We start from the raw sequence: 57671 nt of genomic DNA on the forward strand, positions 1-57671 counted from the left end.
AAAATCGCAGTACTTTTGAATAGCTTTTTAAAACAAACAAAATGCAAATTCAAGGACAAATTGTTGACATCGAAAACCGACGCATTTATGCCGGTGAAATCACTGTCGAAAACGGAAAAATCATTTCGATAATCGAGAAAAACCACGATGTGCAACATTACATAATGCCCGGATTTATCGATGCCCACATTCATGTTGAAAGTTCGATGCTCGTTCCTTCCGAATTTGCAAAAATTGCAGTACTTCACGGAACGGTGGCGACCATTTCCGATCCACACGAAATTGCGAATGTTCTTGGAAAGGCAGGCGTTTATTACATGATTGAAAATGGCAAAAAAGTACCATTGAAATTCCATTTTGGCGCACCATCTTGTGTTCCTGCTACCACTTTCGAAAGTGCTGGCGCCGTTATCGATTCGGAAGGCATAAAGGAATTAATGGCTTCGCCCGACATTTATTATTTGGCTGAAATGATGAATTATCCAGGCGTTTTATTCGACGATGAAGAAGTTTTGAAGAAAATTGAATGGGCCAAACATTTCGACAAACCAGTCGATGGTCACGCTCCGGGATTGAGAGGTGAAGCGGTTCAAAAGTACATTTCGGCAGGAATTTCCACTGACCACGAATGCTTCACTTTTGAAGAAGCCGAAGAAAAATTAGCACTCGGAATGAAAGTACTCATTCGCGAAGGAAGTGCCGCCAAAAACTTTGAAGCACTCATCGATTTACTTCCCGAAAATTATCAAAACATGATGTTTTGCTCAGACGACAAACATCCCGACGATTTGATTGTGGGACACATCAACTTGCTTTGCGCTCGTGCTGTCGCCAAAGGAATTGACGTTTTCAAAGTCTTGCTAGCGGCTTGCATAAATCCCGTAAATCATTATAAAATGAATGTTGGCTTGTTGAAAGAAAACGATGCTGCCGATTTTATCGTGGTCGAAGATTTGGTTGATTTTAAAGTAAAACAAACCTATATCAACGGTGAATTAGTTGCCAAAAATGGTGAGTCTTTAGTGAAACAGGTTCCTTTTGAAACACCCAATAATTTTAATATTACTTCTAAATCAATCAAAGACTTCGAAGTTTCAGGAAAAGGTTCAAAAATCAGGGTTATCGAAGCCTTGGAAGGACAATTGATTACCAATGAAATTCATCAAAAATCCTTAATCATTGACGGGAAAATCGTTTCGGACACGGAAAACGATATCCTGAAAATGGCCGTTGTCAATCGCTATCAAAATACCAAACCAGCCATTGCCTTCATCAAAAATTTTGGTTTGAAAAAAGGAGCCATTGCCAGTTCTGTCGCTCACGATTGTCACAACATTGTGGCCGTGGGAACTTCCGACGAGGAAATTTGCAATGCCGTCAACCTGATTATTAAAAACACTGGTGGAGTTTGCGCCGTAAATGGTGCTGAAAACAAAATGTTGCCGTTGCCCGTTGCCGGAATTATGAGCGACAAAAATGGTTGGGAAACCGGAAAATTATACCAGGAAATTGATGCTATGGCGAAAAAATTGGGCAGCAATTTGAAAGCGCCTTTCATGACGCTTTCGTTTATGGCTTTACTGGTTATTCCCGATTTGAAATTATCCGATAAAGGATTGTTTAGCGGAAATACCTTTTCGTTTGTGGATTTGGAAGTGGAGGATTAGCCACAAAGGCGCAAGGACGCAAAGGTTTTTTAGCCACAAATTTTCACGAATTTTAATTCTGCAATCTGTGGAAATCCGTTTAATCCGTATTATCTGTGGTCAAATATTATGCTTTCAAAGTCAAAGCTTCTCCTTCAAATTGAATTCCGTCCCATCCTAATTTTATGAAATTACGGATGTTTTGGTGGTTTGTTCCTTCTGGATCGCCCAATACTTCCTCAAAATAATAGGCTCCAAAACAAGCCAATGTTTCGGCTTGGGACAAGTTTTGCAATTTTGCAAAAGCAAATAACTTGCAAGAACCCGAGTTTTGTCCTGCTTCATTATGTTGTGTTCCATTACTGAAAGTCGTTGGGGTAAAATCGTAATTTTCCTCAATAACGGCAATGGTTTCCGGAAATGCAATTGCGCTTGGTGTTTGTTTTAGTTTTTCTAAAAAAGATTGAATGCTCATTATTTATTAATTTAATTTTCGTTAGTAGTTTTAAAATGGAATGAAATTATTGAACAGTATATATGTAAACCGAACCGTTTTTATCAAAAACATCCTGGAAATCTTCACCCTTTATTGTAGTTTGTTTTTTATTCGAACGGATAACGATTTCTTCAATTTCATCAAAATCATTTGATTGATGGATACCTCCCCAAATTCGCAATGTGTCTTTTTTGTTCAGCTCAATAGTTGCAGTATATTTAGACGAATCCATTTTTATTAAATTTCCTTTTGAACTATTATAATAATCTCGAATAAATTTCACAAATCCTTCAAATCCATTATGGTGTTTGACATATTTTTCAATCATCTCGTTATTCTGATTGTACTTAATATCTATTGTAATTTTTTCACTACTACTATTAACAACAAATGAACCTGTATAAAGATCGCAAGATGTTAATAAAAACATTAAACAAATAACTAAAAAACTAGAAATTCTCATCTGTTTGTTTTTTATTTTCTTTAACTGTTATTTTCCCACCAACCACAACCACAATTTCTCCTTTTGGTGGTTTGTTTTCGAAATGGGTCAATACTTCTCTTACCGTTCCACGAACATTTTCTTCGTGTAGTTTTGATAATTCTCTTGAAACACAAATTTGTCTATCTTCGCCAAAATAAGTGATAAATTCGGCTAAAGTTTTCACTAATTTATGGGGTGAAACATACAAAATCATTGTGCGGGTTTCTTCGGCGAGTGCCAAATATCGGGTTTGTCTTCCTTTTTTGTCAGGCAAAAATCCTTCGAAAATGAATTTGTCGTTCGGTAAACCACTATTAACCAAAGCAGGCACAAAAGCCGTTGCGCCAGGCAAACATTCCACGTCAATTTTGTTTTCAACACAAGCACGAGTAAGCAAAAACCCAGGGTCTGAAATTGCGGGAGTTCCCGCATCCGAAATCAAGGCAATGGTTTCTCCTCCTTTCAAACGGGAAATTAAATTCTCTATCGTTTTGTGTTCGTTGTGCATGTGATGGCTGTGCATGTGCGTGCCAATCTCAAAATGTTTCAATAATTTACCGCTGGTACGCGTGTCTTCCGCCAAAATCAAATCGACTTCTTTTAGAATTCGAATCGCGCGAAAAGTCATGTCTTCGAGGTTGCCAATTGGTGTTGGGACAATGTATAGTTTTCCCATTTAAGCGAATTTTTTCTCGATGATTTCTATAAAACGTTGTTCATAATCTTCTTTTCCTTCCCAATCGCCATAATCCGGCTTCACCATGTCTTCAATAAAACTGCGGGCTTCCTCAAAATTATCGTAGGTAATCAATTGGTTCAAAACACGATTATAATCTTCGTCACTGTTGCTGAAAAGGTTTTTTACGAAGCCAATTCTATCATTCAAATCGATGCTTATTCCATGTGCCAATTTTTCGTTGAGTGAAACTGGTTTCGGTTCAATATCTTTTGGATTTAATTCCATTTCAGCCAAAAGTTTTTCTCTTTCGCTTTGAATATTGGTTTCTTTCGGAAGATCAAAATCCAATGGATTTGACTTTTCTGCATTATGATCCACTTTTACAAACATGGTTTCCGTATAATCTCCGCCCAATAAATCCATAAAAGAAATTTGGACTTCTTCCGGTTTAGCCTGAATTTCCTCTTCTATTTCTTCCTCTTCCACTTCGTCCAATCCAAAAGCAGGCATAAAGTCAACCTCCTTTAATTCATCATCTGAAGATTCCGCAACAATTCCTTCTTCCGATTCAATTTCTACCACTTCTTCCTCTAAAATTTCCTCGTTTTCATCAACTACAGCTTCTTCAATAATTGAAACTTCCTCAACCGTTTCTTCAACAACGACTTTATTTGCAACGACTTCTTCTGGAACCTTGGTTGGCTTTATGTCCGACAAATGGTTTTCTTCAAAAAATTGTTTCATTTTTTCCACTATTTCGGCTTGACCGATAGTTGGTTTTGCACCCTCAAAATGTTCTTCAACAAATTGTAAAATTGCCAATTTCTCATACAACTTCCTTGTTTCAATACACAATTGATTGATGTCGGATTTGTTTTTCATTTGCAATACTCTGTGGGCAATGCTCATCAAGTCGGCTTCCAATTTTTTCTTCATAACTTTTGAAATTATAGTGAGTAAGGTGTGTCTTTTTTAATAAATGTCTTCTTAATTTTTTATTTAGCCAAAGGAAGAAGTAACCTTTGATAAAAATTTTCTACTTTTGAAACGACGTAAAAGTAGAAAATTTTATGTCGGTTTGTTTTCGTTACAAAGTAATAAAAATTATTCATTTCTAAAGTCCGAAAAATACAAAATGTTTCTCGAAAATACAGTAAATCATAAAGAACAATTTGGTTGGATCGAAGTTATTTGCGGTTCAATGTTCTCGGGCAAAACCGAGGAACTCATTCGCAGACTTAAGAGAGCGCAATTTGCCAAACAAAAAGTAGAAATCTTCAAACCTGAAATAGACACGCGTTATCACGACGTAATGGTGGTGTCGCACGATGCCAACGAAATTCGCTCCACACCGGTTCCGGCAGCAGCCAATATTGCCATCTTGGCACAAGGTTGCGATGTGGTCGGCATTGACGAAGCCCAGTTTTTTGATGACGAAATCGTGAAAATCTGCAACGATTTGGCCAACCAAGGGATTCGCGTTATTGTAGCTGGATTGGATATGGATTTCAAGGGCAATCCTTTTGGCCCAATGCCTGCCTTGATGGCCACTGCCGAATATGTTACCAAAGTGCACGCCGTCTGTACCCGAACAGGAAATTTGGCGAACTACAGCTTTAGAAAAACCGACAACGACAAACTCGTCATGCTTGGCGAAACCGAAGAATACGAACCTTTGAGTCGCGCAGCTTATTTTTATGCGATGAAGAAGGATGAGGAAAAATAGTTTGTTTAAAATCCCCAAAAAAATTTAGAATTCCGAAATTATTTTTTGGCAGAAAAAAGTTAATTGTTTTTTCTTGTACAATTTAATTCTGTACTTTTATACATACAAAAAATCATTATTGACAAGCGTTTTTTTAATTTCAAAAACTCCGAAATCCCAGTAATGATCCCACAGAATTTTTAATCTCAATACCAAAAAGTTAGACCCTTGACTTTATCCATCCAAAACATCGAAAAAATCCTCCACGCCAAAAGGTTTGGAAACAGTAACGGCATAATTGACAATGTTTCCATCGACAGCCGTTCTTTGCAAAACAATGAAAAAACATTATTTTTTGCACTCGTTGGCCCCAATAATGATGCCCACATTTACATTTCGTCCCTAATCGAAAAAGGTGTCCTGCACTTTGCGGTCACCAACATTCCGGAAGGATTATCAAACAAGGCCACTTTTTTGGTTGTCGAAAACACATTGGATGCTTTACAAAAATTCGCGGCCCATCATCGCAGTCTTTTCAAATTTCCAGTTTTTGGATTGACGGGAAGTAACGGAAAAACAATTGTCAAGGAATGGCTCAACTTTCTTTTGAGTCCTGATTTCAACATCATCCGAAGTCCCAAAAGTTACAATTCGCAAGTAGGCGTTCCCTTGTCGGTAATTTCCATTAACGACAAACACAATCTGGGTCTTTTTGAAGCCGGAATCTCGAAAATGAACGAGATGGAAAAACTGGAAGCCATCATCAGGCCTACCATCGGAATTATTACCAACATTGGTTCTGCACACGATGAAGGTTTTGTTGATTTGGAGAAAAAAATCAAGGAAAAACTAAAACTTTTCAAACATTCGAAACTAATAATTTATCAAAAAAACAAGGTTGTTGATGCACTTATCAACACGAAAACAAAAGCATTTTCTTGGAGTTACAGCGATGAAACCGCCGATGTTTTTGTCGTAAAAAAAGCAATCGACGACAAGACAATACTGCAAATTCGCTACGGCAAAGATAATTTTGACATACAAATTCCTTTTCAGGACGATGCTTCGGTCGAAAATGCCGTTACCTGCTTGATGGTTTTATTGAGTTTTAAATACGACAAGAAAACCATTCAAAACCGCATGCAATGGCTGTATCCGGTCGAAATGCGTTTGAAAGTCAAAAACGGAATCAACAACACCACGCTGATTGACGACAGTTATAGCTCTGATTTCCAGTCGTTGAAAATTGCGCTGGATTTTTTGGAAAGCCAAAAACAATACAAAAACAAAACCGTGATTCTTTCGGATATTTTTCAAAGCGGCTTGTCGAACGAAGAATTGTATTCTAAAGTATCGCAGTTGATTACATCCAATAAAATCAATCGGGTTATTGGTATTGGCGAAACCATTTCGACATTCAAACACAAATTCAAGAACTGCACCACTTTTAAAAACACGGCCGATTTTTTCCTGAATTTCAACTATTTGAATTTCATCAATGAAACCATCCTGATAAAAGGAGCAAGACATTTTCAATTTGAAGAAATAGTAGCCGCACTGGAAGAGAAAACACACGAAACCGTTCTGGAAATCAACCTCAACGCCATTAGCCACAACCTGAGTTTCTTTAAATCGAAACTGAAACCGACCACCAAAATGATGGTCATGGTAAAAGCTTTTGGTTATGGCAGCGGCGGATTTGAAATTGCCAAATTACTCGAACACCACAAGGTGGATTATTTGGGCGTGGCTTTTGCCGATGAAGGAATTGCGTTGAAAATTGCTGGAATTAATTTGCCCATAATGGTGTTAAATCCAGAAACCACGAGTTTCCCGTCCATAATCCAACATCATTTGGAACCCGAAATTTACAGTTTGAAAGGCTTGAATGCCTTCCTTCAACTTGCCGAAAAACGAAAACTGAAACACTTCCCCATACACATCAAACTCGACACGGGCATGCACCGTTTGGGTTTCGAAGAAGAAAATTTGGATGAATTAATTGCAACTTTAAAAGGAAACAAATTCGTTGGCGTAAAAAGTATTTTGTCGCATATGGCCACGAGTGATGACTCACGACATCAAGATTTTGCCCATTCACAAATTGATTTATTCGAAAAACTATCCTCAAAATTGATGGCCGAATTGCAAATAAAACCCATTCGCCATATTTTGAACACTTCGGGAATCAGTAATTTTCCGCAAGCACAATACGACATGGTTCGCCTTGGCATAGGACTTTATGGCGTTTCCAATGATGCCGAAGAACAGAAATACCTGGAAAATGTTGGCACCCTAAAATCGATTATTTCTCAAATCAGATCGATTCAAGCTGGCGAAAGCGTGGGCTACGGAAGACGATTTTTGGCTGATAAACCAACACAAATCGCAACGATTCCCATAGGTTATGCCGACGGAATTTCGAGACATTGGGGCAATGGCCTTGGTTTTGTGACCATCAATAATCAAAAAGCAACGATTGTTGGCAGCATTTGCATGGATATGTTGATGGTGGATATAAGCGAAATCAGTTGCAAAGAAGGCGACTCGGTCACTATTTTTGGCCAAAGTCCAAGCGTTTCTTTCATCGCCGAAAAATTGCAAACCATTCCTTATGAAATCCTGACCAGTATTTCGCAAAGGGTAAAACGAGTTTTTTACCGTGAATAACAGTTGTTTAAAAATAAAATAATTATATTCGTTACAAGTTTTCAATAAAAAATAACCAAAAACAAATAGATTATGGGATTCGTAAGCGATTTTAAAGCCTTTTTGATGAAAGGCGAAATAGTAAATTTGGCGACAGCCGTAATTGTGGGTGGTGCTTTTGGAAAAATAGTAACTTCCTTCACAAACGATGTCTTGATGCCACCAATTGGGTTGCTGTTAGGAAAAGTGGACTTCAAAAACTTGAAAATCGTGCTACAAGACGGCACTCCGGCTGTTCTGGAAAATGGCACCGAAAAAGTTCCTGCCGTTGCAGAAGTCGCCTTAAATTATGGGGCTTTCATTCAAACCGTATTCGATTTCGTGATTATTGGTTTTTGTATTTTTATGGTATTGAAAGCTTATGAAAAAACAAAAAAGAAAGAAGAAGCTGCTCCTGCTGCACCAGCCGGTCCAACTCAAGAAGAATTGCTTACACAAATCAGGGACTTGTTGAAAAAATAAATTTCCGCTACATTATATATTCTAACTAAACCACGCCCAACAGCGTGGTTCTTTTTTACAATTGTTACAAATATAACATTTTGTTACTTTTTGTGAACACCCTTGTTTTAAATAACATATTGCTTACTTTTGCATCATCAAATCAGAAATAAAAAATTAAAATATATATTTATGAAAATTGCAGTTGTAGGGGCCACTGGAATGGTGGGCGAAATAATGTTAAAAGTATTAGAAGAAAGAAACTTTCCATACACCGAATTAATTCTTGTAGCTTCCGAGAAATCAGTAGGTAAAGTAATCGAATTTAAAGGTCAAAAACATACCGTGGTGGGATTGCAAACTGCAGTTGACATGAAAGCAGACATTGCTCTTTTCTCGGCTGGAGGACAAACTTCATTGGATTGGGCTCCAAAATTTGCTGCTGCAGGAACTACAGTTATCGACAATTCATCGGCTTGGAGAATGGATCCAACCAAAAAATTGGTTGTACCGGAAATCAACGCCAACCAATTGACAAAAGAGGACAAAATCATTGCAAATCCAAACTGTTCGACCATTCAAATGGTTTTGGCTTTGGCTCCATTACACAAAAAATACAACGTAAAACGCGTGATTGTTTCTACTTACCAATCCATCACCGGGACTGGCGTGAAAGCGGTTCAACAATTCGAAAATGAAGTGGCTGGAGTAAAAGGCGACATGGTTTACAAATACGAAATCAACCGCAACTGTATTCCACAATGTGACGTTTTCGAACCAAATGGATACACTAAAGAAGAGATGAAATTGGTTAAAGAAACCAAAAAAATCTTGAGCGACGACAGCATCAAAGTTACTGCTACAGCTGTACGTGTACCAGTTGTTGGTGGACACAGCGAAGCGGTGAACGTGGAATTCAGCAATGATTTTGACGTAAACGAGGTAAGGACTCTTTTGAGCCAAACCGATGGTGTAACGGTTCAAGACAACTTAGACACTTTTACTTATCCAATGCCAAAATATGCTGAAGGCAAAAACGATGTATTCGTAGGACGTATTCGTCGTGACGAAAGCCAAGAAAACACTTTGAATATGTGGATTGTAGCCGACAACTTGAGAAAAGGGGCAGCAACAAACACCATTCAAATTGCTGAATATTTAGTGGCAAATAATCTGGTTTAAAACCCATTTTAATACTTTAAAATCCGGTTGGCTTTAAATAATTTTAAAGTTAACCGGATTTTTTATTTGCTATAACTACCTTTGCAGCGGATGAAAAAGAAGTTTGTCATATTAAATTCTCTATTGGCACTGGCAGTATTGTTTGTAATGCTGTTTCAATCCGTGCATAGTTTTGAGCATTTAGCCCAACAACTTTCAGAAAAAAAATGCCATCACAAATACACTTCCAGCGAAGAAATCACTCATCAACACCACAATTTTGATCATTGTTTTGTTTGCGATTTTACAATAAGCAGTTTTGTTGCTTCGGATATCCATCATTTTGAATTCAAAAAAATCACCATTCCTTCTGGATATTCTTTTTTCAAATCCAGGGAAATTACCCAATTCTTTAAAGGAAGTCTTTTTGCGCTTCGTGCTCCCCCGATTTTATTGTTTAAATAATTTGCCGCCAAGGCACTAAGGCGCAAAATTTTTCTGCGCACCTATTTAAATCATAAAACTGCAATTATTCAGGTTCTTTTTACCATTAAGGGATTAAACAATATTGTCGCAAAAAAATATTAAATTTATTGGAGCAATTAAATTGCTCCAAAACTTCTAGTTAATTTGAAATTTGCGCCTTAGTGACTTTGTGGCAAAAGTTAACTCCTGAATAGTTCATAAAATCAATTCAAATGAAAAAATTCATAATTGCCCTATTTATAGGGTTTTCAGCCATACTTCAAGCACAAGAAATTAAGCAAGATACTGTTCATAAAAACAAACCATTTATCTTGGACGAAGTAATTATTTCGACAGCTTTCAACAAAATTCAATCGCAAAACGTGATGAAAGTCGAACACGAAAGCATCAAGTCATTGCAACAAAAAGGAATGACAACCTTAATCGAAAGCTTGGCAACCATTCCGGGAGTTTCACAAGTTTCGACCGGAACTTCCATAGGAAAACCCGTCATTCGAGGATTGAGTGGCAATCGCGTTTTGGTGTATTCACAAGGCGTTCGAATAGAAAACCAACAATTTGGCGACGAGCACGGTTTGGGGTTGAATGATGCTGGAATCGAAAGCGTCGAAGTCATAAAAGGCCCGGCATCCCTCCTTTATGGCTCGGATGCTTTGGGTGGCGTTTTGTATTTTAATCCTGAAAAATTTGCGGCGGCAAATACTTTTCAAGCAAATTTCAGCCAGAAATTTTTCTCCAACACTTTGGGGAGCAATTCCTCATTGGGATTGAAAACTTCCACCGAAAACTGGAAATTCTTGGCTCGAGGAAGCTACAACATTCATTCTGATTATAAAATGGCGGATGGCGAACGAGTAACCAACACCCGTTACAATGAAACCGATTTCAAAACTGGAATTGGTTACAGCAATTCAAAATTTTCGAGTATTTTCCGTTACAATTACAATAATTTAGATTTGGGAATTCCGGAAGAAGGTATTGCCGAACAATCCACCAACAAAAAAACGGACTATCCCAAACAAGGAGTTTTCAATCATTTGTTGAGTTTGAATAACGTAATCTTTTTTGAAAAATCAAAACTGGATGTTGATTTGGGTTACATTTCCAATGATAGAAGTGAATTTGAAGACAGCGAAGTTGCAATTCTACACATGAAATTGAAAACCTTCAATTATGATGCAAAATACCATTTGCCAAAATTGGGCAAGTTCGAAACCATAGTTGGAATTCAGGGAATGAATCAAACCAACACCAATTCAGGCGAAGAGTATTTAATTCCCGATGCTAGAACCAATGATTTTGGTGTTTTTGGAACTGGAGTTTACGAATGGACATCGAATGCTTTACAGGCTGGATTACGTTTTGACAATAGAAAAATAATCAGCGATGCAAGAGGAATTGCTGGTTCAGCAGGTTCTTTTGAGGCACTCGATAAATCGTATGACAGCTTTAACGCATCGTTGGGATACAAAACCAATCTAGCCGAGGATTTGACCCTGCGATTAAATGTAGCTTCTGGATTCAGGGCTCCCAACTTGGCTGAATTGACTTCAAACGGTGTTCACGAAGGAACCAATCGTTATGAAATTGGAAATCCTGATTTGAAAACCGAGCAAAATGTACAAACAGACGTTAATTTGGAATATAAAAGCAGCCATTTCGAGTTTTTCGCCAACGGATTTTACAACCACATCAACCATTATATTTATACTTCACCAACAGGAGAAATAATAGACGACAATGCTGTTTTTGATTATATTCAAAATGACGCCAAATTATTTGGTGGAGAAGTTGGACTTCATTTTCATCCCCATCCATTGGATTGGTTGCATTATGAAACCAGTTTTGAAACCGTTACCGGCAAAAAACAAGATGGCGATTACTTGCCGCTAATTCCTGCCAACAACTGGAACAACACCATTAGAACTGAATTCAAGATTAAGAACTGGCTGGAAGACGGTTTTGCCACTTTAAATGTTTCAACAACCTTTAATCAAAATAACGTAAGCGGATTCGAGACAAAATCGAATGGATATACTTTGCTAAATCTTGGTTTTGGAGGAAAAATGAAATTAGGAAAAACTGCTTTCGACATAAATTTGAACGCCAATAATTTACTTGACAAAAACTATATTTCCCATTTATCCCGTTTGAAAACCGATGGCATTCCTAATATTGGAAGAAATATTGTTTTGGGATTGAATTTTAATATTTAGAGAAAACATTAAACCGCAAATTCACAAATTATAATCTAATATGAAGAAAACAATTTGTGAATTTGCGGTAATTTATTAATACTCAATCTTTCCAATATGCCTCATTATGCGAACAATCTTGTCTTTTCTACGATTGATGTAAGACGAAGAACTCGTGGCCGAATATTTCCTTGGATTGGGTAAAATTGCTGCAATACCTGCCGCTTGAATTTTAGTGAGACTCGAAGCGTCCTTCCTGTACCAATGTTGGGTTGCAGCCTGTGCTCCATAAATCCCATTCCCCATTTCGATGCTGTTGAGGTAGACTTCCATAATCCTTTCCTTGCCCCAAATTAATTCAATAAGAACAGTGAAATAAGCTTCAAGGCCTTTTCGGATATAACTTCTTCCTTGCCAAAGAAAAACATTCTTGGCTGTTTGTTGCGAAATGGTGCTTCCCCCTTTTATTCTTCGGCCTCTTTCGTTGCTTTTGTAGGCTTTTTGCATTGCCGTAAAATCGAAACCATGGTGAGAAAGAAAGGTTCCGTCTTCACTAGCAATTACTGCTTTTTGCAAATTGACCGATATGTTTTCGATAGGCTCCCAATCGTGGTTGAAGTAATTCTCTTTGCCGGCAACTTTATTTTCTATGGCTCGAATAACCATCAAAGGCGTGAATGGAACGGGTACAAACTTGAAAAGTACCACAAAAAAAATCGATAGTCCAAAAAACCACAAGAATGCCTTGAAGAAAAAACGCATCAGTTTGCTCTTGAAAGTTCCTGAGACTTTTCTTGCAGGTTGTTTTGTTTTTTTGGAAGTAATTTTAGTTGCCATTCTATTAAATCTGCTAATTTTTATAAATATAAAAAAATATTTTCGTTTGCAAAATTAACCATAAAACAACTGCCAGTAAACAATTAGAATTTGTATTTTTAAGAAATAATAAAACCCCACAATTTGATGAAAAAGATAGTATTTATAACACTGATAATGACGAACTTAACTGCATTAGCACAAAACACGATGTCACCAGAACTGCTCTGGAAACTAGGAAGAGTTAGCTCTTTGGGAATTTCAAACGATAATAAAAACATCATTTACAAAGTAGATTATCCTTCTGTCGAAGAAAACAAATCGAATTCCAAGTTTTATTCTTTGCCCATTAATGGTGGAACTCCAATTGAAGTGGAAAATACCAAAGAGTTGTTAAAAGACAAAAACATTTCTCCCGACGGGAAATATATTATTTACAATGAAGAAGTAAAAATCGACAAAGTTCACGGAAAAGATTTTTATCCAGAACTGGAAAAATCAAATGTTCAAGTCTATAACGGTCTGGATTATCGTCATTGGGACAAATGGAATGAAGGCAAATTCAACCACGTGTTTTTCAAAGAAAACAAAGAAGGTGCTGTCGGCATTGATATTTTAAAAGACGAAACTTTCGACAGTCCACAAAAACCTTTTGGCGGAGACGAAGATTACATTTGGTCACCGGACAGCAAAAGTATTTTATACGTTTGCAAGAAAAAAGCAGGAACTGCATATGCCACCAGCACCAATACCGATATTTACGAATACCATTTAGAAACCGGAAAAACTACCAACAGAACAGAAGGCAATTTGGGTTATGACACGAATCCCGCTTTTTCTCCAACAGGAAATTTGACTTGGTTGCAAATGAAACGCGACGGTTACGAAGCCGACAAAAATGACATAATCGTCAGTTACAAAGGAACAACCATCAATTTGACAGCCAATTGGGACGGAACGGTGGAGAATTTTATTTGGAGCAAAGACGGCAAAAAAGTCTATTTTGTGGCACCAGTCGATGGAACACTTCAGTTATTTAAAGTTGATTTTCCAGGCTTGACAAAGAAATTACCACAAGTGGTTCAATTGACCAATGGCAATTTTGACGTTGTTAATATTGTTGGTTTTTATGGAGACGACATCATTGTCAATCGAACAGACATGAACCATGCTTCGGAAATTTTTTCTTATAATTTAAAGAAAAAAACTTGGTTTCAATTGTCTAATGTAAACACGGAAACGTACAATTCATTGGCGTTAAGCAAAACAGAAAAAAGATATGTCACCACTACCGACGGCAAAAAAATGTTGGTCTGGGTAATTCTTCCTCCAAATTTTGATGCTTCAAAAAAATATCCAACATTACTTTATTGCCAAGGTGGACCACAATCTCCCCTGACGCAATTTTATTCTTTTCGATGGAATTTCCAATTGATGGCTGCTCAAGGTTACATTGTCGTGGCTCCAAATCGTCGTGGAATGCAAGGGCACGGTGTGGAATGGAACGAACAAATCAGCAAAGATTGGGGCGGACAGGTAATGGATGATTATCTTTCGGCGATTGATGATGTGACCAAGGAAAGTTATGTCGACAAAACCCGTTTGGGATGCATTGGAGCAAGCTACGGAGGTTATTCCGTCTTTTACTTGGCTGGAATCCACAACAACCGATTCAAGACTTTCATCGCCCATGACGGCGTTTTCAATACCCAAAGCATGTTTGGCACTACCGAAGAAGTTTTCTTTAATCAATGGGAATTTGGAGGAGCCTATTGGGAAAAAGACAATGCCGTTGCCCAAAAAATGTACACCAAATTTAATCCAGCCAACCAAGTGGAAAAATGGAACAAACCGATATTAATCATACAAGGTGGAAATGATTTCAGGGTTCCAATTGGACAAGGACAAGAAGCTTTTCAAGCGGCTCAATTGCGAGGAATAAAAAGTAGATTTTTATATTTCCCTGAAGAAAACCACTGGGTTTTAAAACCGCAAAACGCAATGGTTTGGCAAAGAGAATTTTTCAAATGGCTGAAGGAAACTTTGGATGAATCCCAAAACGGAGATAAAACTTCGTGATACTTCGCGAATTGCATAAAACTAAAAATCCCATCAAAATAATTTTGATGGGATTTTTTTATAACGAAAACCTAAGTTTTTATTCCGGATCATTCATTTTAAAACTTTCCATAAAAGCCGTGGTGTAATCTCCAGCAATATAACGCGGATCATCCATCAACTGTCTGTGAAAAGGAATGGTTGTTTTGATTCCTTCAATCACGAATTCGTCCAAAGCTCTTCTCATTTTGCTGATGGCTTCTTCACGGGTTTGTGCCGTCGTGATTAACTTTGCAATCATGGAATCGTAATTTGGCGGAATAGTGTAACCTGAATACACATGAGTATCCAATCGAACTCCGTGTCCACCAGGCATGTGAAGGGTCGTGATTTTTCCTGGCGAAGGTCTAAAATCATTGTATGGATCTTCGGCATTGATACGACATTCGATAGCGTGCAATTGTGGCAAATAATTTCTACCAGAAATTGGAATTCCGGCGGCTACCATAATTTGCTCGCGAATTAAATCATAATCAATAACTTGCTCGGTAATTGGGTGTTCTACTTGAATACGGGTATTCATTTCCATAAAGTAGAAATTACGGTGTTTGTCCACCAAAAATTCTACCGTTCCAGCACCTTCATATTTAATAAATTCAGCCGCTTTTACAGCCGCCAAACCCATTTTTTCACGCAATTCGTCTGTCATATATGGCGAAGGGGTTTCCTCTGTCAATTTTTGATGACGACGTTGCACAGAACAATCTCTTTCAGAAAGGTGACATGCTTTTCCATAAGAATCTCCCACAATTTGAATTTCGATATGTCTAGGCTCTTCAATAAGTTTCTCCAAATACATTCCGTCATTTCCAAAAGCGGCTGCCGATTCTTGACGAGCACCTTCCCAAGCTTTCAACAAATCTTCTTCTTTCCAAACGGCACGCATTCCTTTTCCACCACCACCGGCAGTTGCTTTCAGCATTACTGGATAGCCCATTTCTTTGGCCAATTTTTGGGTTTGTTCGAAAGATTCCAATAATCCATCAGAACCTGGAACACAAGGAACTCCAGCAGCTTTCATTGTAGCTTTTGCCGAAGATTTGTCCCCCATTCTATCAATCATTTCTGGAGTGGCACCAATAAATTTAATACCATGTTCTTGACATATTTTTGAAAATTTTGAATTTTCGGAAAGAAATCCATAGCCTGGATGTATTGCGTCTGCATTGGTAATTTCAGCAGCAGCAATGATATTTGACATTTTTAGATAAGACAAATTACTTGGAGGTGGACCAATACAAACTGCTTCATCCGCAAACTTCACGTGCAAACTTTCGGCATCGGCAGTAGAATAAACAGCTACTGTCTTGATACCCATTTCTTTGCATGTTCTAATGATGCGAAGGGCAATTTCTCCTCTATTGGCTATTAGTATTTTTTTAAACATATTTTTAAAATTAGATAATTTAGACAATTTGATAATTTAGACAATTTTAGAATCTACAAGCAAAATATTTTTACTTCATAATTCCAAAATCTAAAATCTAAAATCTAAAATTATGATGGATCTACTAAAAATAATGGTTGGTCATATTCTACCGGCGACATGTCGTCAACCAATATTTTAACGATTTTACCAGACACTTCTGATTCGATTTCGTTAAATAATTTCATTGCTTCAATTACGCAAAGCACATCTCCTTTAGCAATCGTGCTACCTACTTCAACAAACATTGGTTTGTCTGGAGATGGTTTTCTATAGAAAGTTCCAATAATTGGAGATTTAATAGTGATGTAATTAGAATTCTCTACCGCTGGTGCAGCTGGAGTTGGAGCCACTGGAACAATTTGTTGGGCTGCTACTGGTTGAAGAGCTGGTTGAGCTGGAATTTGCTGAATATAAGTCGCTTCAGACACATTTCCTTCCAAGGTTGTTCTAATGGTGATTTTAACATCATCCATCTCTAATTTAACTTCAGCAACTCCTGAGTTTGCTACAAATTTGATTAGATTTTGAATTTCTTTTAAATCCATGATTATTTGTGTTTTTAGTTTAAATTTATTTTTTATCGTACGCCCATTTTAGATAGATAGAACCCCATGTAAATCCGCCGCCAAAAGCTGCCAAAATGATGGTATCCCCTTTTTTAAATAGGTTTTCAAAATCATTAAGTACTAATGGCAAGGTTGCCGATGTAGTATTTCCGTATTTTTCTATGTTCATTAATACTTTTGAATCTTCCAAGTTCATTCGGCTTGCCGTGGCATCAATGATGCGTTTATTTGCCTGATGAGGCACTAGCCAATCTACGTCTGCATTGGTCAAATTATTTCTTTTCAGAATCATTTCACTTGCATCGGCCATATTGGTCACTGCATATTTGAAAACAGTTTTTCCGTCTTGCTTGATATTGTGCCTTCCTTCTTCAACGGTCTGAATACTTGCAGGATGCAAAGATCCACCAGCATCGATTTTAAGAAAATCACGACCAACGGCGTCACTTCTTAGATATTCGTCTTGCAGTCCCAATCCTTCGTAATTAGGTTCGAACAAGGCCGCCCCAGCTCCATCCCCAAAAATGATACAAGTAGTACGATCGGTATAATCCACGATTGAGGACATTTTATCTGCCCCAATAAGCAATACTTTTTTGTATCTTCCTGATTGAATATAAGCCGCAGCAGTAGACATTCCATATAAAAAACTAGAACATGCCGCCTGCAAATCATAGGCAAAGGCGTTTGTTGCACCAATTTCAGTTGCCACATATACTCCCGAAGCTGCCACCGGCATATCTGGAGTTGCTGTTGCCATTATAACCATATCAATCTCCAAAGGATCAATATTGGCTTTAGCTATTAAATCTTGAGCTGCTTTTATAGCCAAAAATGAAGTCCCTTTAGTATCATCTTTCAGAATCCTTCTCTCTTTTATTCCCGTGCGAGAGGTTATCCACTCATCATTGGTATCCACTAATGTCTCGAGAATCTTGTTTGTAAGCACATAGTCTGGAACATAAGCTCCAACAGCTGTGATTGCGGCTGTAATATTATTCATTATACTCTGTTATTTCTTACCAAATGCTGCCATTTGAAAAATTTCTAAAGGACTCGAAAATTACAAAAAAAATCCAATCCTTATCGTTTTAATCGCTCTTATTTAATGAAAATTATAAACAACAAAAAAAACTCTCACATTGGTTGTGAGAGTTTAAATATCATTTACATAAATGTATTAAGCAACCGCTACAGATTTATCTATAACAACTTGTCCTCTGTAATACATTTTACCTTCGTGCCAGTAAGCTCTGTGGTATAAGTGTGCTTCACCAGTGATTGGGCAAGTAGCGATTTGTGCTACAGTAGCTTTATAATGTGTTCTTCTTTTATCTCTTCTTGTTTTCGAGATTTTTCTTTTAGGATGCGCCATTTTACTATATTATTTATCCGTTAATAGTTGCTTTAATTTGTCCCAACGCGGGTCAATATTTTCTTCTTTTTGATCTTTTTTATTCTCTTTTTTCAGTTCTTTTACTGTCAATTCTTTCAGTTTTGCCAAGGCTTCCGTATTCAAACTTCCATCTTTGACCCCTGGATGAATTCGTCTTAGAGGAACCGAAAGCACAATCATTTCATATATATACTGTGCAATGTCTATTTGATATTCTCCATGTGGCAAAATAAGCAACTCTTCGTTGTCATTATTGAATGCCTCTCCAAAACGAACTATCAATTTCATTTTGCCTTTTATTGGCAAATCAAACTCTTCGTTTGTCATGTCACAAGGAACATTAACCGTCCCTTTATGCTTGAAAGCCAACTCCAACATCGTACTTTTTTTCTCTAAAACTACATTTACTTTGATATTCGAATTGTTAAATTCATGATAATCAAAGATTTCAAAGAACGCATTGCTTATTTGATATTCAAAATGATGTTTTCCTGGCTTTAATCCTATAAAAGGAATTAAAAATTCTTTTGTCTTGTTCATTTCAACAACAATTTGCCCTAAACTTCGGGAGTGCAAAGATATAAAATTATTGTAAACCTAATAATCTTATTTACCTTTTTTTGTTTATATCTATTTTTCTTTTATTTTTAGGGGTTTTTGGCTGATTTCCGCATATTGATTTCTTGAATTATAGACATCAATCGCAAGATAAACAGCTTCTTTGAACGAATTATAATCAGCCACACCCTTCCCCGCTATATCATAAGCAGTACCATGATCAGGCGAAGTTCTTACTTTATTCAAACCTGCCGTATAATTCACTCCATTTCCAAACGACAATGTCTTGAAAGGAATCAACCCCTGATCATGATAAGTCGCAATAATAGCATCATATTTTTCATATTGATTGCTTCCAAAAAAGCCATCGGCTGCAAAAGGCCCAAAAACCAACGTTCCTTTTTCGAATATTTTTTTCAATGCCGGCTTCAATATTGCATCGTCTTCTTTGCCAATAACTCCACCATCTCCACAATGGGGATTCAATCCCAGCACTGCTATTTTTGGTTTGTTGACACTAAAATCTTGTATCAACGTCTTTTTTATGGTTTCTATTTTCTTTACGATTAATTCTTCAGTAAGATGGGAAGCAACTTCATTTATAGCAATATGATCCGTCAACAACCCTACCCTCAAATTATCCTGAACCATCAACATCAGGGCATTTCCCTCCAACTCTTGGTCTAAATAATCAGTATGTCCCGGAAATTTAAATTCTTCCGATTGAATGTTGTACTTGTTTATTGGAGCGGTTACCAACACATCTATAAGACCTTCCTTTAAAGCTTTGGTAGCGGCAACAAACGATTTTATGGCATATTTCCCGACTTTTTCGTCGTTTACGCCAAAATTGATTTCCACTCCTTCTTGCCAAACATTCAAAACGTTGATTTTACCCAAAACTATTTGATCCAGCCTGTCAATTCCGTGAAGCATCGAAGTGGACTCGAAACTTTTCTTTACAAAGGAAAGAATTTTTACATTGGCAAAAATAACCGGTGTACACAATTCCAACATTCTAGAATCTTCAAATGTTTTTAGAATGACTTCGCTTCCAATACCGTTTAAATCTCCTATTGAAATTCCGACGATTATATTTTCTGCTTTTTTTATCATGAGATCACGTTATTTATTGCTAATTTTGAAGTGCAAATTTAGTAAAATAAAATAAGAAATGTTTACAGGAATAATAGAAACCCTTGGCACAGTCCAAGAAATCAAAAAAGACAAAGACAATGTTCACATTACAATAGCCTCTTCCATTACAGACGAACTTCAAATAGACCAAAGTGTTGCACATAACGGTATTTGCATGACGGTGGTAGCCATAAACAAAAACCTTTATACAGTAACCGCCATTGGCGAAACAATCAAAAAAACAAATATTTCACATTGGCAAACCGGCGACAACATCAACCTTGAAAGAGCAATGAAATTAGGCGATCGACTGGACGGTCACATCGTTCAGGGACACGTTGACCAAATAGGAAATTGCATAGTTGCAAAAGAAACCAATGGAAGTTGGTATTATACTTTTGAATACGACGAATCTCTAGAAAACATAACCATCGAAAAAGGATCGATTACCGTAAACGGAGTGAGTTTGACCGTTGTAGATTCAGGCAAAAATAATTTTAGCGTCGCCATTATCCCTTATACTTTTGAGCACACCAATTTTAATTCTTTCAAAGAAGGAACAAAAGTAAATCTTGAATTTGACGTGATTGGCAAATATGTTTCTAAACTGTATGCCAACAAATAGAAAACACAATTCACTTATAAAGCAAAGGCTCCAATTTTCAAATTGGAGCCTTTGCTTTTAATTGAAACCTACAAATAATATATATTCCGAGCAGCATCCCCATTATCAACAAAACTAAAATATTGTCATCAATAGACAATCCTGGCGGCGGCGGCGGTTTTTTTGCTGTTGGCGGCGGCGGGCCTCCTCCTGGAGCAGCAAAAGCACTCACCACACCAAGAAGGGCGACAATTAAAATAAAAAACCTGCACACAATAGTTTTCATAATTATTGAAGAAATAACAAAATAACGAGTTTTTGTTCAATTACAAACCACAAACCCCATTAATAACGTAACAAAGTTATTTATATTTTTGTGCGAAACAATTTTTTCATCGACTAAAATACATTTTCTATCGATAAAATGCAATAGCTAATTGTGTATATAAAAAAAACCCCACAAAATCAATGAATTTGAAGGGTTTTATTGTGGTCCCACTTGGAATCGAACCAAGCACCTACTGATTATGAGTCAGTTGCTCTAACCGAATGAGCTATAGGACCTTTAAGCGGATGCGAAATTACTACTATTTTGCATTTGTTCCAAATATTTTTGGAATAGATTTCTACATAAACCCTTTAATAAACCAATTAAAACAGAACTTGCTGATTATTAGAATCATTACACAAAATCATTATTATTCTATTTCCTGACATAATTCTATCAAAACGCCATTGGTGTTTTTCGGATGCAAAAAAGCGACCCACTTATTGTCGGCTCCCTTTTTTGGAATTTCGTTTAAAACCACAAAACCCTCCATTTTTAAACGGGAAATTTCTGCCACTATATCTTCTACTTCAAAAGCAACATGATGAATTCCTTCCCCTTTCTTGGCGATAAATTTAGCAATGGAACTTTCATCATTGGTAGCTTCAAGAAGTTCAATTTTGTTTGGGCCACTCTTAAAAAAAACAGTTTTAACACCTTCACTGACTACCTCTTCTTCTTTATAAGCCGGAATGCCCAATAGTTTTTCGTAGGTAATTGAAGCTTCCGCCAAACTATTGACTGCAATTCCTATGTGTTCTATTTTTTTCATTGTATAACTATTTTGTCGCAAAACAAGACCCAAATTATATGTAAATATAGCTAAAATTAAGGACTCAAAACCACTATTGTCATAGCTTTAAACAAGATATATGTTTTCAAAATAGTTAAACTTTGTCGTTTAGAGTCTTTGCAGCTCTAAAAAAATCGTATTTTTGCACAATGGAAACAAATAGACAGAAAAAAATAGGTGGTGTAATCCAAAAAGATTTGGTCGACATTCTACAAGGTGAAGTGAGAAAAAATGGAGTTAGCAATTTGATAATTTCAGTATCCAAGGTTAGCGTGACTACAGATTTATCTGTGGCGACGATTCATTTGAGTATTTTTCCCCAGGAAAAAGCCCAAGAAACATTAATAGGAATAAAAGCCAATTCTAAATTAATCAAACACGATTTATCGCAAAGAGTTCGTTTGCAATTGCGAAAAGTTCCCAATTTGGTATTCTTTATAGACGACTCATTGGACTATATTGAAAAAATTGACAATGCTTTGTCCAACAAAGAAAACCCAATTGAAAACCGTGATCTTTTAGACAAACGTAGATTTCAATAAAATTTGAATTTCCCCCTTTACATAGCCAAACGATATATTTTTAGCAACAGTAAAAACAATGCCATAAATATAATCAATCGCATTGCCAGCATGGGAATCATCGTTGGCGCAATGGCTTTGTTCGTGGTTTTGTCCGTTTTTAGCGGATTGAAAGTTTTCACTCTTTCCTTTTCCAACAACATCGATCCTGATTTAAAAATCAGCAGCACTTTAGGAAAATCCTTTTTTGTTTCCCCTTCACAAGAACACCAAATCAATCAAATTGAAGGCGTTGCTTGCTACAGCAAAATATTGGAAGAGCGTGTTTTATTTACTTTTGACGGCAAACAAGAAGTTACTTATCTGAAAGGTATCGACCCAAATTTCAACAAAGTAAACGCGATTAAAAACACCATTTTCAATGGAGATTGGTTAAAAAAAGACACTTATCAAGTGGTTGTAGGTTATGGAATAGCACAGAAATTCTCAATGGGATTACTGGATTACAATCATTATTTGGAAGTTTTGGCTCCTAGACCAGGAAAAGGCAACATCGAAAATCCCAAAGAAGCTTTTAACAAAATGGTCATCATTCCAGTGGGGATTTATGCCATCAGCGAAGACTTGGATTCCAAATATGTTTTTGCCGATTTAGGTTTGGCCCAGGAATTATTGGAATACAAAACCAACCAAATTTCTGGAATTGAAGTCAAAATGAAAAAGGATGCCGATGAAAACGACATCATCAGCAAGCTTCAAACTATTTTCAACAATAAAATAAAGGTAAAAAACAGGGCACAACTCAACGAATCCCTGTATAAAATGTTGAATACCGAAAATCTTGCGGTTTATCTGATATTTACGTTGGTGATTATTATTGCTCTTTTCAACTTGATTGGCGCACTGATTATGATGATTTTGGACAAAAAAGGAAACCTGAAAACATTGTTGAATTTAGGAACAGAAATTAACGATTTACGCAAAATATTCCTGCTGCAAGGCACATTATTGAGTGTTTTTGGAGGAATTATTGGTTTGCTTTTAGGAATTGCCCTCGTTCTATTACAACAACATTATGAGCTGGTAATGATTACGCCTACTTTGGCCTATCCAATAGTTTTTACAATAGAAAATGTGTTGATTGTTTTGGCAACTATTGTCTCGCTTGGTTTTATCGCTTCACTGATTGCTAGTAGTCGAGTGAGTAAGAAATTGTTGGATTAAATATTTTTTATTCTGCCGATAAAAAATCAGCGTCGGGCTTTTCGTTACAATCTTGTCATTCCGAACTTGCGCAACCTTCTAACAACAAGAATTCGCACTTCAATTCTTTACTGTAAAAAACCTTGCCAATCAAAATTTGAATTACATCCCTTTTGAATTATAATTTTTTATTCTAAATAAAATCAGTATTTTTATTGCAAATTTACTTACTTTTTAAACTTCATTTAATGAAACCCCAAAGAACCATTTTAGCTACAAAAAATTCCAATTCCTTCATTTTATCTTCAATTCTACTACTTATTGCAAGCAATTGCTTTTCGCAATGGAAAACTTCGGAAGCAAACAATATTAAAAATGACATTATAATTTCATACGAAGTTATTTATGACAAAGAATTGTCTTTAGAAGAAAAAAAATCATCTGAATACTTAAGTGAAATCACAATCGCTTTTAATAAAGATAATATGGTTGAACGTAGATTTGGAAACAAACTTACAACAACAAACAATTTTTTACTTTTAAATTATAATACTTTAAAAACCTATGGCTGTTCAGTGTCACAAAGCACCAAAAGAGCAATACAAAGTGACTTTAAAGACCCGACAGTTTCTGTTGAATCCATTCAGAATAGTGATCCAAAAACATTGTTTGAACTTCCTTGTGAAAAAGGATTAGTCATGATACACAACACTCCCAAAGAAGTTCTCTATACCAAAAAAATAGGCTTGAAATATTGTAAGCAATATAAAGTGGATGGATTTCTTATGGAATACCCTGGATACAGCAAAACTTTAGGATATTATACCGTAAAAGCAAAAAAAATAGTTTACGATGACTTACCAGATTCATTTTATTCCTTGGCTGGTTATACCATACAAACACTAGCCGAATACAAAAAAAACAAGCAGTTGGTAAGCAATACGAGAATTAAAAGCCACACAAAATTTATAGAAAAAACAAATACCAATGAAGAAATTAGTAGAAGAAATAGAAATACCATGGAAGATATGCTAGAAAACATGACAAGAATAAAGCCTTCCGAATTAGACAAAGAGCTACTCTATAATCCAAATCGATAATTAAGCAGTTCTAAACAGAATTGCCAGTCAAAAACTTGAAATATTTAGCTAAAGAATCTACACCACCTCATATCCTGAATAAGCCTCTTCGATTTCATTCAAAACGGCAAATAATTCTTCGGGATGGTCCAGGGTTACCAGTTTTTGTTTAAAGGTCTTAAAAGAATGAATTCCTTTAAAATAATTGGTGTAATGTGGACGGGTTTCAACAATTCCTAGTCTTTGTCCTTTCCATTCCATTGCCCAGGTTAAGTGATTTCGAACTGCTTCTACTCTATTGGCAACGGTTGGTTTTGCTAAATGCTCTCCTGTTTTGAAGTAATGTTTGATTTCATCGAAAATCCACGGATAACCAATAGCGGCACGACCAATCATAATTCCGTCGATACCGTATTCGTTTTTATAATGCAATGCTTTTTCGGGTGAATCAATATCCCCATTTCCGAAAATTGGCATCGTGATTCTCGGGTTGTTTTTCACTCTTGCTATATGCGACCAATCGGAATGACCTTTATACATTTGGGCACGAGTTCGGGCGTGAATGCTCAAAGCGGCAACGCCAATATCCTGCAAACGTTCGGCAACCTCATCAATATTGATGGAATTATCATCCCAACCCAAACGGGTTTTTACTGTAACCGGCAAATGCGTACTATCAATAACGGCTTGCGTTAAGCGAATCATCAAATCGACATCTTTCAAAACTCCTGCGCCTGCGCCTTTGCAAACGACTTTCTTTACGGGACAGCCAAAATTAATATCTATCAAATCCGGATTTACCGTAGAAACAATTTTAGACGATAACGCCATTGCTTCTTCGTCTCCTCCAAATATCTGTATTCCAACGGGTCTTTCGTAATCGAAAATATCCAATTTCATTCGGCTTTTAATGGCATCACGAATTAATCCCTCGGAGGAAATAAATTCGGAATACATCAAATCAGCTCCGTGTTGCTTGCACAATCTGCGAAATGGCGGATCGCTCACATCTTCCATAGGTGCGAGAAGTAACGGAAAATCAGGAAGTTCTATGTTGCCAATCTTTATCAAGGGTAATTTTTTTGCAAAGATAGAATTTTTAGATGAAAAGATGTTAACACAACCTTAAAGCAAGTAGTTTATGGTTGAAGGACTTTGAAACTGTTGAATTTAAACTATATTTGCAGATTAATTGCGTGCGCGTGAGGGATAGAAGCGGTATCCTTTTGTGAAGCGACAGCGGAACAAAAGATATAGCGGATAGCCCGACGGCTTTTTCTGCCGGCACGCCCAAACTTCGACTGCGCTCAGTTGGACATAAATTGACATACACATAGAATGAAACATATACGAAATTTTTGCATTATTGCACACATTGACCACGGCAAAAGTACGCTTGCCGACAGACTTCTTGGCGCTACACAAACCGTTACGGCTCGTGAGGAAAAGGCTCAATTGCTTGACAATATGGACCTGGAACGCGAACGTGGGATTACCATAAAAAGTCACGCAATTCAGATGGAATACAAATACAAAGGCGAGGATTATATCCTGAATTTGATTGATACTCCGGGACACGTGGATTTTTCGTATGAGGTTTCCCGTTCGATTGCGGCTTGTGAAGGAGCACTTTTGATTGTAGATTCTGCGCAAAGTATTCAGGCACAAACGATTTCGAATTTGTATTTGGCATTGGAAAACGACCTGGAAATTATTCCGGTTTTGAATAAAGTGGATTTACCATCTGCGAATCCTGAGGAAGTGAGCGACGATATCGTTGATTTATTGGGCTGCAAACTGGATGAAATTATTCACGCTTCGGGTAAAACTGGCTTGGGTGTCGAAAATATTCTTGCGGCTATTATCGAAAGAATTCCTCCTCCAAAAGGAAATGTGGACGAACCGTTGCAGGCTTTGATTTTTGACTCTCATTACAATCCGTTTCGTGGAATTGAGGTTATTTTCCGTGTGAAAAACGGACAAATCAAGAAAGGTCAGAAGATTAAATTTATGGCTACCGGAAATGAATATTTTGCGGATGAAATTGGTACTTTGAAACTGAACCAAGTTCCTAAAAATGTAATTTCTGCTGGTGATGTTGGTTATTTGATTTCAGGTATTAAAGAGGCAAAAGAAGTAAAAGTGGGTGATACACTTACTGATGCGAAAACTCCAACTACAAATATGATTACGGGTTTTGAAGATGTGAAACCAATGGTTTTTGCTGGGATTTATCCTGTAGATACTGAAGATTACGAAGAGTTAAGAGCTTCGATGGAAAAACTGCAATTGAACGATGCTTCGTTGGTGTTTTTACCTGAAAGTTCGGCGGCTTTAGGTTTTGGTTTCCGTTGTGGATTCCTAGGAATGCTACATATGGAAATTATTCAGGAACGATTGGAACGTGAGTTTGATATGACGGTGATTACTACGGTTCCCAACGTTTCGTATTTGGCTTACACTAAAAAGGAACCAGAAGTTGGAATGGTGGTGAACAATCCATCGGATTTGCCGGAACCTTCCAAATTAGACCGAGTTGAAGAGCCTTACATCAAAGCGACTATCATTACCAAATCTGATTTTGTGGGTAACGTAATGAGTTTGTGTATTGAAAAACGTGGTGTTATTACCAACCAAACCTATTTGACAACGGAAAGAGTGGAATTGAATTTCGATATGCCATTGGCCGAAATTGTATTCGATTTTTACGACCGATTGAAAACGGTTTCCAAAGGATATGCTTCGTTTGATTACGCTCCAATTGGAATGCGTACTTCTAAATTAGTAAAATTGGACGTTCTATTGAATGCCCAATCTGTTGATGCACTTTCTGCTTTGATTCACGAAAGCAATGCTTACAATATTGGTAAAAAAATGTGTGAGAAATTGCGTGAATTGATTCCGAGACAGCAATTTGATATTCCGATTCAGGCAGCAATTGGCGCTAAAATCATTGCCCGCGAAACGATAAAAGCTTTACGTAAAGACGTTACCGCCAAATGTTATGGTGGAGATATTTCCCGTAAACGTAAACTTTTGGAAAAACAGAAAAAAGGTAAAAAACGTATGAGATTGGTTGGAAACGTTGAGATTCCACAAGAAGCGTTTATGGCTGTTTTGAAGTTGAATGACTAGATTTTTTAGAAAATAGAAGAAAGAGTAAAGAATATAGAGAAAGCCTGATGATGAAAATTGTCAGGTTTTTTTGTTTGAAAAATTTATTTTTTCTGCAACCAGTCAAACAATCGCTTGGCATCTTCCAGTTTAAACAATTGCGTTCCTTCATTCATTGTTGCTGCCGAGCCACAGGCAACACCCCATTGCACGACTTCTTTTAGGATTTTGTTTTGGGATAATGCCCAAACCATTGCGCCTACCATACTGTCTCCGGCTCCAACGGTGCTTTTCTTGACCACATTGGGCGCTGGTACAAACTCGGTTTGAGTAGCAGTTACTAAAACTGCACCCTGTGGCCCCAATGAAACCACAATGATTTCGGCACTTCCTTTTTCGATCAATGTTTGTGCTGCGTGAACAACTTCGTCTATTTCCAATCTTTCGACACCAATTAATTTGGCCAATTCCCCGACATTCGGTTTTATTAAATAAACGCCTGTTTCCAATACTTTTTGCAAGGCTTCTCCCGATGTGTCCACGATTACTTTAGAACCTGATTGCTTGGCTAGATCGGCTATATTTTTATAATAATCCGTTGGCAAACCTTCGTTTAAACTACCGCTTAACACCAAGAATTTTGGTTTCAATTCTTGAATGGTTTGAATAATTTCTTTTTTCTCATCCTCTGAAATTACCGAACCCGAAAAACCAAAACGATATTGGGAATTGGTATTGTCGTCAACGGCCACGAAACTTTCTCTTGTCCAATTTGCAGTTTTGACCGCTTCGAAAGTAATGGATTCTTTTTGCACCAATTCTTCCAACATTCTGCCAATTGGACCTCCGGAAGTAAAAACACAAAACGACTCTCCTTCCAATCGGGCAATGGCTTTGGAAACATTGATTCCGCCACCACCGGCATCATAACGCGGTTCTTCACAACGAATTTTTTGTTCAGGAACCAATCCCTTAAAATGAGCAGTTTTATCTAAAGCTGGATTAACGGTAAGCGTGACGATATCGAATGTTTTCATTTTCTATTTTTTGAATGGCATAAATTTAGGGATAAATAAAATGACAAAATCGAAACTGATTTTTTATTTCTTAAAAAGCCTTCTGTTCTTCGTACATTTGCAACTTTAAAATATAAATCACAATGATCGAAGATAAAACTCCACAACGAACCAGTATTGCCCAATTAGGCGAATTTGGATTGATAGACCACTTGACCAAAAACTTTGAAATCAACCAAGCTTCCACCTTAACAGGAATTGGTGATGATGCCGCAGTTTTGGATTTCAAGGACAAAAAAACCGTTATTTCAACTGATTTGTTGATTGAAGGAGTTCATTTTGATTTGGCTTATATGCCTTTAAGACATTTGGGCTACAAAGCTGTCGTGGTAAATATTTCTGACATTTGCGCAATGAATGCCAAAGCGACCCAAATTTTGGTTTCGATAGCTGTTTCTAATCGTTTTCCATTGGAAGCTTTAGAAGAATTATTCGACGGAATTACGCTTGCAGCAAATGAATACAAAGTGGATGTTATTGGTGGCGACACTACTTCTTCACAAAAAGGAATGATTATCAGCATTACCGTTATTGGTGAAGCTGAAGAAAACGAAATCGTATATAGAAACGGTGCCGGTCAAACTGATTTATTGGTTGTTACTGGTGATCTTGGCGCGGCTTATATGGGATTGCAGGTTTTGGAAAGAGAAAAACAAGTTTTTCAGGTAAATCCAAATTCGCAGCCTGATTTGGATGTCTATACCTATTTAATTGAACGTCAATTGAAGCCTGAAGCTCGCAAAGACGTTCGTACTTTGTTGCACGCCTTGGAAATAAAACCAACTGCAATGATTGATATTTCGGATGGATTGTCTTCTGAAATTATGCATATCTGCAAACAATCGAAAGTGGGTTGTAATTTATATGAAGACAAATTGCCATTGGATCCACAGTTTATGAATGTTTGCGAAGAATTCGATCTGGATGCAACAACGGTAGCCATCAATGGTGGCGAAGATTATGAATTGCTTTTCACCATTAAAATGGAAGATTTCGAAAAGATAAAAGGAAATCCAAATTTCACGATTATTGGTCATATGACCCAAGAAAGCGAAGGAATTCATTTGGTAACTCGTGCTAATACCCGAATTCCTTTGAAAGCTCGTGGATGGAATGCTTTAAGCGAAGAATAAAAAATAAAAAAACGGCATTTTTCAATGCCGTTTTTCAGTTTATGAAGTCTAAAAATTAGAAGAGCAAACCTTTGTTTTTCGCTTCTCTTACTAATTCAATATCACTTTGATCTTGTACATCCAATAATTTTTTTAGACTTAATTTTCTTTTTTCAATGGCCTCTAAAGATATTGGAACATATTGGGGAATGTCTAATGTTTTTGTCCCTTTTGATATGTGAAACAAAATTTGTTTGTCAAATAAATCAATTTCTATGGCATCTTGTTGGGCTAAATCTAACATCTTTTGAATGGATTGACTGTAATAAATTTCATTTTTTATCACTTTGTCAAACCCGAAAAGCAGCTCGTCAAATGTCAAATCATTTTTTATAACCAATCCGTTAGGATTTATTGTATCGATAATATTCTTTATTTTCAACTCTTCCGTGTACATTGTCAACAAAATGATTTTGCAATTTGGCATAAATTCCATTAGCAATTTCGCCAAATCTTCACCAGAATGAAGTCCTTTTTCTTCATAAGTCGGCATACTAATGTCTAAAAATGCAATGTCAAATGCCGTTGTTTCTGGATTGGTAATAATTTCGTAGGCAGATTTACAATCAATGGCTTGAGAAATAGAAAATTCAAACTCATTTGGATTGTATCTGGTAATACCATTCTTGTAACCTTCAATTATAAATGGATGATCATCAACAATTAATATGTTTTTTTTAATTATTGCTTCTCCAATTGAATCATTCATCATTTCTTACTGTTTTATATTTGGGACTGTAACTGTAATAATTGTTCCTTCTCCTTTTTTGGATTTTATTTCAAATGTTCCTCTGCATTCATTAATTCTGGAAAGCATATTTTGCAAGCCAATTCCTTTTTTTGCCCTGTTTACATTGAACCCTATTCCATCATCGCTTATTTGCAAAAACAAATTGTCGGTTTCTTTTTTGAATTCTACCTTGACAACGTTGGCATTGGCATATTTATTAATGTTTTGAAGCGATTCTTGAATAATGCGATATAAATTAATTTTTACGGCATTACTAACAGCTTCCCATTTTATGCTTGAGTCAATATTTGAAACCAATTTTGCTTTAAAAGTGTTTTTTTGTTCTTCAAACAAATTGTCTACGATGGCAACGAAGTTATTAATTAATTCTGATTTCTCCCTATTCAAATCATGTGAAATTTCACGAATGTCTTGTTCTATGTTTTTTAATTCCGTTAAGTAACTGTTTCTTTGAACAGAAGCACTTTCATCATGAATTTTATTCAAACTGTCCAGATTCATCCTCACGCCAAACATTCTTCCCAACACGCCATCATGTAATTCTTGAGCAACTCTCTTTTTTTCCTTTACCCTTATTGTTTCAACGTCATTTTGTTGTGAAATCATTAAATTATAGATTTCCTCATTTGCTTTTTGCTGTTCTTGCTTGTACAATAACTCCCTGTTTTTGGCTTTTTGCGCTTTAATGATATATAAAAACATCCCCAAAATTAAAACCGAACCAAAGATGTAAACCAAGTTCCTGTTTTGAGTCGTTAAATCCGAATTTTCTTGTTTAATTTCATCCGTTTCATATTCGATACGAGAGAATTTATCAGCAATTTTTCGATCTGCTTTTTGTAGACTGTCGTTGATTTGAATGTATTCTTTATTATAAGAAGCTGCTTTTGTTGGTTCTATTATAGACAATTGTTTTAAAGGCAATAATAAATTTCTAAAATTTTTGGAATTTCGAGCTACTGCTAAAGCTTTGTTTGAATATTGCAATGCTTTTATTGTATCTTTATTAGAAGCGAAATATTCCGATAAATGAATTTGACTAATAATAATTCCTGAAGTCAAATGCAGACTATCTCTTATTTTGAGTGACTCATAAAACAACTCGGGAAGTCCTTCTGCACTCTTTAATTTATATCTTGAATAACCTAAATTATCCAATAACATCCCATAAAGAGATGGTTTATATATAATTAAATCTTCTTTCTGTTCTAACCCTTTTTGAAAATAAGGTACTGCAAGTTTGTGTTGATTTAGATTTTGGTATACTAGACCTAAATTATTCATTGATGTCGCTTTCGATTGAATTCCTATAGGTATTTCTTCATCATTTAACTTTAAAGCCTTTGTGTGAAATTCAATAGCCGTACCAAAATCTCCTTTTTCATTATATATTAACCCCAATAGGTTATAACACTCATAAAGTATTTCATTTGCATTTTTTTCTTTGTTGACACTCAAGGCTTTTAAGACCGACATTTCACTTCCAGCCAAATCAATTTCATTATATTGCAACAATGCTTTTTTTAGTCTAGTTCTAGCAAGATTCAAATTATCATTAAGATGGACAAACATTTTTTCCGCTTTTAAATACGAACTAAAAGCTGAATCCGAAACTCCTTGAGAGCCATAATAATCCCCTAAATAAGTATAAGCTTTAGCAATATTTACAGTATCCTTACTACTTATTGATTTTTCTAAAACCATTAATGTAATTTTATGATACCCCTCCCAATCATCCAAGTTATAATAACGATTGGCTACTCTAAATAAATTTACTTTTTGTAGTGAGTCATTAGGCTGATTGATAATAATATTGAATGCTTTTTCGATATAATCTTGCCTTTTCATAGCGGCCGAACTAAAATCATTTGCCTTAGAAAGATAGGTAGCAAGACTATCCTCTTGTAAAGTAAGAGTGTTTTTTTCTGAATTTTTCTTGGTACAAGCAACGAAGGCAACCAGAAATAGTATAATTATGTAGTAAGTGTTTTTCAATAGTTCATCTTGAATTGCCTCAAAAATACTAAAACTATTGACACAAAAAAAGGCTATCAAAAATTTGATAGCCTAATAACTTTTTATTAGAGAATATTTATATGCAAATATAATATTAGTCTAATATCTTTCCTCCTCCTGCTGATCCTGACCCAACAGCATCAAGTATCTTTCCTCCTCCTGCTGATCCTGATCCAACAGCATCAAGTATCTTTCCTCCTCCTGCTGAACCTGATCCAACAGCATCAAGTATTTTTCCTCCTCCTGCTGATCCTGATCCTACAGCTTGAATAGTTGTATTATTGTTTACAGTTACTTTGTTAGTTTCAGGTGTAGTAAATGATGTCAATATCATTACTAATGATAATAATCCGATTGCAAAAATTGATTTTTTCATAATAGTTGGGGTTATATTGTTATAAGGTTTTACGTTGTCTTTGTGACCTGTATATATCACAGTATCACGATGTAAAACTACATAGCTTATCTTTATTTTTGTAGTAAAAATGGGCGTTTGTGGTAGAATGATGTCGTTTGATAGTGAATGACTATCAAATTAGGGTAGATGGTTATTTTTTAAATTTCCAAATAATTACCATTGGCAAATTCGGAGATAATAAGATCCACATTTTCCTTGTAGGATTTGGAAAATGGGAGTTTTGTAGCAGTATTTTTGATATAACATACCGCATTTCCTGTATGAATTCTGGAAATATAATTACGGTTTACAATATAACTGTTGTGAATTCTGGAAAAAGGATGAGGCAAAACACCTTCGAAATGCTTCAATGTTTTAAAAGCGGTAATCATTTCACCATTATTTAGATGAATGTCCGTAGAATTATTGTCTGCCTGGAAATAACAAATATCCCTGGCGTCAATATACCTGTAATCGCCATAGGATTTGATACACAAAACAAGAGGTTGCTCACTATTTTGAATTACTGCTTGCTCAGAAGACTTTGCAACTTGCTCTTCCTGAATCTTTGGTGTTGGAGCAAGAGCTGGCGTTGGAGCCCAAAAAACTTCGTCTTCACCAATCGATTTTTTCAATTTTAATAGCGATTTCACCAAATCAATACGTTGCACCGGCTTAATCACATAATCGGCTACTTCATATTGTATAGCATCAAAGGCCAAATCTTTCTTGGTTGTCGTAATAATGATTTTAGGAACAACCTTCAAATACCGATGCAATTCATTGATAAGTGCCAATGACAAATTACTCGTTTTATCGGCTGGATCAATTTCGAGAAAGATTAATTTTGGAGTATGTTCTAATATAAGATTTAAACCATCCGCATAGTTATTAGCAGAAGCCACGAAAACCAGCTCCGAAAAACCCTCAGCAATTGCTTGGGTTTTCAAAACACTTTCTTGATTGTCGTCAATAATAATGTACGGGTAATTCATCAATGTTTTGTCCTAATTTGTTAGGCATAACATTAGACCTTTAAAGTAAAACACTTTAAAATATTAAGTATTGTAGGTAGTTTGGGGAAACTAATCAAACAAAAACTTCAATTTTTCAATAAAAAGTCTTGTTTAACAAGATAAAAATAAACATTTACACCTTTTTCCATATATATTGTTAATATCTATGGAACAAATTGTTAATACATTAAAATTAACTGCAAATAAATCCGATAAACTACAAAAAAGGCTTCTCGATTGAGAAGCCTTTTTTATATAAACGAATATTTGATTACATTTTCATCAACCAATTTTTCATCGAAACTTCATCTTCGATAATTGATTTCAAGTCAGCGATTTTCACACGATCTTGTTTCATAGTGTCTCTGTGACGAATGGTTACCGTTTGATCTTCGATAGTTTGGTGGTCCACTGTGATACAGAAAGGAGTTCCCAAAGCATCTTGTCTTCTGTAACGACGACCTACAGCATCTTTTTCATCATAAGCCACATTGAAATCCCAACGCAAATCTTCGATAATTTTGTTGGCGATTTCCGGCAATCCGTCTTTTTTAACCAATGGTAAAACGGCAGCTTTTGTAGGTGCAAGAACAGCAGGTAATTTCAATACTGTTCTGGTTGAACCGTCTTCCAATGTTTCTTCTTTTAATGAAGTAGCGAAAACCGCCAAAAACATTCTGTCTAATCCTACTGAAGTTTCTACCACATAAGGAACATAATTTTGGTTTAATTCAGCATCAAAATACTGCAATTTTCTACCAGAATATTGTTCGTGAGCTTTTAAGTCAAAGTCAGTTCTGGAGTGAATTCCTTCCAATTCTTTGAATCCAAAAGGGAAGTCAAACTCTATATCAGCGGCTGCATTGGCATAATGTGCCAATTTTTCGTGATCGTGAAAACGGTATTTTTCTCTTCCTAATCCAAGAGACAAATGCCAGTTCAAACGAGCTGCTTTCCAATGTTCGTACCATTGCATTTCTTCACCTGGACGCACGAAAAATTGCATTTCCATTTGTTCAAATTCACGCATACGGAAGATGAATTGTCTGGCAACAATTTCGTTTCTGAATGCTTTTCCAGTTTGGGCAATTCCAAAAGGAACTTTCATTCTTCCTGATTTTTGTACGTTCAAGAAGTTTACAAAAATACCCTGAGCTGTTTCCGGACGTAAATATAAATCCATTGCCGTATCAGCAGAAGCTCCTAATTTGGTTCCGAACATCAGGTTGAATTGACGTACTTCAGTCCAATTTCTGGAACCTGATTCCGGACAGGCAATTTCTAATTCTTCAATTAACGCTTTTACATCTTCTAAATCTCCCGAACCTAAAGAACGTGCCATTCTTTCGAGAATTTCTCTTTCTTTAGCCAAATACTCAACCACTCTTGCATTAGTTGTAATAAACTCTTGTTCGTTGAAAGCTTCTCCAAAACGAGTTTTCGCTTTTTCGATTTCTTTTTTGGCTTTTAAATTTAGCTTTTCAGCATAATCTTCAATCAAAACGTCAGCTCTGTATCTTTTTTTGGAATCTTTGTTATCAATCAATGGATCGTTGAAGGCATCTACGTGACCTGAAGCTTTCCAAGTTGTTGGATGCATCAATATTGCCGCGTCCAATCCTACGATGTTATCGTTCATTTGAACCATCGATTTCCACCAATATTCGCGTATGTTCTTTTTTAATTCTACTCCGTTTTGTGCATAATCATAGACTGCACTTAAACCATCGTATATTTCGCTTGACGGAAAAATAAATCCGTATTCTTTTGCGTGCGAAATTACATTCTTAAATAAATCTTCTTGTTTTGCCATAGTGGTGCAAAAATATAAAAAGTGAACTTAAAAAAAGAAACATTTTTAAAGTTTGAAACATTGATTTGCTTATTTTTATAAATAATATCGCCTTTTTATGTTCAAAAGCATTATCAATCTATTTTTTCCACCGGTTTGCGCCGGTTGTCATTCCCTTTTGGTATCGAATGAAAATGTGATTTGCACGCTTTGCCGACACAATCTTCCGCTGACGAATCATCATTTGAATCGAGAAAACGAAGCTTTCAAGAAATTTTACGGGCGAATTCCTGTTGAACATACTTCAGCATTATTGTATTTTCACAAAAAAGGAATCGTTCAGGAATTGATTCACAACCTGAAATACAAAGGCCAGGAAGAAATAGGAACAGTTCTTAGCGAATGGTATGCCGATGATTTGAAAAATTTGGAAATCCTGCAATCTGTCGATGAAATTATTCCGGTGCCTTTGCACAAAAGAAAACTCAGGGAAAGAGGTTACAACCAAGTGACTAATTTTGGAACAACACTTTCCATCGGCTTAAATATTCCGTATAACCCTAACCTTTTGGTTCGAAATATTTATTCCAAAACTCAATCCAAGAAAAACTTGTTGAATAGAAGTGAAGGGATCGACACCATTTTTGATGTTGCTTTTACCAAAAAAGATCACAACAAACATTTCCTTTTAATTGATGATGTCATAACAACCGGTTCCACTTTAGAAGCTTGTTCGCACGCATTGTTGAAAATTCCAGGAGCAAAAATCAGCATTGTTTGTATGGCGATGGCGCATTCTTGATTTATTGTTTAAAGTAAAAACATCTTGAAATGAGGAGGTTTTTAGCCCAGATGGAAACGGCATCCTTTTTCTTTTTTCTTTAAAAAGAAAAAGATATAGTGTACAGCTGGAAATAGCTCCCAATAAAAATTTAAAAGATTTCTTTTACAGCGAATATAATTGTTATTTTGTAGCTTCTAAATATCGATTCATTATGTTGAAAAACAACTTTAAATATATTCTGTTTCTGCTGGTTTTGGTAATGGCAAGTTGCGCCAAAAGAGGCAGCATCACTGGTGGTTTGAAAGACACTTTGGCTCCACAGTTGAAAATAAGTTTCCCGGAAAACTATAGCACGAATTTCAAAGCCAAGGAAATTAAATTGACATTTGACGAATACATCAAGCTTAAAGACGTGAACAAGCAATTGATCATTTCGCCTCCAATGAAACACGAACCCTTGATAACACCGACTACTGTCAGCAAATTTATTACCATAAAAATATTGGACACGCTTCAACCCAATACCACTTACAGTTTCAACTTTGGACAAAGCATAGAAGACAACAATGAAGGGAATCCATACAACCAATTCAAATATGTATTTTCGACGGGTGCTTACATTGATTCTTTGTCTATTGGAGGAACCGTTAAAGATGCTTACAACAAAGAGGTGGAATCATTTGTTTCCATTATGCTGTATGATATAAATGACAGCTTTAAAGACTCGGTAGTTTATAATGAAAATCCAAGATACATCACCAATACTTTAGACAGTTTGAAAACTTTTAAACTGGAGAATTTAAAGGCTGGAAAATATCTTTTGGTGGCGATGAAAGACTATGGTTCCAACAATAAATTCAATCCCAAAAAAGACAAAATCGGGTTTCACAAGGAGTTTATCACCATTCCGGGCGACACGGTTTATGAACTAAAAATATTTAAGGAAATTCAAGATTTCAAGGCTTCCAGACCTTATCAAGCTTCTAAAAACAGATTGGTTCTGCCTTATGAAGGAAAAACAAAAGACCCGAAAATTACACTCAAAAACGAAGAAACAGTTTTGCCAACCATTATTACCAAATTTCCAAAAAAAGATTCCCTTCAGGTTTGGTTTAAACCCCTAAAAGCAGATTCATTGGCTTTGGCCGTAACCAACGACAAATACAAAGCCAACTTCAAATTTAAAATCAAAGACCAGAAAAAAGACAGCGTAAACATTACCGCTGTTCAATCAGGTTCCATAAATTTAAAGGATCGATTTACTTTGACAAGCAACACCCCTTTGGATAAATTTGATCATTCAAAAATGAAACTGATTAACAAGGATTCCGTTTCGGTAGATTTTAAAACCGAATATGACGAATTCAATCAGCGATTGTTTTTTGATTTCAAGAAAGAACCAGCGGAAAGATATACTTTTAAAATTATGCCCGGCGCATTGACCGATTATTTAGGACAACCCAACGACACCTTGATTTATAATTTTTCGACGAGAGAATTGACTGATTACGGTAATCTTAAAGTGAATTTGCAGAACGTAAAACGCTTTCCTGTCATTGTTGAATTGACCAATGAAAAAGGGGATGTTCTTGCCACGGAATATTCCGAAAGCAGCTCTAAAGTCGAATTTAATTTGATTGAACCTTCTCTATTTTGGCTTCGTTTGATTTATGACGACAACAAAAACAAGGAATGGGATCCAGGTAATTACTTGGAAAAACGCCAAGCCGAGGAAGTGATTTATTTTTCGAAATCCATTGATGTTCGCGCCAATTGGGATGTGGATCAAACATTTGACGTGAGTATTCCCTACACACCGGAACCCAAAAAGAAAGAAGAGAAAAAGAAGCCGATTAAATCAGGATTTTAATTCGAAAGCATCTCTGTCGTTTAGAAAGCCTAGTTTTTTTCTGGCTTCGAGTAGTTTTTCTTTGTTCAATTCCACGATGAAAACACCTTCGGTTTCTTGTGGATCGAGAGTATAATTTCCAATGAAATCGACTGTTTGGGAATGTCCATTATATTCTAAATTGTTATCATCAAAACCGACTCTGTTTACACCAATGGTATAACACATATTTTCGACAGAACGGGCTTTAAGCAAAATATCCCAAGCTTGAATTCTTGATTTTGGCCAATTGGCAACGTAAATCAACACATCATACTCTTCGACATTTCGGGCAAAAACCGGAAAACGCAAATCGTAACATACCAGCGGACAAATTTTCCAACCGAGATATTCCACAACCAATTTTCCTTTGCCGGAAGTATAGACTTTATCTTCTCCCGCCAGGGTAAACAAATGTCGTTTATCGTAAAATTGGATTTCGCCTGACGGAAAAACAAACACCAATCGGTTGTAAAAATTATCGTTTTCCTTGACTACCAAACTGCCTGTGACAGCACTTCTTTTGGCTTTTGCCAATGATTGTAGCCATTGAATAGTTTCGCCTTGCATTGTTTCAAAAACAGCCTCAGGATTCATCGTAAAGCCTGTCGAGAACATTTCCGGAAGCACAATCAAATCCACCTTTTCAGCAATGACATTAATTTTTTCCTCGAAATGATTTCGATTGGCGGTTGGGCTTTCCCAAAGCAAGGATGATTGGATGAGTGCGATTTTCATAGTATAAAATTACTCAATTTTATCAAACAAAAAAACGTCCCAATTTCTTGGGACGTTTTTAGATTCTTCCTTTGTCAGAATGACAAATAGATTATTTCAAACTTGCTGACAAATATTCTCTGTTCATGCGAGCGATGTTTTCCAAAGAAATTCCTTTTGGACATTCCACTTCGCAAGCTCCAGTATTAGTACAGTTACCAAAACCTTCTTCGTCCATTTGACGAACCATGTTCAATACACGGTCTGTAGCTTCAATTCTACCTTGTGGCAACAAAGCATATTGAGATACTTTTGCTCCAACGAATAACATGGCAGAACCATTTTTACAAGTGGCCACACAAGCACCACAACCGATACAAGCAGCCGCTTCAAAAGCTTTATCTGCATCTTGTTTGTTAATTGGAGTTGCATTGGCATCGATAGTGTTTCCAGAAGTATTTACCGAAACGAAACCTCCCGCTTGTTGAATTCTGTCGAAAGAAGTTCTGTCTACAATTAAATCTTTAATTACAGGGAAAGCTGCAGAACGCCAAGGCTCGATAACGATTGTATCTCCGTCATTAAACATTCTCATGTGTAATTGACAAGTAGTGATTCCAGTATCTGGTCCGTGTGCACGACCATTGATATACAAAGAACACATTCCACAAATTCCTTCACGACAGTCGTGGTCAAATGCGATTGGTTCTTTTCTTTCGTTTACTAATTGTTCGTTCAATTGGTCTAACATTTCCAAAAATGAACTAGCCGTAGAGACATCGTTCAATTTGTATGTTTCCATTTTTCCTTTTTCTTTGGAGTTTTTTTGACGCCAAATTTGAAGGCTTATATTCATATTTTTTGCTGCGCTCATAATTTTTTTATTTGTAATTTCTTGCGGCTATTTTAATAAACTCGTATTTCAATTCTTCTTTGTGAAGTTCCGATTTTGTAACGTCGTATCCTTTGTTTTCCCAAGCTCCTACAAACGAGAAGTTTTCGTCATCACGAAGCGTTTCCCCTTCAGAATCCTGATACTCTTCACGGAAGTGACCACCACAAGATTCTTTACGTTGCAAAGCATCCATAGCCATCAATTGTCCTAATTCGATGAAATCGGCAACACGAAGTGCTTTCTCCAATTCAGGATTCAATTCGTCTGAACTACCAGGAACATAAACATCTTTGTAGAATTCTTCTTTTAAAGTAGCAATTTCGGCAATGGCTTCAGTTAAACCTTTTTCATTACGGCCCATTCCAACTTTATTCCACATAATGTGTCCTAAACGTTTGTGGAAATGATCCACGGTTTTAGATCCATTATTAGACAAGAATTTATTGATTTGCTCTTTTACACTATTTTCAGCAGCTACGAATTCTGGCAAATCAGTAGAGATTTTTCCAGTACGAATATCATCAGCTAAATAGTTAGAAACTGTGTAAGGCAATACAAAATATCCATCAGCCAAACCTTGCATCAAAGCAGAAGCTCCTAAACGGTTCGCTCCATGGTCAGAGAAGTTAGCCTCTCCTGCTACGAAACAACCCGGGATAGTAGATTGTAAGTTGTAATCAACCCAAACACCACCCATTGTATAGTGAACCGCAGGGTAAATTTTCATTGGAGTTTCATAAGGATTCTCATCCGTGATTTTTTGATACATGGTAAACAAGTTACCATATTTTTCTTCTAACCATTTTTTCCCTAAAGTAAGGATTTCCTCTTGAGAAGGATTGTGATTTCCTTTGGCGTAAGCTGTTTGCTTTCCTTTAGATTGAATCTCTGTAGCGAAATCCAAATAAACTCCTTCATTGGTATCATTAGCCTCAATTCCGCGACCTTCGTCACAAACTTCTTTTCCAGCTCTTGAAGCAACATCACGAGGAACTAAATTTCCAAATGCCGGATATTTTCTTTCTAAGTAGTAATCTCTATCTTCTTCAGCAATTTGAACTGGTTTTAATTTCCCTGCACGAATCGCTTCTGAATCTTCTTTTTTCTTTGGAACCCAAATACGTCCAGAGTTTCTTAACGACTCAGACATCAATGTCAATTTAGATTGATTCGTTCCGTGAACTGGAATACAAGTTGGGTGAATTTGAACGTAACAAGGATTAGCGAACAAAGCCCCTTGTTTGTGAATTTTCCAACCAGCTGTTACATTCGATCCCATTGCATTGGTAGAAAGGAAATAAACATTTCCGTATCCGCCTGTTGCAATAATTACAGCGTGAGCAGAATGTCTTTCTAATTCTCCAGTAATCAAATTACGAGCAATGATTCCACGAGCCTTTCCATCCACTTTTACCAATTCCAACATTTCGTGACGGTTGTACATATCGATTTTTCCTAAACCGATTTGTCTTGATAAAGAAGAATAAGCTCCTAACAATAATTGTTGTCCAGTTTGTCCAGCAGCATAAAAAGTACGTTGTACTTGTGTACCACCAAAAGAACGGTTGTCCAACATTCCACCGTAATCACGGGCAAAAGGAACACCTTGAGCCACACATTGGTCAATGATGTTTCCAGAAACTTCAGCTAAACGGTGAACGTTTGCCTCACGTGCTCTGTAATCTCCTCCTTTAATTGTATCATAAAACAAACGGAAAGTACTATCCCCGTCATTTTGATAATTTTTTGCAGCGTTGATACCTCCTTGTGCAGCGATTGAGTGCGCACGACGCGGAGAATCTTGGTAACAAAATGCTTTTACATTATAGCCCATTTCAGCAAAAGACGCCGCTGCCGAAGCTCCAGCCAATCCTGTACCCACAACGATAATATCTATTTTTGGTCGGTTGTTTGGAGCAACTAACTTTAAGTGATCTTTATAATCAGTCCATTTTTGTGAAATGTGACCTTCTGGTATTTTAGAATCTAGTTTCATATATGTGAAATTTTATTTGTCTTTGGTCATATATGTTATCGCCTTTTATTAATCGGTGTTTGCTTTCGCAAACTCGTTCTTTGTGGCGATTTCATTTATAGATTGATATTAATTATTAATAAGATGGTGAAATATTGCAATGAAAACAAATCCAGCTGGAACTATTACCGCAAATGAATAACAGATTGTATGCAATGATTTTCCAATTTTATTGTCAAATCCTATGGATTGCAAAGAAGACGTGAAACCGTGCCAAAGGTGTAATGCCAATAATATGAAAGCAACACTGTACAATCCTGTACGAACCGGACTTTCAAATTTAGCTACTAATTCACCATAGTATCTTGTTTCTTCGATAGCATTTCCTTCCACATACTTGTAAACCATTTCGTGAACCCAGAAATCATAAAAATGCAATCCCAAAAATGCCAACACCACCAACCCAGAAATAATCATGTTTCTTGATGCCCAAGTTGAGTTTGCCCCACCATCGAATTTTACATAAGCAATAGGTCTTGCGCTTTTATTTTTTAGCTCCAATACGAACCCCATAATGAAATGAAAAACAACTCCTGCAACTAAAATAGGCTGCATAACAAACTGGATTAAAGGATTATAACCCATAAAATGAGACATTTCATTGAAAGCATCTGCACTAAACACCGAAACCATATTAATAAAAAAATGTAATGCGAGAAACGAAATCAAGAAAATTCCAGAAAGTGCCATAGCCACTTTTTTGGCTATTGACGACTTCAACAACGTAGATTTTGCCATAAAAATTAAAAATAAATTATTTATAAAAGTTGGACAAAAGTAAAGAAAATAGTAAGGAACAACAACCTTTTTGACTCTATTTATAATAAGTCTAAAGTTCACCATTTAAGCGACTATCAAGCCTTTCCAGCAGCTCAGAATTTTATCAAATCATCATTATTGAATAGATGTTTTTATCATTTTTACGTATAACTACGTATTTTTTAAGATATACGTATTCCAACAAATCAAAAACAATGATTTTTGTCGACTCAAAAAATATTTATTAAACAAACAAAAATTAAAATGTTATTTTTCCTTTTTTGTTTCCAAAGTATTTACTTTTGAGTATTCGAAGTATAAAACATAAATTACAATGAAATCGCCACTAAATAGAAGTTTGCGTATGCAAACACCAATAAATAAAAAGGCGATAACATTTATGATCGCTGACAAATAAATTTTACATAAATGAAATACCATCAAATCGACCGACAACTTTTTATTAAAAACCGCGCCAAATTCACGGCTCAAATGAAGCCAAATAGCGTGGCAATTTTCAATTCCAACGATATTTATCCTGTTTCTGCCGACAGCACTTTGCCTTTTGCACAACACCGCGATATTTTTTACTTGTCCGGCGTTGATCAAGAAGAAAGCATCTTGCTGCTTTTCCCCGATGCACCTTATGAAAACCAAAGAGAAATGTTGTTTCTTAAAGAAACCAGCGAACACATTGCCATTTGGGAAGGCGAAAAACTGACCAAAGACCGAGCTTTTGAAGTTTCAGGAATCAAGACCGTGCATTGGTTGCAAGATTTCGAGAAAGTTTTGTTTGAACTAATGACGTATTCCGACACGATTTACATCAACACCAACGAACATTATCGTGCCACCGTGGAAACCGAAACCCGCGAAGCCCGTTTTGTAAAATGGTGGAAAGAAAAATATCCGGCACACGCTGTAGCCAAAAGCAATCCTATTTTGCAACGTTTGCGTTCAATTAAAGAAACCGAAGAATTGGATTTAATCCAAAATGCCTGCAACATTACCGAAAAAGGTTTCAGAAGATTACTCCCTTTTGTAAAACCCAACGTAACCGAATACGAAATCGAAGCCGAATTGATTCACGAATTCATCCGCAATCGTTCCAAAGGTTTTGCCTACACGCCCATTATCGCTTCGGGAAATAATGCCAATGTGTTGCATTATATCGAAAACAACCAACAATGCAAAGCTGGGGACTTGATTTTACTGGACGTAGCCGCCGAATACGCCAATTACTCCAGCGATTTAACACGAACGATTCCTGTTTCTGGTCGTTATAACGAAAGACAAAAAGCGGTTTACAATGCAGTTTTACGAGTAAAGAATGAAGCTACCAAAATGCTGACTCCAGGGACACTTTGGAAACAATACCACATTGAAGTGGGCAAAATAATGACTTCTGAATTGCTTGGTTTAGGACTTTTGGACAAAGCCGACGTGCAAAACGAAAACCCGGATTGGCCAGCCTACAAAAAATATTTTATGCACGGCACTTCCCATCACATGGGACTCGACACCCACGATTACGGAAAACTAACCGAACCGATGCAAGCCAACATGGTTTTCACGGTAGAACCTGGAATCTACATTCCAGCCGAAGGTTTCGGAATCCGATTGGAAGACAATGTGGTTGTTCAAGAAACTGGCGAGCCGTTTAACCTAATGCGAAATATCCCGATTGAAATTGAGGAAATTGAGAGTTTGATGAATTCTTAAATTAGAAAAAAGAATATAGAGGAAAGAAAATAGACGGTTTGCAGTAATGTGAGCCGTTTTGTTTTTACCATATAAGTCATCAAAGTTTTTCTTATATGACTTATATGGTTTAAAAATTTTAGCCTTATTTTTGCTCCAAGTTTACAACGATGAATCAGATCCTTTATAAAAACACGAAAATCTCCTATTCCGATACAGGAAAAGGCAATGCCGTTGTGTTGCTTCACGGTTTTTTGGAAAACCAAACGATGTGGCAGGATTTGGTTTCAGAATTGAGCAAAAAACACCGCATAATCACCATCGATTTGTTGGGTCACGGTGAAACAGAATGCTTTGGTTATGTGCATTCCATGGAAGACAATGCCGAAGCGGTTCAGTCTGTTTTGTCAAAATTGAGAATTCGAAAAGCGGTTTTTGTCGGGCATTCCATGGGTGGTTATGTCGCTTTGGCTTTCGCCGAATTGTATCCTGAAAAGGTCAGAGGATTGGTTTTGCTGAATTCCACTTCCAAAGCCGACAGCGAGGAACGAAAAGCCAATCGAGATCGCGCCATAAAAGCGGTAAAGAAAGATTACAGTAGTTTCATTAGACTTTCCATTGCCAATCTTTTTAGTCCCGACAATCGCGAACGATTAATTGACGAAATCGAAAAAGTGAAAACTGAAGCCTTAAAAACGCCTTTGCAGGGAGTTGTTGCTTCGCTCGAAGGAATGAAAATCCGCAAAGACCGGGAAGTGTTATTGCATCTTACTCCTTACCCAAAAATGCTGATTCTAGGAGAAAAAGACCCTGTTTTACTCTACAACGATTCATTGGATCAAATAGAAAATACTGCAGTTAAACTCGTTTCTTTCCCCGACGGACATATGAGCCACATTGAAAATCGAGACGGATTAAAAACCGTTTTATTGGAATTTTTCAAAGGAATTTAAACATTCTCGGTAAATGGATTTGTCTCATCCAGAATTTCATTCAACAATAAAACCATTTGTTCCAGATAATCATTTAAAATAGCGGAATTAATTGTTGTGTTTTCTTCTTTTCCATCTTTGAAATTAAAAGGCAGAAATCCTGATTTTAAATTCTTGAACGAAATGATTCCCGCTTCAATCGGTTTTCCGTTAGCTTCCTTTTCATACATATAAGCATAAGCCAAAACCTGGATAATTTTATCGTTTTTGATTTCTTCCGTCAAACCTTTCCAGGATTTCAAGGTAACATTTGTCTTTTCAACTTTCCCTGTTTTATAATCGATAATTCGGATGACACCGTTGCGTTCTTCAATTCTGTCCACTTTTCCGGCAATTTTTACCGGAAACGGCAACCTTGGATGTTCCAAAATTTCTTCACAAGCTTTTTCTAAATGAAGAATTTTTATCGCATCACCATTCTTTATATTTTCTAATTCAACTCTTAGAAAATTTGAAACATTGCGCTTGGCCACTTCAAAAGCCAAAAGATTGCGGCCTTTTTTGATTTCACCTTCTTTGTAAACCAATTTAAATTGTTTCAAGACTTCGGCATCCAACAATTTGAAACAACCTAAAATATCATTTTCGGACAAAAACTTTCCAATAAATGGTGTGTATAAGGCTTCCAGCGTTTCGTGAATAATGGTCCCCAAAGTATTCAAGGCGATGTTTTCCTCGACTTCCTCGACTTCGCTAATGCGCAAAATCTTTTGGAAATAAAAATCAATCGGATTTCGAATATAACTCGTCAAGGCCGATGGGGAAAAACCTTTTTCGGCAATTTCCTTCAACCGTATCATTACCGATTCCGACTTTGGAACCACAATCGGTTGATAAGCCGTTTCGGGTAAAATAGCATTATAAATTTCGTGAGTCAGCGTGTGATTGGCTTGTTTTTCGACTTCCAATTGGGTAATGAATCGGCTTTTTTCACCAGCATCCAAACCTTCACTTTCGGTATTGTAAATCAAATAAATATTCTTGGCACGTTGCAATAAATGATAAAAATGATAGGTATAAATCGCGTCTTTTTCTTTGAAAGTTGGCAAACCCAATTCCCTTTTTACATCATACGGAATAAATGAATTCTGCGATTTTCCTGCTGGAAATTTCCCTTCATTCATTGAAGTGACAATCACCGTTTCAAAATCCAAAACACGACTTTCCAAAACTCCCATAATTTGCAAGCCATTCAAAGGTTCTCCTTCAAAAGAGACTTCGGCTAAATCAATTACCTGCTTGTAAATCGCATAAAGCGTTTCAATTTTATCGATATGTGAATGTTGCGAATAATAATTAATCAGTTTATTGATGGTCTTGAAAATAGCATAAACAAAGGCTTTCGTTATTTTTTCTTCCTCATTGTCGTTACTCAAATTCGATTTAATTGCCAGCAACAAACCGGAAATAGTTTCCAAAACCGCCATCGAACCATTCTCCCATTTTTGGAATAACAAAAGAAATAAATCACTCGGATTTGGATTCAGCTCCATCAATTTCTGATGGGTAATAAACGTGTAATTGTTTTGATTTATAATGCTGACCAATTTGTTGGTTTTTGCAAATGGTTCCATCAAAGGATGTGTCAAAATATCCAAAACGTCTTTGTAATACAGCACATAACTTTTGGCATTTCGAGACAAAGCATTCGTGTGCATTTTGAACAATTTGGCTATCAAAATCTGCACAGGATTGTTCTTGCTCGAATAACCCATCGTAATATTCAAAGCGCCAACAGTCGACGGCAATGAATACAAAAGTGGTACCAACAAGTTCTCCTCTCCAAGCACTACAGCCACTTTGTCGAGTGTAGTATTTGGATTATCCATAATGATATTCTCAATGATACTTCCGGCGATTTTGGCTTGACCAATAGTTTTTGGCGTACCAATAACTTGAATGTTTTTCGATTGTGAAAAATCGTCCACAATCCATTCAAAAGGATTGGACCTATAATGTCTCCAACTTGACTTAAAACGTCTTACAAACAATCCCGCATCGTGATACGGATCGTTTAAAAAGGTTTGATCAACATCCCAATAGATTGATGCCTGATCAGAAGCTATCAAATGTTGAATTATACGTTCTTCGGCTTCATTCAAAGCGTTGAAACCCGCAAAGACATATTGCTTCTCTTTTATGGAATCCGAAAAATGATTGAGATTGTTTACGGCTTCCCGATAAATCAATCCTTGATAGCCAATTCCTTTGTTCAACAAATGATTGTAAAGTGATTGGTAGTAATTGGGCAGTAATTTCCAGAAATCAATGTAATTTTCCAGTAATTGGGTTTTGTTTTCCACTTCAATTCCCCATTTCTTGATGTCTTCAATGTCTTTTAAATAAGAAAGTACGTGTGACGGATCTAATAGATAACGGTCAATCTCATTAAAATCCTGCAACAATGTTTTGGCCCAATTGGCAAAAAGTTCAAACGATTGCTGATTCTGTTTTTCGGTAATTAATAAATAAACTTCGTAAAATTCAAACAATAATTCTATTGGATCAATGTTACGAATACTTGCAATGTCCTGAATAAATTCCTCTATGCTAATAATTTCAGGAGACAGGATATTAGTGTCCACTTGTTTTTTCAACGCTTCTACCAAAAATATTTTTGCTCTTTTGTTGGGCAAAACTACAATGGTATTGGAGAATTTTCCAGAATAATTTTCAATTAAAACTTTTGCGATTTTATCTAAGAAAGAAGTATTTGTCATTTTATAAAAATAAAAAAAGCCATTCAATTAAGAATGGCTTTTTAAAATTATTTATTAAAAGTAAATTACAATTTACCTTCGTATATAGAACCTACGTGTCTAACTTCAGTTCTTCTGTTTTGAGCTTTACCAGCTTTAGTTTTATTGGTAGAAACTGGTTTAGATTCACCAAAACCAACAGCAGTTAAATTAGCAGCATTAACTCCTTTTTCTATCAAGGCATTTCTAACAGCATTAGCTCTGTCTTCAGAAAGTTTTTGGTTGAATTTATCAGAACCATCGCTATCTGTGTGTCCTTCAATGCTGAATTTAGCATTTGGATAGTTTTTAAGAATTTCTCTCATAGCGTCTAAGCTAGTTATTGTTGCAGCATCTCCAGCTTTGAAAGTAGCTTTACCAGAATTAAAGAAAACTGATCTTGCTTGAATTTTAAGGCTTTCAATAACTTCAACAGTTACTTCAGGACATCCTTTATTGCTAATTGGACCAGCTACAGTAGGACAATCATCATCTTTGTCAGCTACACCATCTTTGTCAGCATCCAATATTGGACATCCACCATTTTCTTTAGGACCAGCTACAGTAGGACATTTGTCATCTTTGTCAGCAATACCATCTTTGTCTGTATCAGGACAACCTTTCAAGGCAGCTGAACCAGCAGCATCTGGACAAGCATCATCTTTATCAGCAATACCATCTCCGTCAGTGTCAGGACAACCGTTCAAAGCTGCTAAACCAGCAACATCTGGACAAGCATCACTTCCATCGATAATTCCGTCACCGTCAGTATCAGGACAACCGTTGAATTGTTTCAAACCAGCAACTTCTGGACAAGCATCATCTTTATCGTAAATTCCGTCTCCGTCTGTATCTTTTCCACCAAATTGGAAAGTAATACCTACGCTATGTTGGAAATGTGATGGAGCTTCAGGAGTATTAATATCTCCAGCAGCATTTCTATCTCCAAATGATTTTTTGTAAGTTGTTTCTAAAGCTAAACCAACATTTTCAGTAAACCAAAAAGTCAAACCAGCTCCTGGATTAACAGTTCCATAACTATTATCTCCAAAGAAAGTATAACCTCCACCAACACGTAGAGAAGGATCAATTACTTTAGATTTTATTAAACTCTTGAAGCTGTATTTAACGTTTGCATCAATACCATAATACATTAAATCTCCAGGATTAACAACTACATATCCACTAGAATTATGACCCGGCGCAGTAGGATCAAAAACAACAAATTTGTCTATTTTGTTTATAGACCCTTGAAGTCCAACAGAAAAATTATTTCCAACTGATCTAGCAACGCTAATATAAGATACAGAAGGAAGAATATTCCAGTTTTCACTAATATTGAATGGTTGAGAAAAATGTGCGTCTAGCCAGTTTTTCCCTCCACCAGCACTAGCTCGTGTATCAACTGCATTCACTCCAAAAGACAATGCCCATGGATTGTTACTGTCTTGTGCCTGAGAACTTATTGTCATCAGCATCATTACAGCAAATAAAAGTTTGTTAAGATGTTTCATACTTAATTTTGTTAGATTACTATTTTTAGTTTACAAATATAACGTGTAATTTTTTAACTACAAAACGAAAAGTTAAAAAAAATACAAAAAAATGCAGATTAAATAACATTTAGATTCGTTCCAACTTGAACAAAAGCATCAATTGCTTTATCAAGGTGTTCTTTTGTGTGAGAAGACGATAATTGCACTCTAATTCTGGCTTTGTCTTTTGGCACCACTGGAAAAAAGAAACCTATAACATAAATCCCTTTTTCCAGCAACTTATTTGCCATAGTTTGAGCCAGCTTTGCATCATAAAGCATTACGGGAACAATTGCAGAATCTCCATTAACGATATCGAACCCAGCTTTTTTCATTCCTGTCTTGAAATAATTGGTATTCCATTCCAGTTTATCTCGAAGTGTCGTGTCTTTTTCCAACAACTCAAAGACCTTGATGGAAGCTCCCACTATTGCCGGCGCCAATGAATTCGAAAACAAATAAGGCCTGGAACGTTGACGTAACATTTCAATAATTTCTTTTTTGGCTGTAGTATATCCACCCATTGCACCACCAAGTGCTTTCCCTAATGTTCCAGTAATTATGTCTACTCGTCCCATTACGCCTTTTGCCTCGATTGTACCTTTTCCGGTTGCACCTATAAATCCTGCAGCATGACATTCATCAACCATGACCATTGCATCATATTTGTCGGCTAAATCACAAATTTTGTCCAACGGAGCAACAACTCCGTCCATAGAGAAAACACCATCAGTCACAATCAGTTTGAAACGAGCTCCAGCTTCATTAGCTTTTATTAATTGTTGTTCCAAATCTTCCATATTACTGTTTTCATAACGATATCGTGCCGCTTTGCACAAACGAACTCCATCGATAATGGAGGCATGATTCAAACTATCCGAAATTATAGCGTCATTTTCATTTAATAATGGCTCAAAAACTCCTCCATTGGCATCAAAAGCCGCTGCATACAGAATAGTATCTTCGGTTCCATAAAAATCCGAAATCTTTTTTTCCAAGGTTTTGTGAATATCCTGCGTTCCGCAAATAAACCGTACCGACGACATTCCAAAACCATGTGTATCCATCGCATCTTTGGCTGCTTGAATCACTTCGGGATGTGATGAAAGTCCAAGATAATTATTGGCACAAAAATTCAAAACCGTTTCTCCCGTCGAAATAGTGATTTCAGCCCCTTGCGGCGAAGTAATAATTCTTTCCTTTTTAAAAATACCACTAGCTTCAATAGTTTGAAGTTCAGATTGCAAGTACTCTTGTATTTTTCCGTACATATTAAAAATTTAGAGAATTAATGTTTTTAGATGTTTATTATCCTGCTATTTTACAAATTTACCACATTAATTTGTTCTCCTATATATATAAGCGATTTTTTCACCACTTTATACCCCATCAACTCAATGGCTTTTTGGTAGTTTTCCAATTGCAATTGATATTTGGGATTATGAGTTCCTGTTTTGTAATCCAATAAAAAAACTTCCTTGTTTTTAGCTAAAACCATTCGGTCTGGCTTGATGGTTCTACCTTCTTTTTGAATAATGGTTTGTTCGTTCAAGACTTCATTTCCCTCTTCAAAACAAACCGAGAGTTCCGGATGATTAACTATTTCCTGAATAGAATTGAAAACCAAACTCTTCTGATTCACCTTAATCAATCCGCTTTCTACAGCTTTTGTAATTGCCAAATCCACATCGCCTTTAGTTTTTACAAAAGACAGAATTTCGTGAACTACATTTCCGTATTCGATGGCTTCCTGTTGATGCGTTCCCCACATTACCGATTCTCGTTGTGCAATTTTGATGTTTTTTGGATTCAAAACTTCGACAACGGACTGAATCTGCTGAACATCTTCTGTTTTGTCACTTTCAAAAGATAATTTGATTGGATTCCCAAATGTGTATTCCAATCTTTCTTCGTCAAATTCACCTTTGTTAACCAAAAAATCAATGAAAAAAGTAGACATATTGTTCTTTTTCGCGACACCTTTGGAGTCTAAATTCATATTCGAAATCACATACAATTGCTCTTCGGCACGAGTTAAAGCCACGTACAAAACATTGATGTTATCTAATAATTCTTCCTGAGATTTCTGGACATAAACCGATTTCGCAGCTTCTCCAAAACCTTCCACTGCTTTGCTGTTGTCCACCAAAACCTTAGGCAAACCAAAATCATCTGCTTCAGCATCAATCCACAACTTGTTTTTTGGACTGCGACTGTAATCTTCATCGGCAAAAGGCATAATCACGACCGGAAATTCCAATCCTTTTGATTTGTGAATAGTCATAATTCGAACCGCATTTTTACCTTCGGGAGACGGAATGCTGAATTTCTCTGCGTTTTTGTCCCAGTAATTCAAGAAATCTGAAATTCCTGCTTGGTTGCGTACATCTCTTTCCAAAACAATGTCTAGAAAATATTGAATATAAGCATTCCCCTTTTGGGAGTGAAGAAATTTCGAAACGATAAGCTCCACCGATTCATAAAGCGACTTTTTCCGAATATCCTGAAACGAAAGCGTAATATCGAAATTCGTTAGCCAAGTTTCAAATTCAGATTCCTTTTTCTCATCCATTCCCTGAGCAATGAAATCGTGAACAGGTAATTTATCCTGAATATTGTCGGCAACATAATGCAGAAAATGAGCTTTCGCTTCTAAATCAGAGCTGTTTTTTAAATATTTCAATAAATGAATAATGAATCGAACTTCAGTGGCATTTTGAATCATCAAGGTTTCCGACGATAAAAGCGGAATTCTCTGCTCGGTCAAATAATTGGCAACAGCAATTCCGTGACTGCGTTTTCTGGTCAAGATGACAATATCTTTGTATTCGAAACCTTGTTGTTTTACTTTTTGAATCGTGTTTAAAGTCGCCAATAAATACAATTCCGTTTTGTCCAATGCTTCTTCATCGTCTTCGCTTTCTTCTATTTTTGGTATGAAAGAAATATTGACACAACCACCTGTTTTGTCGTTGCTTTTTTGATGGCTGTGATTGGCATACAAATCTTTATAATCTTCGTGTTCAAATTCACTGGACAATAATTGAAAAAAGTCGTTGTTGAATTCTATTATTTGCGAATAAGAACGGTAATTTTTGTCTAAATGTTCTAAAACTTTTTCAGGATTATTGAACGGATTATGGTCTTTACTCAACTCAATAAACTGTTCTGCTTTTCCGCCACGCCAACGGTAAATAGATTGTTTCGGATCTCCCACAATCATCAGAGTTCCTTTTTCGCCATCAATTTCACTGGACGTGGCGTTGTCAATTAATGGAATCAAATTTTGCCATTGCATTTCGGAAGTATCCTGGAATTCGTCAATAAAAAAATGACGGTAACGCTCGCCTAGTCTTTCATAAATAAAAGGTGCCGGCTGGTTCTGAATTTCACGATGAATAATAGCATTGAATTCCGAAATAGAAAGTACATTTTGTTCTTCCTGAATTTTTGCCAATTCATTACTAACAGTATTCAGCAAAGATAATGGCGTAATGTTTTTCAGGAAAGCTTTGTAGAAATCCCGCTTTTCGAAGTTTTTATAAATCGTATCGAGAATTTGCAATAATTCTGGAATGATGTTTTCAATTAAAGCGCCGTCTTTAGCCGTTTTATTGATTTTTATATCTTCAAATTCGTGGTAGGTTTTGTTTTTTGGATTAAATTTTCCTTCTTGGATGCTTTGCAAATGTTTTGGAAAATAACCCCCAGAAAAGGATTTGGTATCGATTCCGTTTTTATCAATTAATAGCAAAGCACTTTCAGCAAATCCTGTGTTTTCTTTTTCCAAAACTTTACAGGCTTCGGCGAGTTTGTTTTTTATCTCGACAAATTCGGCAATGGATTTGTCCTGAAAATGGGTAATTTCATTTCGATTGTTTTCATTGAGAACCAAACGCCCCGTTTCGAGAATCTCGCGAGAAATATCCCAAGATTTGTCGTCATCGGTTTTTTCCATCGTGAAATCGATGAGCAATTTTGTCAAGGTTTCATCTTCACCTGCTTGGGCAATAATGGCATCAACGGCTTCAATGAGCAAATTTTCGGTATCCAATGTGACTTCAAAAGTCATCGGCAAACCCAAATCGTGGGCAAAAGCCCGAATTACTTTGTGCGTGAATTTATCGATGGTAGAAATATCAAAAGCGGCATAATTGTGAATAATATGCTTGATGATTTGCTGCGATTTGGTTTTGATTTGAATGATGGAAAGTTCCGTTTCTTTTGCCAAATCCTGCATTAAATCTTGTGCTTTTTGGCTCGGTTCATCTTTCGCAAATTCGGATAGATTACCCACGATTCTGCTTTTCATTTCGTGAACCGCTTTGTTGGTAAACGTAATGGCGAGAATGTTGCGATAGGCATCATTTTTATGGGCAACAAGAATGATTTTCAGGTATTCTTTGACAAGTGCATAGGTTTTTCCGGAACCTGCGGATGCGTCATATATAGAAAATGATGGTCTTTGCATTTTGATTTCTGATTAATCAGCATTAAAAGTAGTACAAAGATTTATAACTTTCTATAGTTTTTAAATCTTAATCATTAAAGCCTATAAATTCTACAAAAAAACCTTTGGCTAAAGCCAAAGGCAATTCAAACCATAGAAAAAAAATATCGTTTTTTACTTTTCGTACATTTCAATAGCCTTCAACAGTTCTGAAGAATATTTAAAAATATCATCCAAAGTTGCTATTTCATTTTTTGTTTCTTTTTTATTTTCGTCAAATAATCCAATAAATTTCTTCCCACCGTTTAAATATAATCGGCAAACAGCTTTTCGATTATTATCATCAAGGAAAACAGCAAAATAAGATTGCGCATCTCTATATGTTACTCTAGTTGCTGGAATATTTTGTCGTAAAATAGTCTTTACAATTAAAAACCCTTCAAGTTCTTCATCAGTCGTATTTACTTTGCTTATATCTTCCAGATTTTGTTCAGCTGAAATTTCATTCGAACTTTCAGGTTTATTTTTCTCGTCTTCTTTCGACAATGCATTCTTCAATCTATCAGTAATTAAATCACTAATGTAATGTTGAATAGATTTTTTTGTTAATTCTGTGAATTGCTCCAAAACTTTTGCAGTTACAACACTTGGATAAACTTGTTTCGCAAAATGCTTTACAAATTCTGGAGTTGGTTCTGTAAGTTCTTTGTTCAATAAATGTTTGAGTTCATTCATGAATTTCATTTCACTAGCCGTATTCACAATGCTTTCAGCATCGAAATTGGCTTTGTGAAATTTTTTCAATTCCTCAACTTGGTTGTCTTTAATCTCGGTAATATTAAATTCTAAAAATGGCTTTTCATCCATTTTATTGGGCATTACTAAATCCGAATAAAACCGATAAACAATTCCATTTGTCAATAAACCGAATTTTGCTTTTGAAACGTGAAAATATCTCAAAAGCTGTCCATCGTGAACATTCAAATTTTGTCGCCAATCTTTACATTCAACTAAAATTGTTGGATTTCCATCTTTAAAAATTGCATAATCAATTTTCTCACCTTTTTTAATCCCAATATCTGCAACAAATTCAGGCACAACTTCTAATGGATTAAAAACATCATAACCTAAACTTTGCAAAAAAGGCATTATGAATGCGTTTTTAGTAGCTTCTTCGGTTTGAATATTCTCTTTGTGTTTTGTTCGATCAGCAATTAATTTAAGTTGGTCTTTTAAATCCATAATTTATTTTTTCAGTTTATTGTTGTTGGCTTTTGTGGTTAGTTCCTATTCTAATCTTCTCTCAAATTTATCAAGGAAAAAACTCATTACTTTACGGCATTCCACATTTGAGCAAAATAATTCATTAGTTATCATTCACGATAACCGTATTAAGCAAATATAAAACAAATTTTGACTTATCGTAAATGATAATTAAAGTTTGGAAGAATCAATACAAATACAAGTTGGCAAACGTATTCAGAAAATCCGTAATGAGAAAAATATCTCTCAACAGGACTTGGCTGCCAAATGTAATTTTGAGAAAAGTAATATGTCCAGATTAGAGGCCGGCAGGGCAAATGCAACTCTTTCTACCTTGGAAATAGTGTCAAAAGCTTTAGAAATAAACATAATCGAATTATTCAAGTTTAACGATTAGCACAAAATCTAAAATCGTTAATCTACATTCAGAAATCTAAAATCTTTTCTATCCTGAATGCACTAGCCCCGATTGCAACGGCATCCTTTTCTTGCTTCCTTTAAGCAAGAAAAGATAAAGTGGAAAGCGGGAATTAGCTCCAGATTGCCACGTTCCTCGCAATGACAATCACACTATCAATTTATTTAATACAATTATAACGAAATAGAATTTCCAATTCAAAGTTAAATGTTTATTTTTGAATAAAATATTTATAAATCATTAAACAACTATATTATGGCTTTTGAATTACCACAATTACCTTATGCGTACGACGCACTAGAACCTCATATTGATGCGCGCACGATGGAAATCCATCACACAAAACATCATAATGCTTACACTACCAACTTGAATGCTGCCATTGCAGGGACGGATTTGGAAGGTAAAAGCATCGAAGATATCTTGGGAAATCTTGATTTGAAAAATGGTGCTGTTCGCAACAACGGTGGTGGTTTTTACAATCACAATTTGTTTTGGACAGTTATGTCTCCAAACGGTGGCGGATTGCCAACAGGAGAATTGGCATCGGCTATCGATAGTGCTTTTGGTTCTTTTGATGCATTTAAAGCTGCTTTTGCAAAAGCTGGAGCAACTCAATTTGGTTCAGGATGGGCTTGGTTATGCGTAAAAGAAGGAAAATTGGAAGTTTGCGGAACACCAAACCAAGACAATACTTTAATGCCTGGCGTAGGTTGTGGTGGAACTCCAATCTTGGGAATGGATGTTTGGGAACACGCTTACTACTTGAACTACCAAAACAGAAGACCAGATTATATTGAAGCTTTCTTTAATGTAATTAACTGGACTGAAGTAGCTAAAAGATATGCTGCGGCAAAATAATCTTTTAAGAAAATAGAATAAAGAACATAGAGAATAGACGGATGACTGAAAGGTTGTTCGTCTATTTTTTTGTCTAAAAAATCCTTGACTTTATTCCAATAAAAAAGGTGAAATTGCTTTCACCCTTTTTGCCCCAAATCTACCATAAACTTAACCTACTAATATTATGGTGGAGTAAAGATATATTCTCAATAGGCTTTCAACAAATAAATTAGACGAAATACTCAAATAGTCGTTGAAATACTTAAAAATAATATTTAATATGCTCTTGCATTTTTACCTTCATAAAAATTCATAAACGCCCTGTTGACCACACGGTTACCTCCAGGGGTTGGATAATCTCCAGTGAAGTACCAATCTCCCAAGTTTTTAGGACAGGCAATATGCAAATTCTCAACGGTTTGGAAAATAATTTTCACTTCGGCATTGATTTCCGGTGAACTCAACAGCTGTGCTATTTTATCCGAGATTTCTTGTGGCTGGAATGGTGCATAGATTTCGTTGACAAAATTTACCACGTCATTGTCGTGTAAATCTTCCTGTTTTTTACACTTGACATAGACTTCGTCTACAATATGATACAGATTTCTTTCTTTCAATAATTCCAATGCAGCCTGAAAAGCGATCAAACCTTCCAATTTTGCCATATCGATTCCATAACAATCCGGATAACGAATTTGTGGCGCCGATGAAACTATGACAATACTCTTTGGCTTCAAACGATCCATCATTTTGATGATACTCATTTTAA

50 protein-coding genes and 1 tRNA gene (1 of these 51 only partly in view) are annotated in these 57671 nt (G+C 36.2%); 20 read left to right on the top strand and 31 right to left on the bottom strand.

The features are described 5' to 3' along the window. Positions 1 to 41: 41 nt before the first annotated feature. Positions 42 to 1667 carry an adenine deaminase gene (ade, locus tag BUC16_RS01430; RefSeq protein ID WP_073367379.1) on the top strand — a complete coding sequence of 542 codons (1626 nt, stop codon included), beginning with the start codon at positions 42 to 44 and terminating at the stop codon, positions 1665 to 1667. A 106-nt stretch (positions 1668 to 1773) separates the two neighbouring features. Here ade and BUC16_RS01435 read toward each other — a convergent pair whose 3' ends face one another. The 4 genes from BUC16_RS01435 to BUC16_RS01450 are packed head-to-tail and all read right to left on the bottom strand — an operon-like array spanning position 1774 to position 4241. Beyond that, entirely contained in the window at positions 1774 to 2121 is a 348-nt protein-coding gene (locus tag BUC16_RS01435; RefSeq protein ID WP_073367381.1) for a HopJ type III effector protein, read from the bottom strand. 46 nt (positions 2122 to 2167) lie between these two features. Next, complete coding sequence (locus BUC16_RS01440) at positions 2168 to 2605, bottom strand: hypothetical protein (RefSeq protein ID WP_141226054.1); 438 nt, start codon at positions 2603 to 2605, stop codon at positions 2168 to 2170. Next, on the bottom strand, positions 2592 to 3302 hold the full coding sequence (gene rsmI / locus BUC16_RS01445) for a 16S rRNA (cytidine(1402)-2'-O)-methyltransferase (RefSeq protein ID WP_073367384.1): 711 nt from the start codon (positions 3300 to 3302) through the stop codon (positions 2592 to 2594). The genes BUC16_RS01440 and rsmI overlap by 14 nt, the downstream gene beginning before the upstream one ends. Then, on the bottom strand, positions 3303 to 4241 hold the full coding sequence (locus tag BUC16_RS01450) for a DUF8457 domain-containing protein (protein WP_073367386.1): 939 nt from the start codon (positions 4239 to 4241) through the stop codon (positions 3303 to 3305). A 199-nt stretch (positions 4242 to 4440) separates the two neighbouring features. Between BUC16_RS01450 and BUC16_RS01455 the strand changes: the two genes are divergently transcribed. From BUC16_RS01455 to BUC16_RS01480, 6 genes are all read left to right on the top strand, one after another. Further along, a complete protein-coding gene (locus tag BUC16_RS01455) occupies positions 4441 to 5031 on the top strand; it encodes a thymidine kinase (RefSeq protein ID WP_073367387.1) in 591 nt (196 codons plus the stop codon). A gap of 207 nt (positions 5032 to 5238) precedes the next feature. Beyond that, positions 5239 to 7680 carry a bifunctional UDP-N-acetylmuramoyl-tripeptide:D-alanyl-D-alanine ligase/alanine racemase gene (locus BUC16_RS01460; RefSeq protein WP_073367389.1) on the top strand — a complete coding sequence of 814 codons (2442 nt, stop codon included), beginning with the start codon at positions 5239 to 5241 and terminating at the stop codon, positions 7678 to 7680. A 72-nt stretch (positions 7681 to 7752) separates the two neighbouring features. Continuing rightward, a complete protein-coding gene (gene mscL, locus BUC16_RS01465; RefSeq protein WP_073367391.1) occupies positions 7753 to 8181 on the top strand; it encodes a large-conductance mechanosensitive channel protein MscL in 429 nt (142 codons plus the stop codon). Between the two features lie 171 nt (positions 8182 to 8352). Further along, positions 8353 to 9342 carry an aspartate-semialdehyde dehydrogenase gene (locus BUC16_RS01470; protein WP_073368630.1) on the top strand — a complete coding sequence of 330 codons (990 nt, stop codon included), beginning with the start codon at positions 8353 to 8355 and terminating at the stop codon, positions 9340 to 9342. Positions 9343 to 9432: 90 nt separating this feature from the next. After that, complete coding sequence (locus tag BUC16_RS17550) at positions 9433 to 9786, top strand: hypothetical protein (RefSeq protein WP_073367392.1); 354 nt, start codon at positions 9433 to 9435, stop codon at positions 9784 to 9786. Between the two features lie 233 nt (positions 9787 to 10019). After that, the gene (locus tag BUC16_RS01480; protein WP_073367394.1) at positions 10020 to 12023 is read left to right on the top strand and encodes a TonB-dependent receptor plug domain-containing protein; all 2004 of its coding nucleotides are present in this window, start codon (positions 10020 to 10022) and stop codon (positions 12021 to 12023) included. A 75-nt stretch (positions 12024 to 12098) separates the two neighbouring features. On the opposite strand, the gene mtgA is transcribed toward BUC16_RS01480, so the two are convergent. Further along, positions 12099 to 12839, bottom strand: coding sequence for a monofunctional biosynthetic peptidoglycan transglycosylase (mtgA, locus tag BUC16_RS01485; RefSeq protein ID WP_073367395.1), 741 nt, complete (start codon positions 12837 to 12839; stop codon positions 12099 to 12101). Positions 12840 to 12965: 126 nt separating this feature from the next. On the opposite strand from mtgA, the gene BUC16_RS01490 reads away from it, so the two are divergent. Next, a complete protein-coding gene (locus BUC16_RS01490; RefSeq protein WP_073367397.1) occupies positions 12966 to 14897 on the top strand; it encodes a S9 family peptidase in 1932 nt (643 codons plus the stop codon). A 79-nt stretch (positions 14898 to 14976) separates the two neighbouring features. Here BUC16_RS01490 and accC read toward each other — a convergent pair whose 3' ends face one another. The 6 genes from accC to pdxA all read right to left on the bottom strand — a co-directional run bounded on the left by accC (position 14977) and on the right by pdxA (position 20001). Next, positions 14977 to 16323, bottom strand: a complete 1347-nt coding sequence (gene accC / locus BUC16_RS01495; protein WP_073367398.1) for an acetyl-CoA carboxylase biotin carboxylase subunit — start codon at positions 16321 to 16323, stop codon at positions 14977 to 14979. A gap of 110 nt (positions 16324 to 16433) precedes the next feature. Beyond that, positions 16434 to 16910, bottom strand: a complete 477-nt coding sequence (gene accB, locus BUC16_RS01500) for an acetyl-CoA carboxylase biotin carboxyl carrier protein (RefSeq protein ID WP_073367400.1) — start codon at positions 16908 to 16910, stop codon at positions 16434 to 16436. 25 nt (positions 16911 to 16935) lie between these two features. Then, a complete protein-coding gene (locus BUC16_RS01505) occupies positions 16936 to 17934 on the bottom strand; it encodes a beta-ketoacyl-ACP synthase III (protein ID WP_073367401.1) in 999 nt (332 codons plus the stop codon). A 177-nt stretch (positions 17935 to 18111) separates the two neighbouring features. Beyond that, entirely contained in the window at positions 18112 to 18306 is a 195-nt protein-coding gene (rpmF, locus tag BUC16_RS01510) for a 50S ribosomal protein L32 (RefSeq protein WP_007137315.1), read from the bottom strand. A gap of 9 nt (positions 18307 to 18315) precedes the next feature. Further along, positions 18316 to 18867 carry a YceD family protein gene (locus BUC16_RS01515; RefSeq protein ID WP_073367403.1) on the bottom strand — a complete coding sequence of 184 codons (552 nt, stop codon included), beginning with the start codon at positions 18865 to 18867 and terminating at the stop codon, positions 18316 to 18318. Between the two features lie 90 nt (positions 18868 to 18957). Beyond that, the gene (gene pdxA, locus BUC16_RS01520; protein WP_073367404.1) at positions 18958 to 20001 is read right to left on the bottom strand and encodes a 4-hydroxythreonine-4-phosphate dehydrogenase PdxA; all 1044 of its coding nucleotides are present in this window, start codon (positions 19999 to 20001) and stop codon (positions 18958 to 18960) included. Positions 20002 to 20059: 58 nt separating this feature from the next. Between pdxA and BUC16_RS01525 the strand changes: the two genes are divergently transcribed. Then, the gene (locus BUC16_RS01525; protein ID WP_073367406.1) at positions 20060 to 20647 is read left to right on the top strand and encodes a riboflavin synthase; all 588 of its coding nucleotides are present in this window, start codon (positions 20060 to 20062) and stop codon (positions 20645 to 20647) included. 37 nt (positions 20648 to 20684) lie between these two features. Here the strand turns inward: BUC16_RS01525 and BUC16_RS17965 are convergent, their stop codons facing one another. From BUC16_RS17965 to mce, 3 genes are all read right to left on the bottom strand, one after another. Further along, positions 20685 to 20912: an Fjoh_0651 family PID-CTERM protein gene (locus BUC16_RS17965; protein ID WP_073367407.1), complete on the bottom strand. Its 228-nt coding sequence runs from the start codon at positions 20910 to 20912 to the stop codon at positions 20685 to 20687. A 204-nt stretch (positions 20913 to 21116) separates the two neighbouring features. Then, positions 21117 to 21190: transfer RNA gene (locus BUC16_RS01535), tRNA-Ile, on the bottom strand. A 134-nt stretch (positions 21191 to 21324) separates the two neighbouring features. Continuing rightward, positions 21325 to 21726 (bottom strand): methylmalonyl-CoA epimerase, encoded by a 402-nt coding sequence (mce, locus tag BUC16_RS01540; RefSeq protein ID WP_073367409.1) that lies wholly within the window; start codon positions 21724 to 21726, stop codon positions 21325 to 21327. 170 nt (positions 21727 to 21896) lie between these two features. On the opposite strand from mce, the gene rbfA reads away from it, so the two are divergent. The 3 genes from rbfA to BUC16_RS01555 all read left to right on the top strand — a co-directional run bounded on the left by rbfA (position 21897) and on the right by BUC16_RS01555 (position 24571). Beyond that, complete coding sequence (gene rbfA / locus BUC16_RS01545) at positions 21897 to 22289, top strand: 30S ribosome-binding factor RbfA (RefSeq protein WP_073367411.1); 393 nt, start codon at positions 21897 to 21899, stop codon at positions 22287 to 22289. 3 nt (positions 22290 to 22292) lie between these two features. Beyond that, positions 22293 to 23492 (top strand): ABC transporter permease, encoded by a 1200-nt coding sequence (locus BUC16_RS01550; protein ID WP_073367412.1) that lies wholly within the window; start codon positions 22293 to 22295, stop codon positions 23490 to 23492. A gap of 227 nt (positions 23493 to 23719) precedes the next feature. Beyond that, complete coding sequence (locus BUC16_RS01555; protein ID WP_073367414.1) at positions 23720 to 24571, top strand: hypothetical protein; 852 nt, start codon at positions 23720 to 23722, stop codon at positions 24569 to 24571. A gap of 57 nt (positions 24572 to 24628) precedes the next feature. On the opposite strand, the gene dusB is transcribed toward BUC16_RS01555, so the two are convergent. Next, the gene (gene dusB, locus BUC16_RS01560; RefSeq protein WP_073367416.1) at positions 24629 to 25621 is read right to left on the bottom strand and encodes a tRNA dihydrouridine synthase DusB; all 993 of its coding nucleotides are present in this window, start codon (positions 25619 to 25621) and stop codon (positions 24629 to 24631) included. Between the two features lie 267 nt (positions 25622 to 25888). Here dusB and lepA point away from each other — a divergent pair, with 267 nt between their 5' ends. Continuing rightward, positions 25889 to 27685 (top strand): translation elongation factor 4, encoded by a 1797-nt coding sequence (lepA, locus tag BUC16_RS01565; RefSeq protein ID WP_073367418.1) that lies wholly within the window; start codon positions 25889 to 25891, stop codon positions 27683 to 27685. Between the two features lie 83 nt (positions 27686 to 27768). Here the strand turns inward: lepA and BUC16_RS01570 are convergent, their stop codons facing one another. Continuing rightward, the gene (locus tag BUC16_RS01570) at positions 27769 to 28701 is read right to left on the bottom strand and encodes a 1-phosphofructokinase family hexose kinase (RefSeq protein WP_073367419.1); all 933 of its coding nucleotides are present in this window, start codon (positions 28699 to 28701) and stop codon (positions 27769 to 27771) included. 122 nt (positions 28702 to 28823) lie between these two features. Between BUC16_RS01570 and thiL the strand changes: the two genes are divergently transcribed. Then, positions 28824 to 29873, top strand: coding sequence for a thiamine-phosphate kinase (gene thiL, locus BUC16_RS01575; protein ID WP_073367421.1), 1050 nt, complete (start codon positions 28824 to 28826; stop codon positions 29871 to 29873). Positions 29874 to 29928: 55 nt separating this feature from the next. On the opposite strand, the gene BUC16_RS01580 is transcribed toward thiL, so the two are convergent. The 5 genes from BUC16_RS01580 to BUC16_RS01600 form a co-directional block, all read right to left on the bottom strand. Continuing rightward, on the bottom strand, positions 29929 to 30624 hold the full coding sequence (locus BUC16_RS01580) for a response regulator (RefSeq protein WP_073367423.1): 696 nt from the start codon (positions 30622 to 30624) through the stop codon (positions 29929 to 29931). A gap of 3 nt (positions 30625 to 30627) precedes the next feature. Beyond that, positions 30628 to 32658: a tetratricopeptide repeat-containing sensor histidine kinase gene (locus BUC16_RS01585; RefSeq protein ID WP_073367424.1), complete on the bottom strand. Its 2031-nt coding sequence runs from the start codon at positions 32656 to 32658 to the stop codon at positions 30628 to 30630. 115 nt (positions 32659 to 32773) lie between these two features. Further along, the gene (locus BUC16_RS01590) at positions 32774 to 33055 is read right to left on the bottom strand and encodes a hypothetical protein (RefSeq protein WP_073368632.1); all 282 of its coding nucleotides are present in this window, start codon (positions 33053 to 33055) and stop codon (positions 32774 to 32776) included. 179 nt (positions 33056 to 33234) lie between these two features. After that, a complete protein-coding gene (locus BUC16_RS01595) occupies positions 33235 to 34071 on the bottom strand; it encodes a LytR/AlgR family response regulator transcription factor (protein WP_073367426.1) in 837 nt (278 codons plus the stop codon). Positions 34072 to 34363: 292 nt separating this feature from the next. Beyond that, positions 34364 to 35905: a glycine--tRNA ligase gene (locus BUC16_RS01600; RefSeq protein WP_073367428.1), complete on the bottom strand. Its 1542-nt coding sequence runs from the start codon at positions 35903 to 35905 to the stop codon at positions 34364 to 34366. A 97-nt stretch (positions 35906 to 36002) separates the two neighbouring features. Between BUC16_RS01600 and BUC16_RS01605 the strand changes: the two genes are divergently transcribed. Together BUC16_RS01605 and BUC16_RS01610 are read left to right on the top strand one after the other, a co-directional pair. Beyond that, positions 36003 to 36686: a ComF family protein gene (locus tag BUC16_RS01605; protein ID WP_073367429.1), complete on the top strand. Its 684-nt coding sequence runs from the start codon at positions 36003 to 36005 to the stop codon at positions 36684 to 36686. A gap of 193 nt (positions 36687 to 36879) precedes the next feature. Continuing rightward, positions 36880 to 38538: an Ig-like domain-containing domain gene (locus BUC16_RS01610; RefSeq protein WP_073367431.1), complete on the top strand. Its 1659-nt coding sequence runs from the start codon at positions 36880 to 36882 to the stop codon at positions 38536 to 38538. On the opposite strand, the gene BUC16_RS01615 is transcribed toward BUC16_RS01610, so the two are convergent. The 4 genes from BUC16_RS01615 to BUC16_RS01630 all read right to left on the bottom strand — a co-directional run bounded on the left by BUC16_RS01615 (position 38527) and on the right by BUC16_RS01630 (position 42941). After that, complete coding sequence (locus BUC16_RS01615) at positions 38527 to 39294, bottom strand: nitrilase family protein (RefSeq protein ID WP_073367433.1); 768 nt, start codon at positions 39292 to 39294, stop codon at positions 38527 to 38529. The genes BUC16_RS01610 and BUC16_RS01615 overlap by 12 nt on opposite strands. Positions 39295 to 39385: 91 nt before the next feature. Further along, the gene (locus BUC16_RS01620; protein WP_073367434.1) at positions 39386 to 40147 is read right to left on the bottom strand and encodes a succinate dehydrogenase/fumarate reductase iron-sulfur subunit; all 762 of its coding nucleotides are present in this window, start codon (positions 40145 to 40147) and stop codon (positions 39386 to 39388) included. Positions 40148 to 40154: 7 nt separating this feature from the next. Beyond that, positions 40155 to 42164: a fumarate reductase/succinate dehydrogenase flavoprotein subunit gene (locus BUC16_RS01625; RefSeq protein WP_073367436.1), complete on the bottom strand. Its 2010-nt coding sequence runs from the start codon at positions 42162 to 42164 to the stop codon at positions 40155 to 40157. A gap of 108 nt (positions 42165 to 42272) precedes the next feature. After that, positions 42273 to 42941 carry a succinate dehydrogenase cytochrome b subunit gene (locus BUC16_RS01630; RefSeq protein ID WP_073367438.1) on the bottom strand — a complete coding sequence of 223 codons (669 nt, stop codon included), beginning with the start codon at positions 42939 to 42941 and terminating at the stop codon, positions 42273 to 42275. Positions 42942 to 43391: 450 nt separating this feature from the next. On the opposite strand from BUC16_RS01630, the gene BUC16_RS01635 reads away from it, so the two are divergent. Both BUC16_RS01635 and BUC16_RS01640 read left to right on the top strand, forming a co-directional pair. Next, positions 43392 to 44684, top strand: coding sequence for an aminopeptidase P family protein (locus BUC16_RS01635; RefSeq protein WP_073367439.1), 1293 nt, complete (start codon positions 43392 to 43394; stop codon positions 44682 to 44684). 149 nt (positions 44685 to 44833) lie between these two features. Next, complete coding sequence (locus tag BUC16_RS01640; RefSeq protein WP_073367441.1) at positions 44834 to 45616, top strand: alpha/beta fold hydrolase; 783 nt, start codon at positions 44834 to 44836, stop codon at positions 45614 to 45616. Here BUC16_RS01640 and BUC16_RS01645 read toward each other — a convergent pair. The 5 genes from BUC16_RS01645 to BUC16_RS01665 form a co-directional block, all read right to left on the bottom strand. Continuing rightward, positions 45613 to 48375, bottom strand: a complete 2763-nt coding sequence (locus tag BUC16_RS01645) for a PD-(D/E)XK nuclease family protein (protein ID WP_073367442.1) — start codon at positions 48373 to 48375, stop codon at positions 45613 to 45615. The two genes, BUC16_RS01640 and BUC16_RS01645, sit on opposite strands and share 4 nt — an antisense overlap. Before the next feature lie 65 nt (positions 48376 to 48440). After that, positions 48441 to 49907 (bottom strand): OmpA family protein, encoded by a 1467-nt coding sequence (locus BUC16_RS01650; RefSeq protein WP_073367444.1) that lies wholly within the window; start codon positions 49905 to 49907, stop codon positions 48441 to 48443. A 98-nt stretch (positions 49908 to 50005) separates the two neighbouring features. Beyond that, positions 50006 to 51199 carry a glycine C-acetyltransferase gene (gene kbl, locus BUC16_RS01655; RefSeq protein WP_073367446.1) on the bottom strand — a complete coding sequence of 398 codons (1194 nt, stop codon included), beginning with the start codon at positions 51197 to 51199 and terminating at the stop codon, positions 50006 to 50008. A gap of 50 nt (positions 51200 to 51249) precedes the next feature. Continuing rightward, positions 51250 to 54399, bottom strand: a complete 3150-nt coding sequence (locus BUC16_RS01660) for a UvrD-helicase domain-containing protein (protein WP_073367447.1) — start codon at positions 54397 to 54399, stop codon at positions 51250 to 51252. A gap of 153 nt (positions 54400 to 54552) precedes the next feature. Continuing rightward, positions 54553 to 55620: a type I restriction endonuclease gene (locus BUC16_RS01665; RefSeq protein WP_073367449.1), complete on the bottom strand. Its 1068-nt coding sequence runs from the start codon at positions 55618 to 55620 to the stop codon at positions 54553 to 54555. A gap of 199 nt (positions 55621 to 55819) precedes the next feature. Here BUC16_RS01665 and BUC16_RS17920 point away from each other — a divergent pair, with 199 nt between their 5' ends. Both BUC16_RS17920 and BUC16_RS01675 read left to right on the top strand, forming a co-directional pair. Further along, complete coding sequence (locus BUC16_RS17920) at positions 55820 to 56038, top strand: helix-turn-helix domain-containing protein (protein WP_073367450.1); 219 nt, start codon at positions 55820 to 55822, stop codon at positions 56036 to 56038. A gap of 276 nt (positions 56039 to 56314) precedes the next feature. Beyond that, positions 56315 to 56920 carry a superoxide dismutase gene (locus BUC16_RS01675; RefSeq protein ID WP_073367452.1) on the top strand — a complete coding sequence of 202 codons (606 nt, stop codon included), beginning with the start codon at positions 56315 to 56317 and terminating at the stop codon, positions 56918 to 56920. A 257-nt stretch (positions 56921 to 57177) separates the two neighbouring features. On the opposite strand, the gene BUC16_RS01680 is transcribed toward BUC16_RS01675, so the two are convergent. Next, a protein-coding gene (locus tag BUC16_RS01680; RefSeq protein WP_073367453.1) for an amidophosphoribosyltransferase crosses the window boundary here: on the bottom strand, positions 57178 to 57671 show its 3' end. 1405 nt of this gene lie beyond the right edge of the window; the window shows 494 of its 1899 coding nt (coding positions 1406-1899); the start codon falls outside the window, past its right edge — the gene reads right to left on this strand; it ends in the stop codon at positions 57178 to 57180.

Origin of the sequence: Flavobacterium fluvii (assembly GCF_900129545.1) — a bacterium.
In the GTDB taxonomy this organism is placed as follows: domain Bacteria; phylum Bacteroidota; class Bacteroidia; order Flavobacteriales; family Flavobacteriaceae; genus Flavobacterium; species Flavobacterium fluvii.

Bases quoted from the DNA above. Each gene is read 5' to 3' on its own strand.
- ade (WP_073367379.1), top strand. From the start codon at position 42: ATGCAAATTCAAGGACAAATTGTTGACATCGAAAACCGACGCATTTAT.
- BUC16_RS01435 (WP_073367381.1), bottom strand. From the start codon at position 2,121: ATGAGCATTCAATCTTTTTTAGAAAAACTAAAACAAACACCAAGCGCA.
- BUC16_RS01440 (WP_141226054.1), bottom strand. From the start codon at position 2,605: ATGAGAATTTCTAGTTTTTTAGTTATTTGTTTAATGTTTTTATTAACA.
- rsmI (WP_073367384.1), bottom strand. From the start codon at position 3,302: ATGGGAAAACTATACATTGTCCCAACACCAATTGGCAACCTCGAAGAC.
- BUC16_RS01450 (WP_073367386.1), bottom strand. From the start codon at position 4,241: ATGAAGAAAAAATTGGAAGCCGACTTGATGAGCATTGCCCACAGAGTA.
- BUC16_RS01455 (WP_073367387.1), top strand. From the start codon at position 4,441: ATGTTTCTCGAAAATACAGTAAATCATAAAGAACAATTTGGTTGGATC.
- mscL (WP_073367391.1), top strand. From the start codon at position 7,753: ATGGGATTCGTAAGCGATTTTAAAGCCTTTTTGATGAAAGGCGAAATA.
- BUC16_RS01470 (WP_073368630.1), top strand. From the start codon at position 8,353: ATGAAAATTGCAGTTGTAGGGGCCACTGGAATGGTGGGCGAAATAATG.
- BUC16_RS17550 (WP_073367392.1), top strand. From the start codon at position 9,433: ATGAAAAAGAAGTTTGTCATATTAAATTCTCTATTGGCACTGGCAGTA.
- BUC16_RS01480 (WP_073367394.1), top strand. From the start codon at position 10,020: ATGAAAAAATTCATAATTGCCCTATTTATAGGGTTTTCAGCCATACTT.
- mtgA (WP_073367395.1), bottom strand. From the start codon at position 12,839: ATGGCAACTAAAATTACTTCCAAAAAAACAAAACAACCTGCAAGAAAA.
- BUC16_RS01490 (WP_073367397.1), top strand. From the start codon at position 12,966: ATGAAAAAGATAGTATTTATAACACTGATAATGACGAACTTAACTGCA.
- accC (WP_073367398.1), bottom strand. From the start codon at position 16,323: ATGTTTAAAAAAATACTAATAGCCAATAGAGGAGAAATTGCCCTTCGC.
- accB (WP_073367400.1), bottom strand. From the start codon at position 16,910: ATGGATTTAAAAGAAATTCAAAATCTAATCAAATTTGTAGCAAACTCA.
- BUC16_RS01505 (WP_073367401.1), bottom strand. From the start codon at position 17,934: ATGAATAATATTACAGCCGCAATCACAGCTGTTGGAGCTTATGTTCCA.
- rpmF (WP_007137315.1), bottom strand. From the start codon at position 18,306: ATGGCGCATCCTAAAAGAAAAATCTCGAAAACAAGAAGAGATAAAAGA.
- BUC16_RS01515 (WP_073367403.1), bottom strand. From the start codon at position 18,867: ATGAACAAGACAAAAGAATTTTTAATTCCTTTTATAGGATTAAAGCCA.
- pdxA (WP_073367404.1), bottom strand. From the start codon at position 20,001: ATGATAAAAAAAGCAGAAAATATAATCGTCGGAATTTCAATAGGAGAT.
- BUC16_RS01525 (WP_073367406.1), top strand. From the start codon at position 20,060: ATGTTTACAGGAATAATAGAAACCCTTGGCACAGTCCAAGAAATCAAA.
- BUC16_RS17965 (WP_073367407.1), bottom strand. From the start codon at position 20,912: ATGAAAACTATTGTGTGCAGGTTTTTTATTTTAATTGTCGCCCTTCTT.
- mce (WP_073367409.1), bottom strand. From the start codon at position 21,726: ATGAAAAAAATAGAACACATAGGAATTGCAGTCAATAGTTTGGCGGAA.
- rbfA (WP_073367411.1), top strand. From the start codon at position 21,897: ATGGAAACAAATAGACAGAAAAAAATAGGTGGTGTAATCCAAAAAGAT.
- BUC16_RS01555 (WP_073367414.1), top strand. From the start codon at position 23,720: ATGAAACCCCAAAGAACCATTTTAGCTACAAAAAATTCCAATTCCTTC.
- lepA (WP_073367418.1), top strand. From the start codon at position 25,889: ATGAAACATATACGAAATTTTTGCATTATTGCACACATTGACCACGGC.
- BUC16_RS01570 (WP_073367419.1), bottom strand. From the start codon at position 28,701: ATGAAAACATTCGATATCGTCACGCTTACCGTTAATCCAGCTTTAGAT.
- thiL (WP_073367421.1), top strand. From the start codon at position 28,824: ATGATCGAAGATAAAACTCCACAACGAACCAGTATTGCCCAATTAGGC.
- BUC16_RS01580 (WP_073367423.1), bottom strand. From the start codon at position 30,624: ATGATGAATGATTCAATTGGAGAAGCAATAATTAAAAAAAACATATTA.
- BUC16_RS01590 (WP_073368632.1), bottom strand. From the start codon at position 33,055: ATGAAAAAATCAATTTTTGCAATCGGATTATTATCATTAGTAATGATA.
- BUC16_RS01595 (WP_073367426.1), bottom strand. From the start codon at position 34,071: ATGAATTACCCGTACATTATTATTGACGACAATCAAGAAAGTGTTTTG.
- BUC16_RS01600 (WP_073367428.1), bottom strand. From the start codon at position 35,905: ATGGCAAAACAAGAAGATTTATTTAAGAATGTAATTTCGCACGCAAAA.
- BUC16_RS01605 (WP_073367429.1), top strand. From the start codon at position 36,003: ATGTTCAAAAGCATTATCAATCTATTTTTTCCACCGGTTTGCGCCGGT.
- BUC16_RS01610 (WP_073367431.1), top strand. From the start codon at position 36,880: ATGTTGAAAAACAACTTTAAATATATTCTGTTTCTGCTGGTTTTGGTA.
- BUC16_RS01615 (WP_073367433.1), bottom strand. From the start codon at position 39,294: ATGAAAATCGCACTCATCCAATCATCCTTGCTTTGGGAAAGCCCAACC.
- BUC16_RS01620 (WP_073367434.1), bottom strand. From the start codon at position 40,147: ATGAGCGCAGCAAAAAATATGAATATAAGCCTTCAAATTTGGCGTCAA.
- BUC16_RS01625 (WP_073367436.1), bottom strand. From the start codon at position 42,164: ATGAAACTAGATTCTAAAATACCAGAAGGTCACATTTCACAAAAATGG.
- BUC16_RS01630 (WP_073367438.1), bottom strand. From the start codon at position 42,941: ATGGCAAAATCTACGTTGTTGAAGTCGTCAATAGCCAAAAAAGTGGCT.
- BUC16_RS01635 (WP_073367439.1), top strand. From the start codon at position 43,392: ATGAAATACCATCAAATCGACCGACAACTTTTTATTAAAAACCGCGCC.
- BUC16_RS01640 (WP_073367441.1), top strand. From the start codon at position 44,834: ATGAATCAGATCCTTTATAAAAACACGAAAATCTCCTATTCCGATACA.
- BUC16_RS01645 (WP_073367442.1), bottom strand. From the start codon at position 48,375: ATGACAAATACTTCTTTCTTAGATAAAATCGCAAAAGTTTTAATTGAA.
- BUC16_RS01650 (WP_073367444.1), bottom strand. From the start codon at position 49,907: ATGAAACATCTTAACAAACTTTTATTTGCTGTAATGATGCTGATGACA.
- kbl (WP_073367446.1), bottom strand. From the start codon at position 51,199: ATGTACGGAAAAATACAAGAGTACTTGCAATCTGAACTTCAAACTATT.
- BUC16_RS01660 (WP_073367447.1), bottom strand. From the start codon at position 54,399: ATGCAAAGACCATCATTTTCTATATATGACGCATCCGCAGGTTCCGGA.
- BUC16_RS01665 (WP_073367449.1), bottom strand. From the start codon at position 55,620: ATGGATTTAAAAGACCAACTTAAATTAATTGCTGATCGAACAAAACAC.
- BUC16_RS01675 (WP_073367452.1), top strand. From the start codon at position 56,315: ATGGCTTTTGAATTACCACAATTACCTTATGCGTACGACGCACTAGAA.